This window comes from Hydrogenophaga pseudoflava NBRC 102511 (assembly GCF_001592285.1).
GTDB lineage: Bacteria > Pseudomonadota > Gammaproteobacteria > Burkholderiales > Burkholderiaceae_C > Hydrogenophaga > Hydrogenophaga pseudoflava.
In genome coordinates this window covers 1-56,403 of sequence record NZ_BCWQ01000016.1, presented here as the reverse complement: position 1 = coordinate 56,403, position 56,403 = coordinate 1, and the positions used below count along the sequence as shown (strand labels likewise).

The window sequence follows — 56,403 nt, the reverse complement described above, 5'->3', positions numbered from 1 at the left end:
TAGCGGCCGATGGTGAGCAGCAACTCGTTGAACGCCATGTTGCCGCCCGGGTCGATCACCGCTCCCTGGTCGCCATCGATTACCAGGAACTGGTTGGCCTGCACAGCTTCGCCGCCCTCGTCGCTGAGATGGGCGAACATCAGGCAGACGTGCCCGTTCTGGTTGAACAGTTCAATGGCCATGACGGGGGCTCCTGAGGCGCGCGCGCCCTGCGTCGGGCGGCGGCTGATAAAAAACAAGCGGTGGACTTTATGCAGCGGCACCGAGATGCTGGTTGCGATATGTCAAACGTGTCACGGACTGTGCATGAAAACCGCACAACTTCAGAGGGTTGTCCGCCCAAAATGCAAAAAGGCCGGACAACTGGTGCCCGGCCCCGGCCAGATTCATGCAAAAGAACTACGCGCGGCGGGCCAGTTCGGCGGCCTTGCCGACGTAGCTGGCCGGCGTCATGGCCAGCAGCCGGTCCTTCTCGGCCTGGGGGATCTCCAGGCTGCGGATCAGCGTGTGCAGCGCCTCGGCGGTCACGGTCTTGCCGCGCGTGACTTCCTTGAGCTTCTCGTAGGCGCCTTGCACGCCAAAACGGCGCATCACGGTCTGGATCGGTTCGGCCAGCACTTCCCAGGCGGCGTCCAGGTCGGCGGCCAGGGCTTCTTCATTCAGTTCCAGCTTGTTCAGGCCGGTCATCAGCGAGCTGTAGGCCAGCACCGCGTAGCCCAGGCCCACGCCCATGTTGCGCAGCACGGTGGAATCGGTCAGGTCGCGCTGCCAGCGGCTGATGGGCAGCTTCTCCGACAGGTGCTTGAGCACGGCATTGGCCAGGCCCAGGTTGCCTTCGGCGTTCTCGAAGTCGATCGGGTTGACCTTGTGCGGCATGGTCGAGGAGCCGATCTCGCCGGCCTTCAGGCGCTGCTTGAAGTAGCCCAGGCTGACGTAGCCCCAGATGTCGCGCGAGAGGTCGATCAGGATGGTGTTGGTGCGGGCGATCGCGTCGAACAGCTCGGCCATGTAGTCGTGCGGCTCGATCTGGATCGAATAGGGCTGAAAGGTCAGGCCCAGGCCCAGCGGTTCGGGCGTCTCGATGACCTTCCTGCTGAAGGCTTCCCAGTCGAAGTCGGGCCAGGCGCTCAGGTGGGCGTTGTAGTTGCCGACGGCGCCGTTCATCTTGCCCATGAGCTTGACGGCCGCAATGCGCTCGCGCGCGCCGGCCAGGCGCACGACCACGTTGCCCAGTTCCTTGCCGACGGTGGTCGGGCTCGCGGTCTGGCCGTGGGTGCGGCTGAGCATGGGCACGTCGGCGAACTGGTGCGCCATCTCGCGCAGGCGGGCGATCACCTGGTCCAGCGCGGGCAGCAGCACGGCGTCGCGCCCGCCCTTGAGCTGCAGGGCGTGGCTGGTGTTGTTGATGTCCTCGCTGGTGCAGGCGAAGTGCACGAACTCCGCGGCCTTTTCCAGTTCGGGGCGTGCGTCGAACTTGGACTTGATCCAGTACTCGACGGCCTTGACGTCGTGGTTGGTGGTCTTCTCGATCTCCTTGATGGCCACGGCATCGGCCTCGGAGAAGTTCTTGACCAGGCCCATCAGGTAGGTGCGGGCACCGGGCGAGAGCGGTGGGAACTCCTCGAAACCAGTGTCGGACAGGGCGATGAACCACGCGATCTCGACCTGCACGCGGCGGTGCATGTAGCCCTGTTCGCTCATGAACGGGCGCAGCGGCGCCAGCTTGCCGGCGTAGCGGCCGTCCAGCGGCGAGAGGGCGGAGACGGGGGTGAGGCTGCCGGAGGCAGCGGCGGTGGGGGCAGAGGTCGGTCGCATTCCCGGATTGTAGAAGGCGGGTCCGGCGCCCGGCCGATCCCCCCAGGCTGGCGCAGACGGCGGTGGCGCTCGCTAAAATGGCTCGCCCAGGGACCCCCACAACTCCATTCCTCATGAAACTCATCGGCGCCGTCACCAGCCCGTACGTCCGCAAAGTGCGCGTCGTCATGGCCGAGAAAAAGCTCGACTACCAGTTCATCCAGGAAGACGTGTGGTCGGCCGACACCTCGATCGCCGCCTCCAACCCGCTGGGCAAGGTGCCCTGCCTGGTCATGGAAGGCGGCGAGGCCGTGTTCGATTCGCGCGTGATCGTCGAGTACCTGGACACGCTCTCGCCCGTGGGCAAGCTGATCCCCCCCTCGGGCCGCGAGCGCGCCGAGGTCAGGACCTGGGAGGCGCTGGCCGACGGGGTGATGGACGCCGCCATCCTGGCGCGGCTGGAGGCCACCTGGCCCGGCCGCAGCGAGGAGCAGCGTTGCCAGGCCTGGATCGACCGCCAGATGGCCAAGGTCGACGCCTCGCTGGTCGCCATGGCGCGCGGCCTGGGCGACAAGCCCTTCTGCTCGGGCATCCACCTCAGCCTCTCCGATCTGGCCGTGGGATGCGCGCTGGGTTACCTCAGCTTCCGCTTCCCGCAGCTGGAGTGGCGCACCACGCACCCCAACCTGGCGCGTCTGGCCGACAAGCTGGCGCTGCGCCAGAGCTTTGCCGACACCCGCCCCAGCTGAAATCCCCCACCCCCGCGCCGCGCCTGCGGCGCGTCACCCCCTCAAGGGGGCGATGCCTGCGGCCTGGCGGAGCCAGTTCCGCGGCATCCTCGACAGCTTCCCTGCAGGCGTTTCGGGTCAGCTGTTCGCTTTGCGTTTGAGCCAGCGCATCAGCGCGCCCAGCACGGGCAGTTTTTCGTACAGCTCTTCCGCCGCGTCCCAGTAGTCGCGGTGGTCGAGCACGCGGCCGTCCGCCGCCAGCCGCAGGTGCGAGCCGCCGCGCACCACCTGTTCGGTGGAGGTGTCGAAGCGGCGCATCCGGAAGCGGAACTCCCAGACCAGGAAGGCCTGCTCACCATCCACCAGCTGGCCGGTGACGACGAAATGCGGCTGGTGCAGCGACGCGAACATGTGCTCGAAGATGCGGCGGATGGCCGGCAGCCCGCGCACCTCGTTGAACGGGTCCTTGAAGCGCGCGTCGGGCGTGTAGTACCGGTCCAGCCGGTCCAAGTCCTGCGGCTGCAGCCGCGCATAGAAGTCGGCCAGCCGCTGGACGGCCTCGCGCAGGTCGGTCGTTGGGGTCATGCCGCTTTATAGACCGGTGGCGCGGTGCACGATCGGGAAGTAGGCGCGGTAAGGCAGCAGGCGCAGCAGCTTCATCCAGACCGTGAAGCGGCGCGGGAAGTGCACCTCGAACCGGCCGGCCGAGATGCCGTCGAGCATGGCGCGGGCCGCCTCGTCCGGCGAGATCAGGGCGGGCATCGAGAAGTCGTTTTGCGCCGTCAGTGGCGTTTTCACGAAGCCGGGGTGCACCACGCTCACGCCGATGCCGCGCGGCGCCAGGTCCAGGTGCAGCGTCTCGGCCAGGTGGGTCAGTGCGGCCTTGGTCGGGCCATAGGCCAGGCCCTTGGGCAGGCCGCGGAACCCGGCCACGCTGCTGACCAGGCTGATGTGGCCCTGGCCACGGCCGAGCATGGCCGGCAGCAGGGCGTCCAGCAGGTTCAGCGCGCCGCCGTAGTTGATCGCCATGTGGCGCTGCATCTCGGCCAGGTCGAAGGCCTCGGCCCGCAGGGCGCGGTAGTGGCCGGCGCAGAACAGCACCAGGTCGACCGGTCCTTCGGCCAGCACGGCGCGGGCGGTGAGCGCCACGGCCCGCGCATCGGTCACGTCCATCGGCCAGGCTTGGACCGGCGCGGGCTGGCCGGGCCGGGTGTGGCGGTCCACCAGCGCCTGCAGGCCGGCCTCGCTGCGTGCGGACACCAGCACGGTGGCGCCCAGGCCGATCAGTTGCTCGGCCGCGGCCAGGCCGATGCCGCTGGAGGCGCCCACCACCCAGACCCGCAGGCCTCGCCAGGAGGCGATGCGCGGGTTGAACGGCCGCCACAGGCCTGGGCCGCGGCGCGGCCGGGCCGCACCATCGGCGGTGGTGGGGTCGACGAAGCTGCGGTGGAGGCTCATGAGGATCGCCGTACAAAACTGAGCGTGACCTCGCCCAGGCGGATGCCGAACTTGCTCATCACGGCCTTGTTGAGCATCACGCGCTCGTCCAGCAGATACATCCAGTCGTCGAACTGCACGTTCCAGACCCGGCCGTCCACCGGCAGCGCCAGCGTGTAGCCCCAGCGGAAGGCGTTGCCCGCGGTCTGGCCCTCGGCCACGCCGACCACGTCGTCGGCCCGGCCGGTGTAGCGGCCGTTGCCCTCGTGCTTGAGGCGCCAGATGCGCTTCTGGGTCGTGCCGTCCGAGTAAGTGAAGTCCTCGTCGAGCACGCCTTCGTCGCCGTTCCAGGTGCAGCGCATGACCACGGTGAAGCGCCGCACCACCTGGCCGCTGCGGTCGGTGAACACACCGTAGGCGTCCAGCGTGCCGTTGAAGTACTGGCGCAGGTCCAGCACGGGTTTTTCGGTGGCGTAGTCGCCAACCTGCGGGCCGGCGCAGCCGGTCAGGGCCAGGGTGGCGGCGGCGCCGGCGGTGAGCAGCAGTCGTCGTTTCATGGGTGGGCTTTCAGGGTGTCGGGCAGCGGCGCTCTCGGCGCGGCGGGGCGGATGACCAGCGCCTGCAGCAGGCCGGCGGCCAGCAGCTTCAGGCCGCAGGGCAGCAGGCAATAGGCCACGGTGAGGGTCCACAGGGCCTGCGGATCGCGTGCGCCGGGCTGGTAGCCGAAGGCGCCCAGCAGCGGCAGGGCCAGGCCGGCGGCCAGGGCCAGGTTGAGCTTGGCGGCGAAGTTCCACCAGCCGAGGTAGGCGCCCTCGCGCTGGCCGCGTTCGCCCAGTTCGTCCATCAGGCCTGTCAGCAGCGCCGAGGGCAGGGCCAGGTCGGTGCCCAGGGCCACGCCGGAGAGCGCGCAGACGACCAGGAAGGCGGTCACATCGCCCGCGCCCAGCGTGGCGGCCCAGATGAAGACCGCCACCGAGAGCGCCATGCCCGCCAGCCAGCAACGCGCCAGGCCCAGGCGCGGCACCAGCCGCACCCACAGCGGCAACGAGAGCGCGGCGCACAGGAAGTAGGTGGCCAGGAAGGCCGGCTCCACGCTAGCCGGCGCCTGCAGCCGGTCCTGCACAAAAAACAGGACGAGCGTGGCGGGAACCGCGCTGGCCGTGCCGTTGACCACGAACACCGCCAGCAGGCGCACGAAGCGGGGTTGGCGCAGCGGATGGGCCAGCGTGTTCTGGTGCGCCAGCGCGCCCAGCGTCAGGCCGCGCGCCGTGGGCACCACGGCGGCGCTCCAGGCCCACCAGCCCAGCGCCAGCAGCACCGCAAAGGCGGCCACGGTGGCGCCCAGGCCCAGGGTGCCCGGCAGCACCGCGGCGGTCAGCACGCCCACCAGGGCCAGGCCTTCGCGCCAGGCGCTGATGCGGCTGCGCTGTGCCTCGTTGCCGCCCAGGCGCGTGCCCCAGGTCTGGTGCGCCACGCTGGCCACGCTGTAGGCGGTGTAGGTGACGGCCATCAGCACACCGGCCCAGGCCAGCAGCGGCACCACCTCGCCGCGCAGGGCCGGCGGCGGGAACAGCAGGCCCCACAGGCCGAATGCCAGCACCAGCGCAGCCACCGCACCCGCGCCCAGCACGCGGCGGTGGCTGCGGGCGAACAGCCGGTCGATCCACCGCCCGATCCACGGGTCGAGCACCGCGTCGAACAGGCGCGCCGCCAGCAGCACCGCGCCCAGCGCCGCCAGCGGCACCGCGAACGAGCGCGCGTAGTGGTTGGGCAGCACCACGTAGAGCGGCAGCGCCACGAAGGCCAGCGGCAGGCCGAGCAGGCCGTAGCGCAGGCCCTCGCGCCAGGCCCCGGGCGCGGTGAAGCGCGCGGCGTCGGCGGAGGCGGTGGTGGTGACCATGGGCGGCTCAGCGTGCGGCGCCGGCGATCAGGGCCTCGCGCAGCCGGGGCTGCGAGGTGCGGGGCGAGAGCCAGATGCCGAAGAAACGCTCGGCGAACACCGGGTCGTCGACCACGCCGCGCAGGCGGCCGTTGTAGTAGAAGTGCGCGCCCCGGCCGGGCAGGTGCACACCCATCAGCCGGTCGCCGGGCGCGACGTCGGGAAACACACGCTCCATGGCGGCCTTCCACTCGGCGGCCTGGGCGGGTGCCAGCGGGGCGATGTCCTGCATCTCGTCGATCGAACGCTGGGCGATGTCGGCGCCCTTGAAGGCGCGCCGGTACTGCAGCTCCAGCGCCAGGCGCTGCTGCTCGAAGCCCTCGGGCCGGAACGCTGGCGTTGTGTAGAGCGTGGCGACATAGACCTCGAAGCCCCAGTAGCGGAACAGCGACTGCCCGCGCGGCGCCTTGCCGGCAAGCGCGGCCTCGGCCGCCTCGGCCGGCGTGTTGGCGTGCACCGGGGCGGCCAGGGGCAGCCACAGTGCCGCGGTGATGGCCACCACGGTGAAGGCGCGCTGGGGCAGTTGGTGTCGCACGGCCGGTCCTCCCGGATCAGTCGGGTTGGCGCAGGGTGAACTGCACGACGTCGGTGTTGCCTTCGTCGAAGGCGGCCTCGCAGTAGGCGAGGTAGAACTCCCAGGTGCGCAGGAAGCGCTGATCGAAGCCTTGCTGCAGCACGCGCTCCTGGTTCAGCAGGAACTGCTGGCGCCAGACCAGCAGCGTCTGCGCGTAGTCGGGGCCGAAGTGGAACTGGTCCACCACCTGCAGGCCGGCGCGTTCGGCCGCGGCGCGGAACTGCGAGGGGCTGGGCAGGCAGCCACCCGGGAAGATGTACTGCTGGATGAAGTCGGTGCCGGCGACGTAGCGGTCGAACAGGTCGTCGCGGATGGTGATGCTCTGGATGCAGGCCCGGCCACCCGGCTTGAGCAGGCGCGCGACGGTATTGAAATAGGTGTCCCAGTACTCGCGGCCCACGGCCTCGACCATCTCGATGGAGCAGATGGCATCGAAAGGGGCGTCGCCGATGTCGCGGTAGTCCTGCAGCCGCAGGTCGGCGCCCGGGTTGCGCCGCTGCGCGAAGGCCAGCTGTTCGGTCGAGAGCGTCACGCCGGTCACCGAGGCGCCGAACTCGGTGATGGCCTTTTCGGCCAGCGCACCCCAGCCGCAGCCGATCTCCAGCACGCGGTGGCCCGGCTGTACGCCGGCCATGCGCAGGGCGCGCCGCACCTTGGCGTGTTGTGCGTCCACCATGTCCTGGCCCGGCTGCTCGTACAGCGCCGACGAGTAGTTCATGGTCTCGTCCAGCCAGAGCCCGTAGAAGGCGTTGCCCAGGTCGTAATGGGCGTGGATGTTCTTGCGGCTGTTGGCCTTGCTGTTGCGGTTGAGCAGGTGGCGCAGGCGGTAGGCCAGGCGGCCGATCCACGAGCCGTAGACCACGTCTTCCAGCGCCTCGCGGTTGGCGATCAGCAGGCGCAGCAGGTCGGCCAGCTGCGGCGTGCTCCAGTCGCCGGCGATGTAGCTCTCGGCGAAGCCGATGTCGCCCGATTTCAAAGCCGCTCCGAACACGTTCCAGTTGGTCAGCCGCATCGAGGCCAGTGGTCCCGCGCCACCACCGAAGCGCTGCAGCGTGCCGTCGGGCAGCTGCAGCGTGAGCGAGCCGTGGCGCAGGCGCTGCAGCAGCTGCAGCGTGGTGCGGGCGGCGGCCGGGGCGTGGCGGGGCAGGGAAAGGCCGGCGCTCTGCGGGGCGGTGGTGCTGTTCATGTCGTGTCGGAAGGCAAGGGTCAGCGGGAGGCCGGGTGGCCCGGGGTCACGAAGTCCGCCGGTGCGGCGGGCTGGCGGAAGAAGGGCGCCTGCTTGAGCCACAGGCGCAGGGCCTGCCAGTGGATGCGGGCGATCACGCCCAGCGTCATCAGCGGGTGGCCCCAGAGTGCGCGCCGTGCGCTCGCGGCGTCCAGCGGCTGCAGCGTGCCGCTGACGCTGGTGCGGATCAGGGCCTCCGCGCCGGGCTCGTCGTGGAAGTCGATGCGCACCACGGTGCGGTCTTCGCCGCCGTGCTGCGTGCGCATGAAGACGAAGCGGTATTCGCCGCGCACCGGGGCGAAGGGCGAGACGTGGAAGACCTTGTCGGCCGTGGCCGGCACGCCGTGGCGCGGCGCGTCCAGCAGGTAGCAGTGGCGCTCGCCGAAGGTGTTGTTGACCTCGGCGACCACCGCGCGCAGCGTGCCGTCGGCGCGGTGGCAGTACCAGAAGCTCACCGGCTTGAACACGTAGCCCAGCACGCGCGGGTAGGTGTGCAGCCAGACCTCGCCATCCGCGTCGCCGATGCCGTGCTCGGCCAGCAGGCCGTCGAGCCAGGCCAGGCAGTCGTCGCGGCCGTCGCCGTGGTCGCGGTCGTGGAAGGCCAGTGCTGCCCAGCGGTTGCGTGCGAGCGCGCCGGGGCCGTTTTTCCGAAGGCTGCGCAGCGGCAGCATCAGGAAGAAGGTCGGGTAGGCGAAGGCGTGCGCCTTCGGGCGCGAGCGGGCGTGGCGCACCTGGCCGAAGCCGACCAGGGTTTGCGCAGCGCTCACGGCGCTCCCGACGACTGTGTTCATGCAAACACTCCCGGCAGCGCGGCGTCGCGGGTCTCGGTGGCGCTGCGCTGCGGCAGCAGGTCGTGGGCCATGATGAGTTCGCGCGCGGCGCGCAGGCCGGCCTTGAGGCCGTCTTCGTGGAAGCCGTAGCCCATCCAGGCGCCGGCGTAGAAGGTGTCGTGCCGGCCCTGCAGGTCGACCATGGCCTTCTGGGCGCGGATGGCGGCAAGGTCGAACACCGGGTGGGCGTACTCGTATTCGCCGATCACGGTGGCCGGGTCGATGGCGCGCTGCGGGTTGAGCGAGACGATCACCGGGGTCTTCAGCGGCAGCGGCTGCAGCCGGTTGATCAGGTAGTGCAGGCAGACCCGCGGCTCGTCACCGGCGCCGCCGGCCTCGTAGTTCCAGGCCGCCCAGGCCTTCTCGCGCTGCGGCAGCACCGAGGCGTCGGTGTGCAGCACCGCGCGGTTGGGCTGGTAGCGCACCGCGCCCAGGGCCGCACGCTCTTCGGGCGTGGCGGCCTCGCCCAGGATGGCCAGCGCCTGGTCGCTGTGGCAGGCCATGACGATGGCGTCGAAGCGCTCGACCCGGCCTTCGCTCACCACGCGCACGCCCTGGGCGTCGCGCAGCACCTGCTGCACGGGGGTGTTCAGGCGCCGGTCGGGAATACGAGCGACGATTTTTTCCACGTACTGCCGCGCACCGCCGGCCACCGTGTACCACTGCGGCCGGTTGGTCACCTGGATCAGGCCGTGGTTGTGGCAGAAGCGCACCATGGTCGCGACCGGGAAGCGCAGCATCTGGTCGGTCGGGCAGCTCCAGATGCAGCCCATCATGGGCAGGAAGTACCAGTCGCGGAAGGCGGCCGAGAAGCGGTGGCGCTCCAGAAAATCGCCCAGCGGTTCCAGCAGCGGGCTGTCGGCGCCGAGGTCGTCGCCGCGCTTGGCCAGTCGGGTGGTCAGGCGGTTGAAACGGACGATGTCCGCCAGCATGCGCCAGAAGCGGGCGTTGCCCAGGTTTTCGCGCTGGGCGAACACGGTGGAGAGGTCGCTGCCGCTCCATTCCAGCGCCGAGCCGCGTGGCCCGGCGCCCGGTGCCTGGACCGAGAACGACATGTCGGACGGTGCCACCGGCACCTGCAGCTGGTCGAACAGCGCCAGCAGGTTGGGGTAGGTGCGCTCGTTCAGGACGAGAAAACCGGTGTCGACGCCGAAGGTGGTCGGGCGGCCCAGGGGGTCGGGCAGGGTCACGTCCACCGTGTGGGTGTGGCCGCCGAAGTAGTCGCCGGCCTCGAACAGGGTCAGATCGGCCAGGCCGCTGAGGGTGTGGGCGGCGGCCAGGCCGGAGATGCCAGAGCCGACGATGGCCACGCGCGGGCGCTGCGGAGGATTCACGGGCGCACCGCCGATCGGGGAGGGGGTGGGGACCGAGTACATGGCTCAGCCCAGACAAGCCACTGCCCCGTGGGGGCGGTGGAGGGGGGAAGAAGAAAAGCCTGCGAAGCGCCCCGACGCGAAGGAGGGAGGGAGGGAGGAGGAGGAGAAGCGCCTCGGGATTTCATCCGCCGCGATCGGCGGAAGGCTTCGCAGTGCAAAAACCTGAACATCCGACAGCACCAACTTTGGCGCCATCGTGAAAGCATTGAGAGGATTCGTGGCGGAAAAGTTCCGCGGGTGGATGACCATGTGCCCTCCGGTGGCTGGTGTACCAAAATGAACTGCTTGGTTTTATTGTGACTGATCAGTCACAAAACAGCCGAAACATTCTTTTCAACACCCATGAAGGGAGCATGGTTATCGGTCGGAATGGCCCGCGCAGCGGCGGAGCGTGGGGCCAGGGAACTCAGCGCCGGGCCGCCCCAGGCTGAGTTTGCGCCCCCTCGTGGGGCAGCGACCCGCGCAGCGGCGGAGCGCTGGGGCTATGCCGTCTTGCCCAGCGCGTGGCGCCAGAGTGCCTGCACCGCGGCCGCCATGCCGGCGGCCGCGTCGGCGCCGATCTGCGGGGGCGCCTCGTCCAGCCGCGCGCGGTGCTGGATGGCACGCAGCTCGCGGTAGGCGTCGGCGGCTTCCTGGCCCACGCCCTTGGGCAGCAGGCCCACGGCCTCGGCGCGCTGCAGCAGCGCGATGTTGCCCAGGTTGCCGCGCAGTTCCGGGTGTTCGCCCGAGTGCGCCAGCACCAGGTACTGCACCACGAACTCCACGTCGACCATGCCGCCCGGGCTGTGCTTGACGTCGAACTGTTCGCCGCGCACCGGGTGGGCGCTGCGCACCTTCTCGCGCATGGCGGTGATTTCCTGCGCCAGCGCCGCGCGGTCGCGTTCGGCGGTGATGACCGCCTCGCGCACGTCGTCGAAGCGCGGCTGCAGACCGGCCATGCCCATCACGAAGCGCGCGCGGGTCATGGCCTGGTGTTCCCAGGTCCAGGCGGTGTTGCTGCCGCGGCCGCGCTGGTAGTTCTCGTACGCCGTGAAGCTGGTCACCAGCAGGCCGGAATTGCCGTTGGGCCGCAGCGCGGTGTCGATCTCGAACAGGTCGCCCTCGCCGGTCTTGACCTGCAGCCAGTTGATCAGCTTGCGCACGAAGGCGGCGTAGATCTCGCTGGCGTTCTCGTCCTCGTCCTCGTAGACGAACACGATGTCCAGGTCGCTGCCATAGCCCAGCTCCTTGCCGCCGAGCTTGCCGTAACCAATGATGGCGAAAGCCGGCTCCTCGCGGTGGCGGTTTTTCAGCCGCGCCCAGCACCAGCGCGCGGTCACGCGCAGCACCGCGTCGGCCAGGGCCGAGAGGTCGTCGGCCACCTGCTCCACCGTCAGCACGCCCTCGATGTCGCGCGCCAGGGTGCGGAACACCTCGGCGTGGTGGGCGCGGCGCAGCAGGTTCAGCAGCTCTTCCTCGTCGTCCTCGCCGGTGCGGCGCAGCGCGGTGCGGCGGTCTTCGAGGTCGGCCTCGAATTGGGCGGCGTCAAAGCGTTCTTCCATCAGCTGGCGCCCGGCCAGCTCGTCGATCACGCCCGGGTGCTTGAGCAGGTAGCGCGCCGGCCATTTGGCCGCACCAAGGATGCGCAGCAGCCGCTCGTGCACCGAGGGCCGCTCCTGCAGCAGGGCCAGGTAACTCTCGCGGCGCAGCAGCGGCTCGATCCAGTCGGCCAGGCGCAGCGCGGCCTGTTCGTTGACGCGGCCTTCGTCGAGCCAGGCGCCGGTGCGCTGGACCAGGCGCACCAGGCGCAGGCGGGCGTCCTCGCGCAGCGCCAGCACCCGCGGGTGCTCGCACCACTGCGCGACCTTGGCGGCGAAGGCCTCGGGCAGCCCGGCCATCACGCCCTGCAGGTCTTCCACGGCGCCGCGCGAGCCGTTCTTGTTGCAGCCCTTGCCGTTGCAGCCGCCGCCGGGCGCGCCGCCCAGCAGGATGTCGAACTCGTGGGCCACGGTCTCGCGGTGGGCGTCCAGCGCGCACAGGAAGGCGCACATGTCGGGGAAGCCCAGGGTGGCGGCGATCCAGGCCAGGTCGTCGTCGCGCGTGGGGATCAGGTGGGTCTGCTGGTCGTCCAGGTACTGGATGCGGTGTTCGACCTTGCGCAGGAAGTCGTAGGCCGCGGCCAGCGCGTCGGCGGTGGCGCGCGGCATCAGGCCGGCCTTGGCCACGCGCTGCAGCGCGTCCAGCGTGGGGCGGGTGCGCAGTTCGGGGAACTGGCCCCCGCGCACCACCTGCAGCAACTGTACGGTGAACTCGATCTCGCGGATGCCGCCGCGCGAGAGCTTGACGTCGTTGGCCCGACCCGGGTTGCCCGCGGCGCGCTTGGACGCGTGATCGCGGATCTGGCGGTGCAGGGTGCGCAGCGAATCGAAGACGTTGTAGTCCAGGTACTTGCGGAACACGAATGGCAGCACGGCCCCGCGCAGTGCGCTGGCGCTCTTGTCGGCGATGCAGGCGGCCGGCGCGACGACGCGGCTCTTGAGCCAGGCGAAACGCTCCCACTCGCGGCCCTGCACCAGGAAGTACTCCTCCAGCGCGCCCAGCGACACTGCGGCCGGCCCCGAGTTGCCGTTGGGCCGCAGCGCCAGGTCGACCCGGAACACCTGGCCGTGTTCGGTGGTCTCGCCCACCGTGTTGTAGATGTGCTTGACCGCCTTGCCGAAGTACTCGTGGTTGCTGATGCGGTTGCGGCCCGCCGCGTTGCCGGCGGTTTCGCCGTCGGCGTCGTACACATAGATGAGGTCGATGTCGCTGGAAACGTTCAGCTCGCGCGCGCCGAGCTTGCCCATGCCGATCACCCAGAGCTGGGCGCGCTGGCCGTTCTCGTCCAGCGGCGCACCGTGCAGATCGTCCAGGTCGGCAAACGCCAGCCGGCAGGCCTGGTCCAGCGCCAGCTCGGCCAGCTCGGTCACTGCGCGGGTGATGTCCTGCAGGGACGCACCCTCTTCGCAGTCCAGCACCACCAGCCGCTCCATCACCAGCTGGCGCAGCACGCGCAGGGCGGCGGGCATGGGCAGGCCGCGGCCGGTGAGGGTGGCCAGGCAGGTGTTCATGGCCGCCTTGACCGGCGGGCCCGGCGGCAGGCAGGCCAGCTCGTTCTCGTAGCGGCGGCGCACCCGTTGCACAAAGCGAGAGTGCTCGGCCAGCCGGGGCGGCAGCGGGGTGTCGGCGGGGTTCACATTTGGCGACAAAGGAGAAACCGACGCTGCGGAACCGTCGAGAGGGCTGACCGTCATAATTTGCGTTGGATATGAATCAAAGCCCGGCCCCAGCCGCCCCTGCCTCAAGAACCCAGAAGACCTGGTCGGCGATCACTCGGCTGTTGCTGTGGATGGTGCTGACGGTCTGGCTCCTGTTCGCACTCACCTGGGGCACCTTGCATTTTTGGATTGTGCCGCGAATCGGCGAATGGCGCCCCGACCTGGAGCGCTGGGCCAGTGCGGCGGTGGGGGTACCTGTCCAGGTGGGTGCGATCCGCGCCGAATCGCAGGGCGACGCCAGTGCCCGCGCCGGCTTCCTGCTGCGCCTGGTGCCGACGCTCGAACTCAGCGACGTGCGTCTGCTCGACCCCCAGGGCCGTGAGGCCCTCCGGCTGCCCAAGGTGCGGGCGGCGGTGTCGGTCACGTCGCTCTGGCGCCTGGGCTTCGAGCAGCTGCTGATCGAGGCGCCGGTGCTCGACATCCGCCGCACGCCGCAGGGGCGCATCGAAATCGCCGGCCTGGATTTTTCGGGGCCGCAGACCGGCGACCACCGCGCCGCGGACTGGTTCTTCTCGCAGTCCGAGTTCGTGATCCGGGGCGGCACCGTGCGCTGGACCGACGAACTCAAGGGCCAGCCCCCGCTGGCCCTGAACCAGCTGAGCTTCGTGGCCCGCAACCGAGTGCGCAGCCACCTGCTGCGGCTGGATGCGACACCGCCGCCCGAGTGGGGACAGACCTTCAGCCTGATGGCGCAGATGCGCGAACCCCTGCTGGACCTGGGGCCGCAGCCGCCGAACCAGGCGCCCTGGCACAACTGGAGCGGTGAGGTCTACGGCGATTTCCCGGCGGTCGATGTCTCGCGCCTGAGGGCCTATGTCGACCTGTCCGAATGGGGCGTCGAGGTGCGCGCCGGCCAGGGCCGCCTGCGCGCCTGGGCCGATGTCGAGCGCGGCCAGGTGGCCGGCGCCACCGTCGACATGGGTCTGCGCGAGGTCGCCACGCGGCTGGGCGAACAGCTGCCGGAGCTGGCGCTGGAGCGGGTCGATGGCCGGGTGGTGGCCAGCTGGGGCGCCCAGGGCTTTCAGGTGGCCAGCGACGACCTGAGCTTCCGCACCCAGGACGGCCTGGACTGGCCCGCCAGCAAGCTGCGGCTGGCGCACGACAACGGCCTGTCCCGCGGCGCGAATGCCAGCGCGACGACCACCGTCGAGGCCGACCGCCTGGACCTGGCGGCGCTGGCCGCGCTGGCCACGCGCGTGCCCCTGCCCCAGGCCAGCCGCGACCTGCTCACCAGCCTGCGCCCGGCCGGTCAGGTCCAGGGCCTGTCGGCGCGCTGGCAGCAGCCGGTGGTGCCGGCGGCGGTGGCGGGCCAGCCCCCGCCGCCGGCACCACCCGTCACCGCCTACCAGGCCAGGGGGCGGGTCAGCGGCCTGGCGCTGGCCGGCCAGCCCAGTGGCCGCATGTCGGCCTACGGGCCCTACCCTGAACTGGGCCGGCCTGGCGTGGCGGGCGCCAGCGCCGACTTCGACTTCCACCAGGGCGGTGGCACCGCGCGCGTCTCGATCACCGATGGCGCGCTGGAGCTGCCGGGCATGTTCGAGCAACCGCAGATCCCCCTGAGCAGCCTCCAGGCCGACGCCCGCTGGAGCGTCTCGGGTGAGCGCATCGAGGTCTGGCTGGACAACATGCGCCTGGCCAACGCCGACGCCGCCGGCACCGGCCGCCTGCACTGGACCACGGCCGATCCGGCGCGCAGCAACGCCAAGTCCCGCTTCCCCGGCGTGCTCGACCTCAGCACCACCCTCACCCGCGCCGACGCCGCCCAGGTGCACCGCTACATGCCGCTGTCGGTGGGCACCGACGCGCGCCGCTACGTGCGCGAGGCGATCCGCGGGGGGGCGTCCGACCGCGTCGAGTTCCGCGTGCGCGGCGACCTCTGGGACCTGCCCTTCCACCAGGCCGGCGCCGACGGCGAGTTCCGCATCACCGCGGCGCTCAAGGGCGTCGACTTTGCCTACCTGCCGCCCTACCTGCAGGACGAGGGCGCACCGGCCTGGCCGGCGCTCAAGGCGGTCAATGGCCAGCTGGTGCTCGAAAAGGCCTCGCTGAAACTCAGCGGGCTCAGCGCCGGGGTCGAGGGCCTGCCGCAGGTGCGGCTGGGCGAGGGTGAGGTGCTGATCCCCGACCTCATGGGCTCGCCGCGGGTCGAGGTCGGCGCGCGCACCCAGGGGCCGGCCGCCGAGGTGCTGCGCTTCGTGCAGACCTCGCCGCTCGACGGCTTGCTCTCCGGCGCCCTGTCCAGGGCCACGGGCACCGGCAATGCCGGGGTGTCGTTCAAGCTGCAGCTGCCCCTTGAGAAGATCGAGGACTTCGCGCTGCAGGGCAGCGTGCAGCTGGGTGGCAACGACCTGCGCATCACGCCCGATGCGCCCTTGCTGGAGCGCAGCAGCGGCAGCATCTCCTTCACCGAGCGCGGCTTCCGGCTGGCCGACGCCCGCGCCCGCCTGTATGGCGGCGACGTGGTGCTCGAAGGCGGCCTGCAGCCCGACCCGCGCGGCGTGGCCAAGGTGGAATTCCGCGGCCAGGGCAGCGCCACCGCCGAAGGGCTGCGCGATGGCGGGCTGGGTTTTGTCTCGCGCCTGTTCGCCAGCGCCAGCGGCAGCGCGGCCTACACCGCGCGGCTGGGCTTCCGGGGCGGTGCGCCGGAGATCAGCGTGACCAGCTCGCTGCAGGGCCTGGCGGTGGACCTGCCGGCACCGCTTTCCAAGAAGGCCGAGGACAGCCTGCCGCTGCGCTACGACAACGCTGTGGTGGGGGTGGCGCCCGAGGGTGCTGGCGAGGTGGCCCGCACCGACCGGCTGGCGGTCGAGATCGGCCCCGCGGCGCAGCCCCTGCTGTCGCTGCAGTACGAGCGCGACGTCACCGGGACCGAGGCACGGGTGCTGCGCGGCAGCCTGGGCGTGGGTCTGCAGGCGGGTGAGGCCGCGCCGCTGCCGCTGCAGGGCGTGGCGGCCAACCTGCGCTTTGCCCGCATCGACGTGGACGCCTGGGAGCGCGTGTTCAGCGAGGCCAGCGGCGTCGACGTGCGCAGCACCAGCGCGGGCACGACCGCGCCGACGGCCCAGGCGGCCAGCCTGAACTACCTGCCCACCGTGCTGGCGGTGCGCGCCGGCCAGGTGGATGTCGACGGCCGCAGCTTCAACAACGTGGTGCTGGGCGGCTCGCGCGAGGGCACGCAGTGGCGCGCCAACGTCGACGCCGACGAGCTCAACGGCTATGTCGAATACCGCCAGGCGGCGGGCGGCAGCGCCGGCAGCGTCTACGCGCGGCTGGCGCGGCTGGACCTGGCGCCCAGCGCCGCGGCCGATGTCGAGCAGCTGCTGCAGCAGCCCAGCAGCGTGCCGGCGCTGGACATCACGGTAGAGAACCTGGTGCTCTCGGGCCGCCAGCTCGGGCTGGTGGACATCCAGGCCGTCAACCGCGGCGTGGGGCGCAACCGGGAGTGGCGCCTGAACAAGCTCAACGTGCGCGTGCCCGAGGCGCGCCTGATCGCCAGCGGCAACTGGGCGGCCACCGGGGACGAGGGCGCCGCGCGCCGCACCCGGCTGGACTTCCGGCTGGACGTGGACGACGCGGGCCAGCTGCTGACGCGCTTCGGCCGTGCGGGCGTGGTGCGCGGTGGCAGCGGCCACATCGAGGGCGAGATCGGCTGGCTCGGTTCGCCCTTCACGCTGGACTACCCCAGCCTCTCGGGCGAGATGGCGGCCAACTTCGAGACCGGCCAGTTCCTCAAGGTCGAGCCGGGCGCGGCCAAGCTGCTGGGCGTGCTGAGCCTGCAGGCCCTGCCGCGGCGGCTGACGCTGGACTTCCGCGACGTGTTCTCCGAGGGCTTCGCCTTCGACTTCGTGCGCGGCGACGCCAAGATCGCGCAGGGCGTGGCGACCACCAACAACCTGCAGATGAAGGGGGTGAACGCCGCCGTGCTGATGGAAGGCAGCGCCGACATCGTGCGCGAGCAGCAGGACCTCAAGGTGGTGGTGGTGCCCGAACTCAACGCCGGCACCGCCTCGCTGATCGCCACCGCCATCAACCCCGCCATCGGCCTGGGCACCTTCCTGGCCCAGTTCCTGCTGCGCGAACCGCTGCAGTCGGCCACCACCCAGCAGTTCCACATCAGCGGCGGCTGGGCCGACCCCAAGGTCGAGAAGATCGAAAAGAAGTAAAAACGCACACCGATACCAAGGAGCACCCATGAAAGTCGCCGCCATCCAGATGGTCTCGGGCATCAGCCTGGACGCCAACCTCAGCGCCGCGCGCGCGCTGCTCGACCAGGCCGCCCGCGCCGGCGCCGAACTCGCGGTGCTGCCCGAGTACTTCTGCTTCATGGGCCAGCACGACGCCGACAAGCTGCTGCTGGCCGAACAGACCGGCCTGGGCACGGTGCAGGACTTCCTCTCCGACGCGGCGCGCGAGCTCAAGCTGTGGATCGTCGGCGGCACGCTGCCCATGGCCACCGACGACCCCGCGCACGCGGCCAACGCCTCGCTGGTCTACGACCACAAGGGCCACTGCGTCACCCGCTACGACAAGATCCACCTGTTCCGCTACGACAACGGCCGCGAGGCCTACGACGAGGCCGCGGTGCTGCGGGCCGGCGACACGCCGGTCTCCTTCGAGATGCCCACGCGCCACGGCGAACACTGGCGGATCGGCATGAGCGTCTGCTACGACCTGCGCTTCGGCGAGCTCTACCGCATGCTCGCCGCCGACCTGCTGCTGGTGCCCGCCGCCTTCACCCACACCACCGGCCAGGCGCACTGGGAGGTGCTGCTGCGCGCCCGCGCGATCGAGAACCAGGCCTATGTGATCGCCAGCGCCCAGGGTGGCGTGCACGAGAACGGCCGCCGCACCTGGGGCCACAGCATGGTGATCGACCCCTGGGGCCAGGTGATGGCGATGCAGGCCGAAGGCCCGGGCGTGGTGCTGGCCGACATCGACCTTGAACGCCTGCGCAGCGTGCGCGAACAGCTGCCGTCCCTCCAGCACCGCAGGCTGTGAGCCTATGAAACGACCGCCGCGGCGATGGCTGCTGTGGGGCGCGCTGCTGCTGCTGGTGGTGCTGCTGCTGGGCGTGCTGGTGTTCCTGGCCGCCGAGTACGAGGAATCGCGCGACCAGGAGGCGCTGGAGCGCGACGCCGCGGCGCTGGCCGGCGACATTCGCAGCGGACTGGTGCGCAACGTGCAGACCCTGCAGGCGCTGCACAGCGTGGCCCCCACAGCCGCCTCGTGGCAGGACCCGGCCGCCGAGCTGCTGGAGCAGCACCGCGAACTGGTGCGGCTGGAGTGGCGCGACGCCGGTCTGCGGCTGCTGGCCGAGCGCGACTCGTCCTATGTGTCCGACCTGTACGGGCAGATGGCGCGCACCCAGGCCCTGCCCGACGTGCGCCAGGCCTGCGAGAGCGCCCAGCGGGTGTCCGGCCCCTCCTTCTCGCCCAGCTACTTCTGGCCCATGAGCAGCGGCCTGGGCATGGAGCTGATGGAGATGTGCCTGCCGGTCGTGCGCGCCGGCGCAGCCGAAGGCTACCTGGTGGCGACCTACGCCCTGCCCGGCCTGTTGTCGGAGCTGACCAACAAGGCGCTGCTGCGCAACCGCGGCCTGGCCTTCACCGAGGTCGATGGCACCCGGCTGGCGCTGCACAGCACCGTCTCGGGCAGCCGCAGCCTGCAGGTGGCCAGCGCCCTGCTGGACCTGCCGGGCCACACGCTGATGCTGCGGCTGGAGAGCCCGCGCCGGGTCGTCGGCCTGTTCCCCAACGTGCTGACGGCGGTGGTGGGTGCGCTCTCGCTGGCCCTGCTGGCGGTGCTGGTGCTGCTGGGGCGCGACATGCGGCGGCGCCAGCGCGCCGAGACCGAGGTGGCCGAGGCACTGGCCTTCCGCAAGGCGATGGAGAACTCGCTGGTGACCGGGTTGCGCGCGCGCGACATGAACGGCCGCGTGACCTATGTGAACCCCGCGTTCTGCCAGATGGTGGGCTTCTCCGCCAGCGAGCTGATCGGCTCGGGCCTGCCCGCGCCCTGGTGGCCACCCGAGCTGGTGAACGAGTACCAGCAGCGCCAGGCGGTGCGACTGGCCGGCCAGGTGCTCCCGCGCGAGGGCTATGAATCGGTGTTCCAGCGCAAGGACGGCACGCGCTTTCCGGTGCTGATCATCGAGGCGCCGCTGATCGATGCCCAGGGTACGCAGACCGGCTTCATGAGCGCCATCCTCGACCTGAGCGAGCAGCGCCGCGTCGAGGAGCTCAACCGCGCCTCGCAGGAGCGGCTGCAGGCCACCGCGCGCCTGGCCACCGTCGGCGAGATGGCCTCGCTGCTGAGCCACGAACTGAACCAGCCGCTGGCCGCCATCGCCAGCTACGCCAGCGGCTCGCTCAATCTGCTGGACGACGCCGATGCACCGCCCGATCTGCTGCGCCAGGCCATGCAGCGCGTGAGCGAACAGGCCGAACGCGCCGGCCGCGTCATCAAGAGCGTGGCCGACTTCGTGCGGCGGCGCGAACAGGTGCGCGAGGCGGTGGCGCCGGCCGACCTGCTGGAGGCCATCCTGCCGCTGCTGGGCCTGCAGGCCAAGAAACTGGGCATCCGGGTGGAGACCCGCATCGCGCCCGGTTGTCCGGCGGTGCTGTGCGACCGCACCATGGTCGAGCAGGTGCTGCTGAACCTGGCGCGCAACGGCATGCAGGCGATGCCGGAGGGCGATCCGCCGCTGGCCTCGGGCCTGCGCAGCATCCAGATCCACATCGCGCCGCGCGCAGTCCGCCGATGGCGAACCGCTGCGCAAGACCTGGGTCGAGTTCGCGGTCACCGACCACGGGAAGGGGCTGAGCGAGGAGGTGCGCGAGAAGCTGTTCACGCCCTTCTTCACCACCAAGGCCGAGGGCATGGGCCTGGGCCTGTCGCTGTGCCGCACCGTGATCGAGCAGCACGGCGGCGCCCTGACCTTCGAGCCGGCCCAGCCGCGCGGCACGGTCTTCCGCTTCACGCTGCCGGGGGTGTAACCCCCACCCTCCGCCGCTGCGCGGGTCGCTATCATCCCGCCCATGACCCAGCATCCCGACGCCAAGGTGTTCATCGTCGACGACGATGCGGGCGTGCGCGATGCGCTGGCCTGGCTGCTGCGCACGCGGCGCCTGCTCAGCGAGCGCTACGACAGCGCCGACGCCTTCCTGGCCGAGATCACCCGCTGGTCGTCCGAACCCTCCGTGCCCTGCTGCCTGCTGCTGGACGTGCGCATGCCCGGCACCAGCGGCCTGGCGCTGTTCGAGCAGCTGCTGGCGCTGCCCTGGCAGGCGGCCATGCCGGTGATCTTCCTCTCCGGCCATGCCGACGTGCCGACCGCCGTCGACGCCGTCAAGCGCGGCGCCTTCGACTTCTGCGAGAAACCGTTTTCCGACAACGCCCTGGTCGACCGCGTCGAGCAGGCGCTGGCGCTGTCGGCCCAGGTGCAGGAGGGGCGGCGCGCACAGCGCAGCGTGCAGCAGCGCCTGGACAGCCTGACCGAGCGCGAACGCGACGTGATGGACCTGGTGATCGAAGGCCTGCCCAACAAGCTGGTGGCCGACCGGCTGAACATCAGCGTGCGCACGGTGGAGGTCCACCGCTCGCGCGTGTTCGACAAGATGGGCGTGAAGTCGGCCGTCGAACTGGCCAACGCGCTGCGCCAGCTGGGGGCGCGCTGAGGCTCAGTCGTCCCGCGGATCGGGCCTCTCGGCCTTGCGCTCCTCGGGCAGTTCCCCGTTTTTCCGACCCGAGAACATGGTCCACCACACGATGAAGATCAGCAGTACCAGCGCAGCGAGCGCTTCGAGCAGCAACAGGGTCATGGACAGGGGCCGGAGCGCACTGGTTCGGTGGACGACGGCGCTGATTGTAGGCAGCCTGGCCGCCTGCACCACCGTCGAGGTGCCGCCCTCGGCGCCCGCGCCGGGCGCCCGCCCGGCCGACGGCAGCCTGCCGCCGGCCATCCAGCAGCCGGCCAGCCGCTGGGTGCCGGTGCGCTGGAGCGACCTGCCCGGCTGGGGCCTGGACAGCCTGCACGAGGTCTGGGGCGCCTGGGTGCGCGGCTGCGAGAAGCCCTCGCCGGTGCAGGCGCCGCTGTGCGCCGAGCTGCGGCCGCTGATCATGGCCGGCACCGCTGAGCAGCAGGCCTGGATCGAAAGCCGCTTCCAGCCCTACCGCGTGGTCGAGCCCGACGGCAGCGCGCCGCAGGGGCTGCTCACTGGTTATTACGAACCGGTGCTGGAAGCCTCGCGCACCACCACCTTCAGCCACCGCGTGCCGGTGTACGCGCCGCCGGCCGGCGTGCGCCTGGGCGGCAACGAGCCGCCCTGGTACACCCGGCAGGAGATCGACACCCTGCCCGCGGCGCAGGCCGCGCTCCGGGGGCGCGTCATCGCCTGGCTGTCCGACCCGATCGACGCCCTGGTGCTGCAGATCCAGGGCTCGGGCCGGCTGAACATCAAGGAGCCCGACGGGACGGTCAAGCAGGTCCGCGTGGCTTTCGCGGCGCACAACGGCCACCCCTACCAGAGCGTGGGCAAGTGGCTGCTGGACCGGCGCGAGATCCGCGAAGGCAACTGGGAGGGCATCCGCGCCTGGGCCGCGCAGAACCCCGGCCGGCTCAACGAGATGCTCTGGAGCAACCCGCGCACCGTGTTCTTCCGCGAGGTGCGCCTGACCGAGCTCAACGCCCGCTTCGGCCCCGCCGGGGCGCAGGGCGTGCCGCTGACACCGGGCCGTTCGATCGCCGTCGATCCGCAGAGCATCCCCTACGGCACGCCGGTCTGGCTGGCGTCCAAAGGGGTGGTCTTCAACCAGCAGCGCCTGGTGATGGCGCAGGACACCGGCGGCGCCATCACCGGCGCGGTGCGCGCCGACCTGTTCACCGGTTGGGGCAACTGGGGCGACGCGCCCTACCAGCTGGCCTCGCGGCTCAAGCAGCCGCTGCAGATGTGGGTGCTCTGGCCGCGCTGACAGCGGGTTTCAGAGGGTGGTGATGTCGGTCTGCACCGGCCAGTCCTGACCGGCACCGGGGACGTTGGCCGACGGGCCGAACTGGTGTTGCAACACCATGGTGTAGCGCCCCGGGCGGTCGCTGCACAGGCGGTAGGCCTGGCCCGCCGCCTGCAGCGTGACACCGGATTCGGGGGCGGCGCGCACCTGCCACTGGTCGACATCCGGTGAGCGCAGCCGCAAGGTGACGCAGAAGCCCCGCTTCATGTTCGAGAGCACCACCAGGCGCTGCTGGCCGCCGAGCAAGCCGTCGGCGCCGCTGGTGAGTTGCGACGGGTGGCTGTTTTCGAGCACACGCATGACGGGCGGCACGACGATGCGGAAATCCAGTGCCCCGCTGGTGGCGGGTGCCAGGGTCGTGAGCTGCGCTTCCCCCTGGCTGGCCGCGGGGGCCAGCACCAGGCCCAGGCCGACGGCCAGGGCAGACAGGAGGCGGTGTGCGGGCTTCATGCCCGCTTTATCGGTCCTCCGGGCGCGGACTTGACCCCTTTTCCGACGTGCGGTGTCAGCGGGGCCGCTGCACCGGCAGGCTCAGGCGGGTGGTCTCGCGCAGGCGCAGGTCGATCGTGACCTGCCCGTCGTCGACCACGCTCCACGGCAGGGGCAGGGTGTCGTTGCGCACGCTCACCGTGCGCGGGCCGGAGGCCACGAAGGGGAAGCTGAAGCGGCCCTGGGCGTCGGTGCGCACTGCATACCGGTTGTCCAGCGCGATCGTGACGCCGGGCACCCCGGTCTCGTTGGCGTCCTGCGTGCCGCTGGCGTTGTCGTCGAAATACACGATGCCTTCGATGCGGCCACCGCCCTCCTGGGGCCGGCCGCCCAGCGGAACATTGCGGCTGCCCGCTTCGTCCTCGTACCGCAGCAGCACCAGGAAGCTGCGGTCGCTGTTGCCGGTGGTGGTCGTGGGCAGCGGCGCCAGCGGGTCCAGCGGCCGGCGCTCCGGTGTCTGACCGATGGCGCGGGTGTACTGGCCGCTGATGCTCCAGTGGCGGTTCAGGCGCCACTGGGCGCCCAGGTTCAGGTTGTGGCGCTGCTGCCCGTTGTCGCGCCGCTCGGTGCCGAGCTGGCCGCGCAGGTCGGCACCGTTGCTCAGCGGAGCCTGCAGCGCGAGCGCACCGGACCAGAAGTTGTCGCTGTCCTGGTTGGCGGCGTAGCGGCCCATGCCCAGGGTGGACGACAGGGTCCAGCCCAGTGGCACGGCCCATTCCTGGTCGTAGCTCAGCACCCGCGCGGGGCCCTGGAGGTCGGCGCCGCCGGCCAGTTCGAGTCGCCATCCGCTCTGGCCCCAGTCGTTGGTGCGGCGCCAGTCGGCGAAGCTGTTCCAGGCCTGGCCGTCGAAACGGCGCAATGCGGCACCGGCGCTGAACTGGTTGTCCCGGTCGATGCGCCAGCGCGCGCTGGCCGAGGCGTAGCTGCCGTTGCCCACCCGCCCGCTGACCGAGCGCAGCCAGTCGTAGGAGGCTTCTGCCGACCACTGGCGGGTGCGCCACTGGCTGCGCAGGGTGGCGCCCTGCACGTCTGAGGGCATGGCCTGCGCGGCCCAGCTCAGACCGGGGTCGAGCCGGTACAGGCTCAGGCCGTGCTGGCGCGGGCCCTCGTCCCATTCGCTGTCCACCCAGACGCCCTGGGCGCTCACGCCGCCCGCGCCGGTGCGGCTGCTCACCAGCTGGGCCTGGCTGCGGTGGCTGGCGCTGTCCCGCCGCAGGGCGAGGTGGCTGGCGTCGGCGTCGGTGCGTCCCGAGGGGTTGTCCAGCGTGGCGCTGGTGAGCACATCGGTGGCGCGTTCGTGCTGCAGGGCGAGCGTCCAGCCGTCCGGCTCGGTGGCGCGCGCGCCGGGGCTGCGCCACTGCGCGCCAGCCAGGTGGCGCCGTCCGCCCAGGCCCTGGAATCCGGTCACCGGCTGGCTGGTGAGCTGGCCGGGCTCACCGCCCGCGGCCAGCAGCTGCAGCCCCTGTCCCGTGTGTTCCCACTGGCCGCTGAGCCCGCGCAGCTGGGTGCTCGGGAGCAGCACGCGCGAGGGCAGGCGCGACAGGTCGGTGCCGGGGGCGGTGATCACGCCCAGATCGTGGTCGCCGGTCCAGCCGCCGGGCAGCGGCAGTGCGCGCTGGCGCAGCGTCAGGGTGTATTCGCGCGGGCTGGGCGAGACGCTGCCGTCCATCGACAGCATGCCGTGGTTGGGGGTTTCGATCAGGCCTTCCAGGGCGTAGGCCAGGCGGGTGCGGCGCGAGGCGTCAAAGGACTGGTTGCCAAGCCGGGTCTCCAGGCGCAGGTAGCGCGGCCAGCCGCCGCGGTCGTAGTCGTTCTGGCCGTCGTTCTCGTCGGCCAGTGGCGCCAGGCCCTCAATGATCCGGTCCTCGTAGGGCGCGGGAGCGGGGGCGTTGGCCGCGTTCTGCGCCTGCGCCTGCGCCGCGCCCAGTGCCAGGGCGCCGGCCAGCAGCCAACCTCCCCGGATCATGGGGCGAAGCTCGCGTCCAGCGGCAGCTTGTTCTTGCCGGATTCCAGCTGGCCCCGGACCTTGATCGGAAAACGCAGCGTGGGTGCGTTCTTGCCGTCGACCGCCACCGGCGCGAGGGCGATGCGGCGGGTCTCGCCGGGCAGGATGGGCAGGTCGGCGGGCGACATCTCGGCGCTCTGGCCGGCAGCGTCGGTGGCGTCCAGGAAACCCTCGACCCGGCCGGTGGCGGTGCCGGTGTTGCGCACCCGGACGACCGCGGTCGGCTGGCCGTTGGCCTGGATGGTTTCTGTCCCGGTGATCGCCAGGGCCGGCGCCACATCACCGATGGCGGCGTAGACGATCACGCCGATGCGCCCGCCCACGGGGAAGCTCACCGCGCCCTCGACCTTGGCGGCCTCCAGGCCCTCGACCATGATGGCGAAGCGGCACTCGCGCGGCGGGGTGCCGGCCGGCGGGGCGATCTCGAATCGGTAGCGGTAGCGGGCCCCGGGCTGCAGGGTCAGCTCGCGCCGTTCGATCGCCACCCAGGGGCGGCAGCTGTCCGGGGCCAGCTCGTTCGTGAACGCGACCTGGTGGTCGGCATCGAGCGTCCAGTCGTTGGTGTAGATGCGGTAGTTGCCGGCGGCGCGGCCGACGTGCTGGATTTCGAGCACCTGGCGCAGCGGCTGGCCGGCCGCGGTCCGGACCTCGAAGCGCGGCGGCGAGATGAAGGCGGCAAAGCCCTGGGCCCAGGCCATCGCGGGCAACAGGACGAGCAGGCAGAGGGAAACGAGGCGGCGCATGTCGGCGGGTCAGTCGGTGTCGAACTCGAAGTGGAAGTTCAGCCGGCGGCTGGCGCTCTGCCAGTCGGGGCCGGAGCGCAGGCGCACGTGCATCTGGTCGCGCAGGCTGTCGGCGCCGATGGTGCCGGCCCAGACCAGCGCGCGCTCGCCCGAGACCAGGCGGCCCGAGCGCAGAGGGCCGTTGGTGGTCCAGACGGCTTCGATGGACGAGGCCTGGTCGAGCGGCAGCACCATGTAGATGCGCCCGCTGCGTCCCACCCAGTCGCGGGTGTCGATGTGCAGGTGCACGCGGACCCAGGTTTCCATGCCGCCGTCGCGGTCGCCCGGGGTCTGGGGCAGCCACTCCATCTGCGCGGTGGGCGGCGTGGTGTGGCTCAGCGAGTCGTCCAGGCGGTGGGTGCCCGCGCTGGCGGAAGCGCAGGCCAGGGCCAGCACCAGGCCGGTCAGGAGACTTGTGTTCACGGGCTGCTCAGGGTGTAGGTCACCCGGCCGTTGTAGGTGCCGGCGGCGCGGATGGCGCTGTTGGCGTAGCGGAACGTGTGACAGTTCTCTATATAGGTATTGGCCGGGATCGTGGTCAGGGTCTGGGTGCCACCGTTGAAGGTCCCGGCCGGGATCACGTTGGGCACGCCGCTGCCCGCCGCCGAGACGGTCCAGCTGATCTCGCTGAACGGGATGGTGTCGCCTGCAGTGGTGGTCAGGCTGGCGGGCGAGGTGACGCGCAGCGTGGCGCTGGCGGGCCCATTGTTGTTGTTGCTGCGCCGGTAGGAGGCGCCGATCATTACCTGCGCGGACGGTGTTGGGCAGGTGTTGTAGTTGTCACCGTAGAGGCTGGCGGACTGCGTGCTGTTGCTGGTCATGGCCTGCGGAGCGCCCGACAGCAGCTGGGCGGCGGTGAGGTTGGCCGAGACGAGATTGACCGTGCCATTGTTGCCGTCGGCGGTGCCGTTGCCGACGTGCAGGAAGACCCGGCGCGTGGCCGCGGCGATGGTCAGCGACCAGGCCTGCGCGGGCAGCGCCTGCAGCCCCGCGCTCACCACCAGGCCGGCGCCGATCAGGCGCAGCAGGGAGGGAGTCGGGGCGGTCTTCATGGCTTTGTCGTGTCCCGTCACCGGTGGTGCGGACACCAGGGCGCGGGCGACCGCCGGCGCAGGCCGGCCAGCGGTCGGGCGGCGCAAGGTCAGGGCATGGCCGCGGTGTAGGTCACGCGGCCGTTGGTGGTGCCGTAGGTGCCCGGAGCGACCACGGCCGAGTTGGCGTAGCTGAAGGTCCAGTTGGCCGAGCGGTCGGTGATCTTGGTGCCCGACGACAGGGTGACGTTGCTGGCCACGCCGGCGCCGGTCAGGGGGATGGCCGGGCTGGGCAGTGCCGCCAGGCTGGAGGTGGCCGTGATCTCGGACCAGGCAATGGTGTCGGCGGTGCCGTTGGTCAGGGCGCCCGTGGTGTTGGCGGTCAGGGTGATCTGGCCGTTGTTGCCCACCACGCGCACCGGCACCACGTTGCCGGTGATGGCGCCTGCCGCCGCACCCGTGCCGATGGCCGAGGGGTTGCTGCTGTAGTCGAAGGTCACCGTGTCGATGGTGGAGTTGGCGGCCAGGCCGGCGGCGCCGGTGCCCACACCGAGGAACAGCACGCGCGGGACCACGATGCGGAAATCCAGACGGGCGTTGGCATCGCCGGTGCCGATGGTCAACTGCGACTCGGCCGATGCGAGCAGGGGGGTGGCCAGGGCCAGGGCCAGGGCGGACTTGAGGATCAGGGAGGACTTGTTCACGACGTTTCCTTCTTCAGGGTTGCGCAGCGCCGATGAACACTTTCTGATGCCATCGTCCCGCTGCTGAGCAGGCCGCACTGTACGCAGCCAGTCCCCTGGGGCCAAGAGATAACGCGGAAAAAAGTCACACTTTTCAAAGACTTGGCCGCCATTTCCGACCCAGCGGTCGAACCAAGGGGATAAGCGGTAACAAAAAGTGCTCAAGTTTTGACGTGGTTCGCCGAGCCGACACTTTGGTTCACAAGATGTCCCAGCGGCAGCGCGCTGCTGGCCTTGACCTCCCCGAGCGAAAAGCTGGTGTGCAGGTCCTTGACGTTGGGCAGGTGGATCAGTACCTCGCGCGCAAAACGGCTGAACTCGGCCAGGTCGGGGCACACCACCTGCAGCTCGAAGGTGCCCGAGCCACTGATGTAGTGGCAGCTGACGATCTCCGGGATCTGCCGGATGGCCTTCTCCATCTGGCCCAGCGCGTCGCCGCTGTTGCGTTCGGCGTCCAGCCGCACGAAGGCCAGCACGCCCAGGCCGATCTTGTTGCGGTTGAGCTCGGCCCGGTAGCCGGTGATGAAGCCCGCCTCTTCCAGCGCCCGCACCCGGCGCCAGCAGGGCGCGGCCGACAGGCCCACGCGGTTGGCCAGTTCGGCGTTGGTCAGACGGCCATCGGCCTGCAGTTCGTTCAGGATGGCCAGGTCGAACTTGTCCAGTGTTTCCATGAATCCGTATTTTGAGAAAGACTCTTTCTTAAATATCGCAAAACTGGGCACGAAAAGCAAACACCTGTCGGCGACCGGGCCATACACTGAGCGGCACACTGGCACCAGCCTACCCGGCTGTCTGTTGGTCACCGATCCGCCCACAAGGCGGGCACTTCCACCCCCGCAGGAGACAACAAGATGAACGCCCCACTGCCCGAGCACATCCGTCGCGCGCTCGAAACCGTCACGCTGGACGACAAGTACGCCCTCGACCACGGGCCCGCTTTCATGAGCGGGGTCCAGGCCCTGGTGAAGCTGCCGATGCTGCAGCGCCAGCGCGACGCCATGGTCGGCAAGAACACCGCGGGCTTCGTCAGCGGCTACCGGGGCTCGCCGCTGGGCGGCTACGACCAGGCGCTGCAGAAGGCCGCGCCCTACCTGAAACAGCAAAACGTGGTGTTCCAGCCCGGGGTCAACGAAGAGCTGGCGGCCACGGCCGTGTGGGGCACGCAGCAGCTGGGCTTCGCGCCCAAGGGCAGCAACAAGTTCGACGGCGTGTTCGGCATCTGGTACGGCAAAGGCCCGGGCGTGGACCGCTGCTCCGACGTGTTCAAGCACGCCAACATGGCCGGCACCACGCCCTGGGGCGGCGTGATCGCGGTGGCCGGTGACGACCACGTGGCCAAGAGCTCCACCGCCGCGCACCAGAGCGACCACATCTTCAAGGCCTGCGGCCTGCCGGTGTTCTTCCCGTCCACGGTGCAGGAGATCCTGGACCTCGGCCTGCACGCGTTTGCCATGAGCCGCTTCAGCGGCGTGTGGACCGGCATGAAGACGATCCAGGAGATCGTCGAGTCCAGCGCCACCGCCATGATCGATCCCGAGCGGGTGCAGATCGTGATTCCCGAGTTCGACATGCCGCCGGGCGGCCTGCACATCCGCTGGCCCGACGCGGCGCTGGACCAGGAGGCCCGGCTGTTCGACTACAAGTGGTACGCGGCGCTGGCCTACGTGCGCGCCAACAAGCTCAACCACAACGTGATCGACGGCCCGCACGACCGCTTCGGCATCATCGCCAGCGGCAAGGCCTTCAACGACACGCGCCAGGCCCTGCTCGACCTGGGCCTGGACGACGCCACCTGCCGCCAGCTGGGCATCCGCCTGCACAAGGTGGCCGTGGTGTGGCCGCTGGAGGCGGGCATCACGCGCGAGTTCGCCACCGGGCTGCGCGAGATCCTGGTGGTGGAAGAGAAGCGCCAGGTCATCGAATACCAGCTCAAGGAAGAGCTCTACAACTGGCGCCCGGACGTGCGCCCCAACGTGCTGGGCAAGTTCGACGAGGTCGAGGGCGACTACTCGGGCGGCGAGTGGAGCCGGCCCAACCCCAGCGGCAACCAGCTGCTGCGCGCCAACGCCGACCTGAACCCGGCCCTGATCGCGCGCGCCATTGCGCGGCGCCTGAAGAAGCTGGGCATTCCCTCGGACATCGAGGCCCGCATCGATGCGCAACTGGCCATCCTGGACGCACAGGAGCGCTCGACCCAGACCCTGCTGGCCGGGGCCTCGGCCGACGCCAACCGCCAGCCCTGGTTCTGCTCGGGCTGCCCGCACAACACCTCGACCCGCGTGCCCGAAGGCTCGCGCGCCATGGCCGGCATCGGCTGCCACTTCATGACCATCTGGATGGACCGCGCCACCGTGGGCTTCACCCAGATGGGCGGCGAGGGCGTGCCCTGGGTCGGTCAGCAGCCCTTCAGCAACGACCAGCACATGTTCGCCAATCTGGGCGACGGCACCTACTTCCACAGCGGCCTGCTGGCGGTGCGCCAGAGCATCGCCGCGGGCGTGAATATCACCTACAAGATCCTCTACAACGACGCGGTCGCGATGACCGGCGGCCAGCAGGTCGGCGAGCGGCCCGAGGGCCACAGCGTGGTGCAGATCGCGCAGAGCATGCGCGCCGAGGGCGCAGTGAAGATCACCATCGTCACCGACGAGCCGGAGAAGTACGCGTCCGTGCAGGGCCTGCCCAGCGGCATCGCGATCCAGCACCGCGACACGCTGGACGCGGTGCAGCGCGAGTTCCGCGAGATCAAGGGCACCACGGTCATCATCTACGACCAGACCTGCGCGACCGAAAAGCGCCGCCGCCGCAAGCGCGGCACCATGGCCGAGCCGGATCAGCGCGTGGTCATCAACGAGCTGGTCTGCGAGGGCTGCGGCGACTGCGGCGAGCAGAGCAACTGCCTCTCGGTGGAGCCGCTGGAGACCGAATTCGGCCGCAAGCGCCGCATCAACCAGAGCAGCTGCAACAAGGACTTCTCCTGCGTCAAGGGCTTCTGCCCCAGCTTCGTCACCGTGAAGGGCGGCCAGCTGCGCAAGAAGGACAAGAAGGGTGCGGCCCTGGCCTGGTCCGGCGCCGAGCCGCCGCTGCCGCGCCTGCCCCAGCTGACCGACGAGGCCTGGGGCATCGTGGTGGCCGGCGTGGGCGGCACGGGCGTCATCACCATCGGCCAGCTGCTGGGCATGGCCGCCCACATCGAGGGCCGGGGCATCGTCACGCAGGACGCGGCGGGCCTGGCGCAGAAGGGCGGCGCGACCTGGAGCCATGTGCTCATCGGTGCCAGCCAGGACCACATCCGGACCACGCGCGTGGGCACGGCCTCGGCCGACCTGGTGATCGGCTGCGACCCCCTCGTGGCCGCCGGCAAGGAGACGCTGCAGCGCCTGCGCGCGGGCCGCAGCCATGTGGCCCTGAACACCAGCGCCACCCCCACGGCTGCGTTTGTGAAGAACCCGCAGTGGCAGAACCCGGCGCAGGCCTGCGTGGACTCGCTGGTCGCTGCCTTGGGCGAGGCCGCGGTCGGCCGCTTCGACGCCGAAGCCGCTGCCACACGCCTGATGGGCGACTCGATCTACACCAACCCCATGATGCTGGGCTACGCGTGGCAGAAGGGCTGGGTGCCGCTGGGGCTGGAGTCGCTGATGCGCGCCATCGAGCTCAACGCGGTGCAGGTGGAGAAGAACAAGCAGGCCTTCGACTGGGGCCGCCGCGCGGCCCACGACCCGCAGGCCATGGCCGCGCTGCTGGCGCCGGCCACCCCGGCGCAGGTGATCCAGTTCAAAAAGCGCGACACCGTCGAGGAGCTGGTGGCCCGCCGCGTGGACTTCCTGACCGCGTACCAGAACGCCGCCTACGCCCAGACCTACCAGGACTTCGTGGAGAAGGTGCGTCAGGCCGAGAGCCGCCTGGGCAAGACCTCGCTGACCGAGGCGGTGGCGCGCTACCTGTTCAAGCTGATGGCCTACAAGGACGAGTACGAGGTGGCGCGCCTGCACACCGACCCGGCCTTCCGGGCGCAGATCGCCGAGCAGTTCGAGGGCGACTATCGCTTGCAGCTGCACCTGGCGCCGCCGCTGTTCGCGAAGACGAACGACAAGGGCGAGCTGATCAAGCAGACCTATGGACCCTGGATGCTCAAGGCCATGTCGGTGCTGGCCCGCTTCAAGGGCCTGCGTGGCACCGCGCTGGATGTGTTCGGCCGCACCGAGGAGCGCCGCACCGAGCGCGAGCTGATCGTGCAGTACCGCGCCGACATCGAGGGCCTGCTGGCCGGTCTCAACGCCGACTCGCATGCCCTGGTGCTGGAGGTCGCGCGCCTGCCCGAGCAGATCCGCGGCTTCGGCCACGTCAAGGCCCGGCACCTGGCGGCCGTGCAGACCCGGCGCGAGCAGCTGCTGGCCCAGTGGCGCGACAGTGCCGCTGGTGCGCTGCGCAGCCAAGCCGCCTGAGGCGGCCCTTTCCGGCCAATCCCCCGGTCGCCGGCCGGGGGAGACCGCGACTTACAATGACCGGTTCCGCCGCAAGGCCCGGCTGGGTGCGCCCGCCGGGCCTTCGGTTTGTCCCCTGACCTTTTCGTTGGAGACCGTCCCGTGTTCATTTCTTCTGCTTATGCCCAGGCCGCCGCTGGCGCCGGTGACACCCAGAGCACCCTGATCAGCATGCTGCCCCTGGTGCTGATGTTCGTGGTGCTGTATTTCGTGATGATCCGGCCCCAGATGAAGCGCCAGAAAGAGCACAAGGCCATGATCGAAGCGCTGGCCAAGGGCGACGAGATCGTGACCGCCGGTGGCTTCCTGGGCAAGGTGTCCAAGATCGGTGAAACCTACATCGGCGTGGAACTCGCCGACGGCATGGAAGTCCAGATGCAGCGCACGGCGGTTGTCCAGGTGCTGCCCAAGGGAACCATCAAGTAACCAGCCGGCGCCGAAGGCCCTGACATGAACCGTTATCCGCTCTGGAAGTACCTGATCATCGCGGTCACGCTGGTGGTCGGGGTGCTGTATTCGCTGCCCAACCTGTTCGGCGAATCGCCGGCGGTGCAGGTCTCGGCCGCCCGCTCCTCCGTCAAGGTCGACGAGACCACGCTGACGCGTGTGGAGCAGGCCCTCGGGCGCGAGAGCCTGGCGCCCACGCTGATCCAGCTGGAGGGCGGCTCGGTCAGGGCCCGTTTCGATTCCACCGACAACCAGCTCAAGGCCCGCGACGCCATCGAGCGCACGCTCAACCCCGATCCGGCCAACCCGGGTTTCGTGGTGGCACTGAACTTGGTGCCGCGCACACCGGCCTGGCTGGCGAGCATCGGCGCGTCGCCGATGTACTTGGGCCTGGACCTGCGCGGTGGGGTGCACTTCATGCTGCAGGTCGACATGCCGGCGGCGCTGCAGCGCAAGGCCGATGTGCTGGCCACCGACCTGCGCACCGCGCTGCGCGAGAAGAACGTGCGCCACGGTGGCATTCAGCGCAACGCGACGACCATCGAGTTGCGCGCCCGCGACGAGGCGACCGCCACGGCCATCGAAAACCTGATCGCCGACCAGTTCGCCGATCTGCAGGTGGTGCGCACACCCGACGGCGCCGAATTCCGCCTCACCGCCACGCTCAAGCCGCAGGCCGCGCTGGCGGTGCAGTCCCAGGCGGTCAAGCAGAACATCACCACACTGCACAACCGGATCAACGAACTTGGCGTGGCCGAGCCGGTGATCCAGCAGCAGGGCGCCGACCGCATCGTGGTGCAGCTGCCCGGCGTGCAGGACACGGCCAAGGCCAAGGACATCCTGGGCCGCACGGCCACCCTGGAGCTGCGCCTGGTGGACGAAAGCACGGAAGGTCTGGCGGCCGAGAGCGGTTCCGGCATGGTGCCCTTCGGTTCCGAGAAGTACCTGGAGCGCAATGGCCGCCCGGTGATCGTCAAGCGCGAGGTGCTGCTCACGGGCGAGAACCTCACCGACGCGCAGGCCGGCTTCGACGACCAGCAGCAGCCGGCGGTTCACCTGACGCTCGACGGCAAGGGCGCGCGCATCTTCCGCGACGTGACGCGCGAGAACATCAACAAGCGCATGGCCATCATCCTGTTCGAGAAGGGCAAGGGCGAGGTCGTGACGGCCCCGGTGATCCGCTCCGAGATCGGCGGCGGGCGCGTGCAGATTTCCGGCAGCATGACGACGGTCGAAGCCAACGACACCGCGCTGCTGCTGCGCGCCGGTTCGCTGGCCGCGCCGATGGAAATCATCGAGGAGCGCACCATCGGCCCGAGCCTGGGCAAAGAGAACATCGAGCGAGGCTTCAACAGCGTGATCTGGGGCTTCGTCGTGATCGTCGTCTTCATGTGCATCTATTACATGCTGTTCGGCGTGTTCTCCAGCCTGGCACTGGGCTTCAACCTCGTGCTGCTGGTGGCGGTGCTGTCGATGCTGCAGGCCACGCTGACGCTGCCGGGCATTGCGGCCATGGCGCTGGCGCTGGGCATGGCCATCGACGCCAACGTGCTGATCAACGAGCGGGTGCGCGAGGAGCTGCGCAACGGATCTTCGCCCCAGACAGCGATCAACATCGGCTACGACCACGCCTGGGGCACCATCCTGGACTCCAACGTCACTTCGCTGATCGCCGGCATCGCACTGCTGATCTTCGGTTCCGGCCCGGTGCGCGGCTTCGCCGTGGTGCACTGCATCGGCATCCTGACCAGCATGTTCTCGGCCGTGGTGTTCTCGCGCGGCCTGGTCAACCTCTGGTACGGCCGGCAGAAGAAACTCAAGAGCGTGTCCATCGGCACGGTGTGGCGCCCCGAGGGCGGTAGTGCGGTGGCCAAGGCCGACTGACCGGGAATACGAAGATGGAACTGTTCCGTATCCGCAAGGACATCCCGTTCATGCGCCACGCGCTGGTGCTCAACGCGATCTCGGCCATCACCTTCGTGCTGGCAGTGTTCTTCCTCGTCTCGCGCGGCCTGAACCTGTCGGTGGAGTTCACCGGTGGCACCGTGATGGAGGTCGCCTATCAGCAACCTGCCGATCTGGAGTCCGTGCGTTCGGTGATCGAGGGGCTGGGCTACGCCGATGTGCCGGTGCAGAACTTCGGCACCTCGCAGGACGTGCTGCTGCGCCTGCCTGCCCGGGAGGGGCTGAGCTCCGGCCAGCAGAGCGAGGCGGTCATGGCCGCGCTGAAGGCGCAGGACCCTGCCGTCCAGCTGCGCCGCACCGAGTTTGTCGGCCCGCAGGTCGGGCAGGAACTGGTGCAGCACGGCCTCATGGCGCTGGGTCTGGTGATCGTGGGCATCATGATCTATCTGGCGGTGCGCTTCGAGTGGAAGTACGCGGTGTCGGCCATCATCGCCAACCTGCACGACGTGATCATCATCCTGGGCTTCTTCGCCTTCTTCCAGTGGGAGTTCTCGCTGGCGGTGCTGGCGGCCGTGCTGGCCGTGCTGGGCTATTCGGTCAACGAATCTGTGGTGATCTTTGACCGCATCCGTGAAACATTCCGCCGCCAGCGAAAGATGTCCACGGTCCAGATCATCGACCGCGCCATCACCTCGACCATCAGCCGGACCATCATCACTCACGGTTCGACCCAGATCATGGTGATGTCCATGCTGCTGTTCGGTGGCCCGACGCTGCACTACTTCGCCATGGCGCTGACCATCGGCATCCTGTTCGGCATCTATTCCTCCGTATTCGTGGCGGCGGCCATCGCGATGTGGCTGGGCATCAAGCGCGAAGACCTGATCAAGACGTCCGCCAAGTCTGCATCGGGCGATCCGGACGATCCGAACAGCGGGGCGGTGGTCTGAGCTTCCGGGGTTTGTCTGCGCTCTTGAGCCGAGGGAAAAGCCCGGGTTGAAGAGGAATGTGAGCGTTGTCTTTCGTGTCATACTGACTTCCTGTGGCAACCCCCGATCAGCATGTTTCGTCTCTGGCCAAGCAGGCGCGTGAACTCTTCGTGGTTCATGTGGGACGGGTCTTGCCCGAACTGGTCAAGGCGGCTGAAAACCGGTTGACAGCCATCCTGGACCAGGCTGGCCCGGCGCGTGAAATGCAGGAGCGCCGCGACGCGTGGACCGCGTTCCAGAAGTCCCAGGGCATGTGGCTGAACCAGAGTCGCAAGGCCCTGCAGCGCACCCTGTTGCCCCGCACCACTTCGCAACACTCCGGGCAGTTGCCTCTGACGGGCCGTCTGGAGCTGCTGGCCGAAGGCGCGATCGACGATCAGATTCTGGCCTCCCGCTTGGCCATGCGTGTGCTGGAGCAGGTGGCCAGCGAACTCAACGAGTTGCGGCTGCGCATTCAACACCTGGAGAAGCGGCAGGAGCTGCCGCGAGGCGACGTGCTGCTGCCGGATGTGGTGTGCCGCATTCTGGTGGACCAGTGGCTGGATGTGCAGATGACCCGTGAGGCCTGGTCACTGGTGCAGGACGCCATTTCACCGGTGTTGGCGAAGTCGATGCTGGAAGCCTACAAGGCTGCCAACGAGTTTCTTGTGTCCAGCGGTGTGATGAAGGAGATTGATCTGCAGGCGCTGGTCAGGCGCGCGCCCGGCAGCCGGTCACCAGCGCCCTCCTCTGCCCGGGACGCCACACCGGAAGCGCCGGCTGCAGGATCGGGCTGGGGGCGGGCGTCGGGTCATACCCCAGCGGGCGCTGCAGCGTTTTCCCATGGCGAGTCCGGCGGCGGGCTTGGCACCGGAGGTTCCGGGGGCAGCGCCTTTGCAGGCGCCCCTCCAACGGGGCGTGCGCCCTCGGGCATGGGGGTTCATGACGAAACCCGCATGATGACCCATTCGTCGCCGCTGGCGAGAGCCCGGATGAGGGCGCAAGGTGTTGTGGGGCGCCTGCGGCGTCTGCTGGCTGACAAGATCGGCGGCGACTTCGAAGCCACACAGCTGCTGCCCTCGTCCCCGCGGCTGCAGCAGGCCATGATGGACGTGGCCCCGATTCCGATGCCGGATGTGGTCACCACCGGCTCAGGTGGCGTTCGGTCGGTCGCTCCTCCCATGGACCACTCGCATGTGGCCCAAGCGGCAACCGCCCTGCGCCAGCGCACGGTCGAGCTCAAGCAGGCGGCTTCGACGCCCTCCGAAAAGGCCACTATCGAGGTGGTGGCCCTGATGTTCCAGAGCATCCTGGCAGAGGAGCGGATTCCGCCCAGTGTGCGGGTCTGGTTCGCGCGTTTGCAGATACCCGTGTTGCGCGTGGCCCTGGCCGAACCCGAGTTCTTCAGTGCACTCCAGCATCCGGCGCGCCAGCTCATCGATCGGATGGGATCCTGTGTGCTGGGCTTTGAATCCAATGTCAGCTCTGTGGCGCTGGAGGCGGAGATCAAGCGGGTGGTGCAGGTCATCGAGCAGTACCCCGAAACCGGCCGCCGAGTGTTCCAGCTTGTGCTGGACGAGTTCCAGAAGTTCTTGTCCACGTACCTCACCGAGCAGGGCGGCGCCAGCCGCTTTGTCAGCGTCGCACAGCAGGTGGAGCAGAAGGAAACACTGTCGGTGCAGTACACCATCGAGTTGCGCAAGCTGCTGGACGACATCACCGTGCGCGAAGAGGTGCGCGAGTTTCTGTTCAAGGTCTGGGTCGAGGTTCTGGCAGTCGCCAGCGTCAAGTACGGCGTCAAGCACGAAGAAACCGCCTCGCTCAAGCGGGTGGCATCCGACCTGCTCTGGGCGGCCAGTGCCAAACCCAATCGCAACGATCGGGCGCGCGTGATCCAGCAGTTGCCGGGTTTGCTGCAGCGGCTGCGACAGGGCATGAGCCTGCTGGGGTACTCGCCCAGCATGCAGGATGGACACATCAAGTCCGTGAGCGACACGCTGGCCGATGCCTTCATGTCGCGCACCGAGGCGATCTCGCAGGAAAGCCTGGACAAGTTGTCCGATCGTCTGACGAATCTGGAGGACTACCTTCCCGACAGCGGCGTCGGCGACCTCGACCTGGACAACGAAAGCATCGAGATGATCACTGGGGTGGACGCCACCAACATCGAGGTGATTCGCCAGGGCGGCAGTCAGCCCACCGAAGCCATGAGGGCCTGGGCCCAGGAGTTGCAGATCGGGTCCTGGTTTGGCCTTGATCACAACGGCAAGCTCAACAGCGTGCAGTTTGCCTGGCGCAGCGAGCGGGGACAGCTGTACCTGTTCGTGACGAGCGTTGGTCGCTGCTTCCTGATCCAGGCCACGCGCGTGGCCGCCTACCTCCAGGCAGGTCTGCTGGTGCCCAGCGAGGACGAGGCGCTGACCGTGCGCGCAACCCGCGACGCGCTGGCCAAACTCGACGCCAACCCCGAGCGACTGCTCGGCTGAGTCACACCTGGCCGGTGCGCTGGAACAGGCCGCCCTGCAGCCGCCCGACCTGCCCGTCCAGCTCCAGCTCCAGCAGACGGGCCTGCAGCGCTGCGGTGTCCAGTCCGGTTCGAGCCTGAAGGGCATCCAGTCCGATGGGGTCAAAGCCCATCGCGCGCAACAGCCCGTCTTCGTCCGTGGGCAATGCCGGCTCGTGCTTTGGCTGCGATGGCTCTGACAGGTGCAGATCCTCCAGAATGTCCTGTGCCGACTCGACCAGTTTGGCGCCTTGCCGGATCAGTGCATGGCAGCCCCGCGACTGCGGGGCATGGATCGACCCGGGAATGGCAAACACCTCCCGGCCCTGTTCTGCGGCCAGTCTGGCGGTGATCAGGGATCCGGACCGCACCGCGGCTTCGACCACCAGGGTGCCCTGGCTCAGGCCGGCGATGATCCGGTTGCGCTGCGGGAAATTGGCTCCCAGCGGCGGCGTGCCGAGCAGGTATTCGCTGATGAGCGCGCCGGATGCCGCGATGCGACAGGCCAGCGCCGCGTGCCGCTGGGGGTAGACCGTGTCCAGTCCGGTGCCGACCACGGCGAGCGTCAGGCCGCCGCCTTCCAGCGCGCCGGTGTGGGCGGCACCGTCGACGCCCAGGGCCAGGCCCGACACGACACACAGCCCCGATTCCGCCAGGCTCCGTGCGAACTCGCGCGCGTTGGCTTCCCCCTGAGGGGTGGGGTTGCGGCTGCCCACGACCGCCAGCTTCTGGGGATGGCTCAAGGCATCGAGCCGACCTTGCACATGCAGCAGCAGTGGGGGATCGGCCGTCTGCAGCAGGCTGGTGGGATAGCGCGGATCGGCCAGTGTGATGACATGCCGGTCGCTGCCTTCCGTCAGCCAGGCCTGCAACCGGTCAAGGGCATCGACGAGTGTTGCGGGCTCTGACTGCAGCGCACGCGCAATGCGGGTGCTGGTGACCGTCTCCCAGGCGCTGGGACTGTGCTTCCAGATGTCGGCTGGCAGACCGAATGCCGCCAGCAGCCGCCGCGCCGTGTCGCGGCCGACGCCCGGGGTGAGCAGCAACCTGAGCCAGGCGGCCCATTCGTCCCGCTCCATGGGCTGCCGTCAGGGGTTGGAGAAGTGGTCGCCGACCTTGACCCCGTCGACGATGTCCAGTACCAGAGCGTAGGACACCTTGTCGAAGGTCTTGAAGACCAGCATGAGCCCATTGGGCTCGCCGGGCAGACGGATCTGGGGGCGGCTTTCGTCGGTCTTGTCGATGCGGGTGCTGGAGTCGCGGATCAGGGCCAGTACGTGGCCTTCTTCAACGCCATGCGCGCGACCGCGGTTGATGGAGACCACCTGGTTCTGGGCGGCGTAGCGCACCGCATTGCCGTACACCGACACGATCTGGCCCGATGTGGGCTTGCCTGGGGCACGCGGCACGTAGTTGGGGAACTCGCGCGGCGGCTCTGGAAGCAGCCGGTCACCCACGCGGATCTCTTCCTTGGCCTTGACGATGTCGATCGTGGCGGGGACGATCTCGCCGGTTGCCACTGGCTTGAGCGGGGCTTTTTCTTCAACCGGAACGCGTGCGAAGTTGTGCGTCGTGTTCTCGTACTGGGGCTTGAACGTGTCCTTGCCTTCGGGCTTCTTGGCCGACGCCGGCTCCTCGATCTCGCGGCGTGTTTCCGGACGCACGATTTCGGCCTTCCCGACGTACTGCGCCTCATAGGCCAGCACCTCGCCAGTGCCCGGGTCTTTCAGGGGCACGGCGTTGCGGAAGACGCGGTAGGTGATGGACTTGCCGGCACCCAGGGTCAGGGCCTCTTCGGTGAGGTTGCCGGCGTCGCCGTACTGTCCCCGGGCGTAGGCGCGGTCGCCCAGGCTCAGCAGCACGCGGTTTTCGGGCGTTGCCACGATGCGCGCCGCGCGCGCATAGGTGGCCTCATCGACGATCAGGGGTTCGGTCAGGAAGGCCTCGATGGCCTGCATGTTCACCGGCGGGATGGCCGATTCGGACAGGCTCTCGCTGCGCACGCGCGGTGACACCCGCACGGTGGGCATGTCGCTGCCATCGCCGGGTTTGCGGGTGCTCAGCCGGGCGCGGCCGCCGCTCCTGTCCAGGTACAGGACCTGGCCGGGATAGATGCGGTGGGGGTTCTTGATCTCCTCCAGGTTCATGCCCCAGAGCTCCGGCCAGCGCCAGGGGCTCTTGAGGAAGATCTTGGAGATGGCCCAGAGGGTGTCGCCACGATTGACCGTGTGGCTGTCTGGCGCATTGGGGGCCAGTTCCGACAGGGGCACGCCGGCTTGCGCCACCTGGTTGGCAGTGGCGCGCTGGCTGGCGGTGACCGGAAGATTTTGTGCCGAGGCGGCGCCGGCGAGGGTGGCCATGGCCACCAGGCAGGCGGATGCGGGGCCTGTCAGGCGCAGGGCAGTCGGAAGGTATTTCAATCGCATGTGTGGGCCCCTGGGGCTGGCGAAAATTGGCGCGTCGGACTTGACAATTCGCATTTGATTTTGCGCCCAAGCCCTTGATTAGGCAATATTAATAGGTCCTGGCATCCACCCGGGAATGCAAAAGTGGCGAAAATAGCGACAAACGTCCCGACCCAACGGTGGCCCGGCGCAAATCGCCGCACGGCTGCTTTTCCGGCGAAATGGCCCGCCGGCCCATGGCATTGAAATGAACGCACCCGAACTGCTCCCCATCCTGCGGTACCCTGATCCGCGCCTGAACACCGTGGCAAAACCGGTGGGGGATGTGGACGACCGGGTGCGCGCACTCGCCGACCGCATGCTGGCCACCATGTACGACGCCCATGGCATCGGGCTGGCGGCCACGCAGGTGGACGTGCACGAGCGCCTGATCGTGATCGACGTCAGCGAATCGCGCGACCAGCCGATGGTGCTGATCAACCCGGTGATCGACTGGGCCAGCCCGGAAACCCGCAAGGGCGAAGAAGGCTGTCTTTCCGTGCCCGGCATCTACGACGGTGTGGAGCGTTCCCTGGCCATCCGCGTCAGCGCGCTGGATGAACAAGGAAAAAGCCGGGTCATTGAGGCCGAAGGCATGCTGGCGGTCTGCATCCAGCACGAGATGGACCACCTCATGGGCAAGGTGTTTGTGGAATACCTCTCGCCGCTCAAGCGCAACCGGATCAAGAGCAAGCTGCTGAAATCCCAGCGCGAAGCGCAGCGCGGATGACACCCATGCGCGTGGTGTTTGCCGGCACGCCGGAATTTGCGCGTGTGGCCCTGGAGCGGCTGCATGCGGCCGGTTTCGCGGTGCCGCTGGTATTGACGCAACCCGACCGGCCGGCCGGTCGCGGCATGAAGCTGCAGGCCTCGCCAGTCAAGCAGTTCGCCCTGGCGCAGAGCATCGAGGTGGCGCAGCCCCGCAGCCTGCGGCTGGACGGCAAGTTTCCGGACGACGCCGCCACGGCGCGCCAGGCCCTGCTGGCCGCGCGGCCCGATGTGATGGTGGTGGCCGCCTATGGTCTGATCCTGCCGCAGTGGGTGCTGGACCTGCCACGCCTGGGCTGCCTGAACATCCACGCCTCGCTGCTGCCGCGCTGGCGCGGTGCGGCACCCATCCACCGGGCCATCGAGGCCGGCGATGCCGAGACCGGCGTGACCATCATGCAGATGGACGCGGGGCTGGACACGGGCGACATGCTGCTGGCCGAGTCCCTGCCCATCGCCGCCACCGACACCACCGGCGGCCTGCACGACCGTCTGGCCGACCTGGGGGGGCGGATGATCGTCGAGGCGCTGGAACTGGCCTCCTGCGGTGGCCTGCGGCCGGTGCCTCAGCCGGCCGAGGGCGTGACCTACGCGGCCAAGATCGAGAAGGCGGAGTCGCTGATCGACTGGCGCCGACCGGCGGCAGAGATCGAGCGCCGGGCACGGGCCTTCTCGCCCGCTCCCGGGCTGGTCACCGAGCTGGCCGGCGAGGCGGTCAAGGTGTGGCGGGTGGCGGTTGACAGCGCCGATGGCGGCATTGCCGCGCCCGGCCAGATCCTGTCCGCCGGGGCGCAGGGCATCCGCGTGGCGACCGGCGACGGCGTGCTCACCCTGCTGGAACTGCAGCGTGCTGGTGGCAAGCGTTTGCCGGCCCGGGAGTTCCTGCAGGGCTTCGCGCTGACCCCGGGACAGGTCTTCGGCGCGCAGACTGCTTGATGTTTTTCCTGGCCGAGCACCGCCGCCGACCGGAATTCCGCGAAGGCATCACCGACCAGGGCTCGGTGGCCATGGGCATTGCGGCCTGGGGCCTGATGACCGGCGTGGCCATGGTGCAGTCGGGCATGTCGCCGCTGGAGGCGCTGCTGATGACACTGATCGTCTACGCTGGCAGCGCCCAGCTGGCTGCGGTGCCGATGATCGGTGCGGGCGCGCCGATGTGGGTGATCCTGGCGGCGGCGTTCTGCGTGAACCTGCGCTTTGTGGTGTTTTCCGCGCACCTGCGGCCCTATCTGATGCACCTGCCGCGCTGGCAGCGCCTGATCAGCGGCTACGTGACCGGGGACCTGAGCTACGTGTTTTTCGCCAAACGCTACCCGCACCCTGGCCGCAATGCCGAGGAGCTGGCGCAGCAGCAGGCCTACCTGATGGGCAACTGCGCGGTCAATTACGTGGCCTGGATGGTGGCGAGCGTGGCCGGCGTCCTGCTGGCCAACATGGTGCCGCTGTCCTGGGGGCTGGGCTTCGCCGGCATCCTGGCGCTGCTGGGGGTGCTGTGTTCGCTGGCCACGTCCCGGCTGCGCGTGGTCTCGGCCGGCGTGGCGGCCACGGCGGCGGTGGCCGCCTGGGCGCTGCCGCTGCGGCTGAACATCCTGGTGGCGATCGCGAGTGCGGTGGCCATCTGCCTGGTGATCGAACACACGAGGACATCGGAGCCTGGACATGCCGGACATTGATCTGTACACCCTGCTGACCATCGTCGCGCTCGGCGTGGTCACGGTGATCACGCGCGGCTTCTTTCTCATCTCCGATCGGCCCTGGACGCTGCCCCACTGGGCCCAGCGTGGCCTGCAGTACGCGCCGATTGCCGCGCTGTCGGCCGTGGTGCTGCCCGAGATCGTGATGAGCCAGGGGCAGCTGGTGCAGACCTGGATGGATGCGCGGCTGTTTGCCGCCGTGGTGGGCGCGGCCTATTTCTTCTGGCGCAAGGGTGTGCTGGGCACCATCGTCTCCGGCATGGCGGTCTACCTGCCGCTGCACGTCGGTCTGGGCTGGTGAGGCGCTGAGTGGGACAATCGGCAGCGCCGGTTGAAACCAACCTTAAGGCGTGCTTAAGGCGCTTCCGCGACCATCCGTCGTTTGGCCGCTGCGCCCCACGGATTTCCAGACATGACTGAACTTGCTGCGGCTGCTGCCGCTGGCGCCGAGCCGCTGGTGTCGGTGCTGATTCCTGCGAAGAACGAGACCGGCAACATCGGCTCGCTGGTGGCCGAGGTGGTGGCGGCGCTGCGGCCTGAGTGCCGCTTCGAGATCGTCCTGGTCGACGACGGCAGCGACGACGGCACGGGCGATGAGTTCCTGCAGCGCTGCTCCGAGCTGGGTTCGGCCGCCCGGCTGATCCGCCATGAAAAGAGCGTGGGCCAGAGCACGGCGCTCATGAGCGCGGCCCGCCAGGCGCGGGGCCGCTACCTGATCACCATCGACGGCGACGGCCAGAACGACCCGGCCGACATGCCGGCCCTGCTGCGCAGCGCGCGCGAGACCGAGGCGCAGGGCGAACACTTCTGCATCGCCGGCTACCGCAAGAACCGGCAGGACACCGAGTGGAAGAAGTTCCAGTCGCGCATCGCCAATGCGGTGCGGCAGAAGATCCTCAACGACCAGGTGCCCGACACCGGCTGCGGCCTCAAGCTGATCCCGCGCGCCACCTGGCTGCAGCTGCCCTACTTCGACCACATGCACCGCTACCTGCCGGCGCTGGTGCTGCGCCTGGGCGGCGCCATCCGCGTGGTGCCGGTGAACCACCGCGCCCGCCAGGCCGGCGTCTCCAAGTACAACGCCTGGAACCGCCTCTGGGTCGGCCTGGTCGACATGGCCGGTGTGGTGTGGCTGACCCGGCGCGGCAAACGCCCGGTGATCGCGCAGGTCCGCACGCTCGCTGCGCATGAAAAGCCTCACTAAGCCCCTGCTGCTGACCGCGGTCCTGACGCTGGCCTTCCTGTCCCTGCACCTGGGCTGGTGGGGGCCGGTGACCGAGGAGGTGCTGCTGCAGCAGCTGTTCCAGCAGCACTGGACCGTCGCCTGGCCGGTCTTCGTGCTGGGGTCGGTGATCTACACCGCGCTGGGCGGCCCGCGCCAGGTGCTGGCGTTTTCCTGCGGCTTCCTGTTCGGTGGCTGGCAGGGCGGACTGATCGGCACCCTGCTGACGGGCGTGGGGGCCATGCTGACCATGCTGGCGGTACACCAGCTGGGTTTTGACTGGGTGCGGCAAAAGCACGCCCAGAAGATCGAACTGATCAAGGCCGTGCTGGCCGAGGACACCTGGATCTGGATCTGCGTGATCCGGCTGATCCCGGTGGGCAGCAACCTGGTGACCAACATCGCCGCCGCGCTGTCGGACCTGCGCCCGGTGGCCGTGTTCTTCGGCAGCCTGCTGGGCTACCTGCCGCAGATGCTGCTGTTCGCCTACGCCGGTTCGGGCATCGCGCTGCACGACAGCTCGCAGCTGTGGATGAGCCTGGTGATGCTGGTGATCTCCACCGGCCTGGGGCTGTACCTCTACCACCACGGTTTCAAGCAGCGGCTCCAACGGTTCCGCAAAGAACACGCCCATGCACCTGCCCACTGACGAAACGATCCGCCGCCAGACCCTGTTCTGGCTGGTCGCCACCGCCATCGTGCTGCTGCTGGGCATTGGCCTGCGCTACCCCTGGCCGGCCGACGAGCCGCGCTTTGCCCAGGTGGCGCGCGAGATGGTCGAGAGCGGCCAGTGGCTGTTTCCCACGCGCGGTGGCGAGCCCTACCCGGACAAGCCGCCGGTGTTCATGTGGCTCAGCGCCGCCGCGTTCGCGCTGATTGGCAACCTCAAGCTCTCGTTCCTGCTGCCCAGCGCGCTGGCCTCGGTCGGCACGCTGCTGCTGGTGCTCGACATCGGCCGCCGGCTGTGGGGCCGCGAGGTGGCGCTGGCCGCGCTGCTGGTGCTGGTGTTCACGCCGCAGTTCCTGCTGCAGGGCAAGGCGGCGCAGATCGACGCGGTGGTCACCTTCTGGATCACGCTGGGCTGCTACGGCCTGCTGCGGCACTTCTTCACCGGCCCGCACTGGGGCTGGTACTTCACCGCCTGGGCCGCGATGGCGCTGGGCATCATGACCAAGGGCGTGGGCTTCCTGCCCCTGCTCATGCTCATTCCGCTGGCGCTGTGGGTGAAGAACCCCGCAGGGGCCGACGCGAAGGTCTGGCGCTGGCGTCTGGCCGCCGGTCTGGTGGTGATGCTGGCGGTGATCGCGCTGTGGCTGGGGCCCATGCTCTGGCAGGTGCACAGCATCGGCACCGACACCATGGTGGCCTACCGCAACGACCTGCTGTTCCGCCAGACCGGCGAGCGCTTCGTCAACGCCTGGCACCACGTCAAACCCTGGCACTACTTCTTCACCCAGGCGATTCCCACGGTCTGGTTCCCGCTGCCGGTGCTGCTGCTGGTGTTCTTCAAGCCCCTGCTGGCGCTGCTGCGCGAGGACCGGCGCGCGCGCGTGCTGCTGGCCTGGGTGGGGCTGGTGCTGCTGTTCTTCTCCATCAGCTCGGGCAAGCGCGAGGTCTACATGTTCCCGGCGCTGCCCATGCTGGCGCTGGTGGTGGGCGCGCTCTGGGTGCGGGTGCAGGCTGGCGTGGCCGCTGCGCGCACCGGCGTGTTCTTCCAGGGCCTGCTGCTGCTGATCGCCGCGGCGCTGGCCGGGCTGGGTGTGGCGCTGAAGGTCTCGCCCGACAAGCTGCTGCGCAAGGTGCCCGACTACGCGGACGCGGTGACCACGCTCTCGCTGCCGCTGGTCGCGATGGGCGGTGCGCTGCTGGTGCTGCTGGTGCTGATCCGCCGCCGCGACCTGCTGCAGCGGCTGGCCGCGACCAGCCTGGTGATCTGGGTGTTCGTCTCGCTGCTGGTCTGGCCCAAGGTCGACCCGCACCGCACGCCGCAGGCCATGATGGAGCAGATCGAGCAGCGCCTGCCCCCGGCGTCGGAACTGGGCCTGCTCTATTTCAAGGAACAGTTCCTGCTGTTCAGCCACCGGCCGCTGACCCACTTCAGCTACCTTGCGCCGATCGAGGAGCAGGAGCGCAACGCCTGGCTGTGGATGAAGGAGCAGCCCGGCCGCCACCTGCTGGCGCCGACCGACGCCCAGCTCAGCTGCTTCGACGTGACCAAGACCGAGTCGCTGGGCGAGGCCCACCGGCGCGAGTGGGTGGTTTACGGCCCGGCCTCGATGCGCGCCACCTGCGAACCGCCCCAGCGCCTGCGCCGCTTTGTCTACCGCCCCGTGACCGAGGGCGTGCTGCCATGAACCTGCTGGACTCTTCCCCCGCCCCGCGCGTGCTGGTCACTGGCGCCGCGGGCTTCATCGGCTACCACCTGAGCCAGCGCCTGCTGGCCCGGGGGCTGCAGGTCGATGGGGTCGACAACATGAGCGCCTACTACGAGCCGGCCCTGAAGCAGGCGCGGCTCGACCGCCTGCTGGCGCGGCCGGGCTTCACCTTCCACCGCCTGGACCTGGCCGACCGCGACGGCGTGGCGCGCCTGTTCGCCGACGGCCGCTACGACCTCGTGCTGCACCTGGCGGCGCAGGCGGGCGTGCGCTACTCGGTCGAGCAGCCCATGGCCTACCTGGACAGCAACCTGGCCGGCATGCTCACCGTGCTCGAAGGCTGCCGCCACAGCGGCGTGAAGCACCTGGTCTATGCCTCGTCCAGCTCCATCTACGGCGCCGCGCGCGAGATGCCGCTGCGCGAGGACATGGTCACGGACTCGCCGATCTCGCTCTACGCCGCCAGCAAGAAGGCCAACGAGCTGATGGCGCACAGCTACAGCCACCTCTACCACATCCCCGCCTCGGCGCTGCGCTTCTTCACCGTCTACGGACCCTGGGGGCGGCCCGACATGGCGATCTTCAAGTTCGTGCGCGCGATCTTCGAAGGCCGGCCCATCGACGTCTACAACCACGGGAACCTGCGGCGCGACTTCACCTACGTCGCCGACGTGGTGGACGCGGTGCTGGCGGTGGCCGCGCAGCCGCCGCAGGCCGGCGAGGGCCAGGTGCCGCACCGCGTGCTGAACGTGGGCCACAACGGCCCGGTGCCGCTGATGGAGTTCATCGCCTGCCTGGAGCGCGCCTGCGGCCGCGAGGCGGTCAAGAACTTCCTGCCGATGCAGGCCGGTGACGTGCCCGACACCTGGGCCGACACCTCGCGGCTGGAGAGCCAGTTCGGCGTCCGCGCCGGCACCGACCTGCGGCTCGGTGCGCAGCGGTTCGTGGATTGGTACGTCGACTACTACGGCGTGACCGGGCGCTGAATGGAGTCTGCGCGCAGCCAGGGCCGCGCCATCCGCCAGCCGGCCAGCGCGATCGCGCTGCAGATGACCAGGGTCCAGAGGGTGTGGCTGGGCGGGTGGGCGCCGCGCAGGGTCTGCGTCACCCCCGCCAGGCCGCCCGCCAGCAGCACGGCCGCCAGCCAGCGCCAGCCCGGGGCGCGCCGCCGCCCGGCCACGGGCGACCACAGCCAGGGCAGGCACAGCGCCAGAAACGACAGTGCGGACGAGGCGTGCCCGCCCGGGAAACAGCCGCCGGTGCCGCCGTCGCCGGTCAGCAGGTTCCAGTGCGAGGTGTAGACGGCGGTGCCGCCGAAGGCGCTCCACTCCCAGGGGCAGCTGGCCCGGCTGGCCTGCTTGAGCAGGCTCACCGTCACCATCGACAGGGTGACCAGCGCAAGCACGGTCCCGCGCTCGCGGCGCGAGGGGCCGCTGGCCGCGGGCCACAGCACCCAGCCCCACAGCAGCAGATAGGCCAGCGTGGCCAGCTGGCGCCCGCCGTTGTGCAGCACCGTCTCCAGCAGCGGGTGGTGGCGCCACGGAAAGCCGGTGGGGGTCCCGATCTGGCTCATCACCGGCAGGTCCATGCCCGCGGCATCCCAGCCCAGGGTCAGCAGCAGCAGCACCAGCCAGGCGCGGGCGATGGCGTTTGCGGTGGAAACAACAGGGGGACGGAGAGGGGACATGGCGCCGCATGCTCGGCGTCGGACTTTAAGAGGGCCTTAAGGGGTGCCGGGATAATTCGGATTCTTTGACCGATGGGCCCTGCGCCGTCCTGAAGAACATGCGAGCACTCGTGGTGGAAGACGATCCCGGCATTGCCAGCGGCCTGAGCCTGTCGCTGCGGCAGGCCGGCTATGCGGTGGACGTGTGCGGCACGCTGGAGTCGGCGTGGACGGCCCTGTGCGTCGAGCCTTTCGACGCGGTGCTGCTGGACCTGGGTCTGCCCGACGGCGACGGCCTGGACCTGCTGACCCGCCTGCGGCGCCAGAGCGAGCGCCGGCCGGGCCAGTCCTCCCTGCCGCAGCGGGACCTGCCGGTGCTGATCATGACCGCGCGCGACGGCGTGAGCGACCGCATCTTCGGCCTGGACGAGGGCGCCGACGACTACATCGTCAAGCCGTTCGACCCCAACGAGCTGCTGGCCCGGCTGCGCGCCATGCTGCGGCGCGCCAGCGGCCGCAGCAAGCCGGTGATCGAGTACGGTGACATCGTGGTCGACCCGGCCACGCGCTCGGTCGAACGCGCCGGCCTGCCGGTGGCGCTGGGCGGCAAGGAGTTCGCGCTGCTGCTGACCCTGCTGCAGGCCAAGCCGCAGGTGCTGTCCAAGGCGCGGCTGGAGTCGGCGATGTACGGCTTTGGCGAGGGGCTGGAGAGCAATGCGATCGAGGTCCACGTGCACCACCTGCGTCGCAAGCTGGGCGAATCGCTGATCAAGACCGTGCGCGGCGTGGGCTACTTCGTGCCCCAGGAGCCGCCCGCGGCGAAACCGGCCGATACCACCGGAGGCCTGTGAAACTGCCGCTGCCCGCCACACGCCGCACACTGTCGCGCCACCTGCTGATCTGGACCCTCGGGGCCCAGTTGGCGGTCTGGGTGGTGATGGTGGCGGTGGGCTGGAGCACCAGCCTGCGCGAGACGCGCAAGTTCACCGACGGCCACCTGGTCGCGGTGGCGCAGCTCTGGCTGGGCACCGCGTCCTGGAATCAAGGGCCGGTCTCGGCCCCCCTGCCCGTGCCGCGCGAGGACGTGCACGAGTACGCGCAGGACGTGGCCCTCCTGGTCTGGGACAACGGCCGCCTGGTGACCGACAGCGACCAGCTCGTCGCCGGCCTGGACCTGGCGACGCTGCCCGAGAAGGGGTTGGTGACGGTGGTGGTCCGCGATGCCCATGGCGAGCCGCACAACTGGCGGGCCTACGTGGAGACCTACCGGGCCGATGGACACGAGCGCCGCGTGGCGGCCCTGCTGGACCTGAAGAAGCGCTATGTGCTGGCCAGCGACATCGCCGAGCACCTGGCCTCGCCGTCCCTGATCCTGCTGCCGCTGGTGGCGCTGGTGATGTGGTGGACCATCCGCCGCGGCCTGCGCCCGCTGGATCAGCTCTCGGACGAGGTGGCCGCGCTCGACGGCTTTGCCGGGCAGCGCCTGGACACGCAGCACCGTTTCCACGAGTTCTCCAGCACGGTGACGGCGATCAACACCATGGTCGACGGCCTGCAGGCGCAGGCCCAGCGCGAGCGCCAGTTCGCCTCGGACGTGGCGCACGAGCTGCGCACACCGCTGACCGCGATCACGCTGCAGGCCCGCGCCGCGCAGGCCGACCCCTCGCCGCAGCGGCTGGCGCGGCTGGAGCAGGAGGCCCTGCGCGCTGGCCGCATCCTGACCCAGCTGCTGGACCTGGCGCGCGCCCAGCGCGCCGGGCAGCAGGCGCAGGCCGGCGATGCGGTGCAGGACACCGCGCTGGGCGAGATGGCCGCCCACCTGATCTCGGCCCACGCCCAGCTGGCCTACGAAAGCGACCACGAGATGTCGCTGGTGCAGGAGCAGGGCGAGGTCAGTGTCCAGGTCCAGCCCATGCTGCTGGAGCTGGCGCTGCGCAACCTGATCGAGAACGCATTGCGCCACACGCCACCGGGAACGCAGGTGGAGGTGTCGGTGTGGCGGGATGCCCGGGGCCAGGGCGTGTCGGTGAGCGACGACGGCCAGCGCGCCGGCGTGACCGCGCCTGCGGCGCAGGCCTCGTCCGGCCTGGGTCTGGGCCTGCGCCTGGTCGAGCGCATCGCCGAAGAGCTGGGCGCGCGGCTGGAGCGCGACAACGGGGTGGCGCCGATGACCACGCGCTTTTCGCTGCGGTGGCCCGCCTGAGGGGACGGGGCGATGCCGCGCGATAAGGTTCGTTTAACGTCGTCGAAAGACACTGCCGGCAGTGCCACATTCGGGGCGATGTCCCCGCTGTTTCCCATGCAGCTGTCTTCTTCTGTTCCCGGCCGGGGAGTGACCGGCCTGTCGCTGGTCCGCGGCGACGCCCGCGGGCCGCTGACCCTTCTGGTGGTGCTGTCGCTGTGGCTGGCCGTGCCCGGCAACCTGCCCCTGTGGCAGCGCGTGGCCGCCCTGACCGCCACCGTCGACCACCGCCTAGGACTGATGCTCACCCTGGGGCTGGTGCTGGTCGCCGGCACCTTGGCCCTGCTGGCGCTGTGTCACTGGCCGCGCGTGTTCCGTCCGCTGGCCACGGTGCTGGTGCTGGCCACCGCGTTCAACAGCCACTTCATGTGGCAGTACGGCGTGGTGATCGACAGCACCATGATGGCCAATGTGGCGCAGACCAATGCCAACGAGGTGCGGGACCTGCTGTCCTGGCCGCTGCTGATGGCCCTGCTGGCCATCGCCGGCCCGGCGCTGTGGTGGATCTGGCGGGCGCCGCCCGCACCGCAGGCGGCGCTGCTGCGCCTGCGGCACAACCTCGGTCTGCTGGCGCTCTCGCTGGCGGTGGCCGCCGTCGCCCTGCTGGCCGGCTACCAGGGCCTGGCCTCCCTCATGCGCGGCCACAAGGATCTGCGCTACATGATCAACCCCATGAACACCCTGGCGGCTTCGGGCACGCTGCTGGCCGAGCGTGGCCAGCACGCGGCGCAGCCCCTGCTGCCGGTGGGCGAGGATGCGCGGCTGGGGGCGAGCTATGCGGCGCAGAGCCGGCCGCCGCTGCTGCTGGTGGTGGTGGGCGAGACCGCGCGGGCGCAGAACTGGAGCCTCAACGGCTACGGCCGCCCGACCACCCCGTCATTGACCGGCTGGCGCGCGCGCGGTGGTCTGGTGAACTTCCCCCGCGCCAGTTCCTGCGGCACCAGCACCCAGGTGTCCGTGCCCTGCATGTTCTCGCCCCTCACACGCAAGGAAGGTGGCGACGAGACCGCGCGCAGCGAGAACCTGCTGGATGTGCTGCAGCGCGCCGGTCTGGCGGTGCTGTGGATCGACAACCAGGCCGGCTGCAAGGGCGTGTGCGACCGCGTGCCCACGGTGCGCATCGCGGACGCTCCCATCCCCGGCCTGTGCGAAGGCGGCGAGTGCCTGGACGAGGCCATGATGCACGGGCTGGACGCCCGCATCGCCGCGCTCGATCCGCAGCGCCGCGCGCGTGGCGTGGTGCTGGTCATGCACCAGATGGGCAGCCACGGGCCGGCGTACCACAAGCGCTCGCCGGCCAACCGCAAACCCTTCCAGCCCGAGTGCCGCAGCGTCACGCTGGCGGACTGCTCGCAGGAGGAGCTGGTCAACGCCTACGACAACTCCATCGCCTACACCGACCGCTTCCTCAACCACGCGCTGTCGTGGCTGCGCGCCCAGTCGACCAAGGGCAGCTTCGATACCGGGCTGTTCTACGTCTCGGACCACGGCGAATCGCTGGGCGAGAACGGCCTCTACCTGCACGGCGTGCCCTACGCGCTGGCGCCCCAGCAGCAGACGCATGTGCCCATGGTGGCCTGGCTGTCCGAGGGGATGCAGCAGCGCAGCGGCGTGCGCACCGACTGCCTGCGCGAGCGCGCCGAGCAGTCGGTTTCGCACGACCACCTGTTCCATTCGGTGCTGGGGCTGATGGACGTCTCGACCGCGGTGCGCCGGCCGGGCCTGAACCTGTTCGAACCCTGCCTGCTGCCGGCCGCCGCCGCACCCGTCAGCGGACCGCGGGCAGGCTGATCCGCGCCAGCAACCCGCCGGCGCTGCCGGCCTCCAGCGCCAGCGCGCCGCCGTAGAGCGCCACCAGGTCGGCCACGATGGCCAGACCCAGGCCGCTGCCGGGCGTGGCCTCGTCCAGCCGCACACCGCGCGCCAGCACCGCCTGGCGCTGCTCCGGCGCGATGCCGGGGCCGTCGTCTTCCACAACCACCTGCAGCTGCCCGCCGTCCAGCCGGGCCTCGACCCGCACCCGCGTGCGGGCCCAGAGGCAGGCGTTGTCCAGCAGGTTGCCCAGCATCTCCTGCAGGTCCTGCTCTTCACCGGCAAAGGTCCAGTCGGCGGGGATGTCGGCGCAGTCCAGCCGCAGCGCCCGCTCGGCGTGCACCTTGGCCATCACGCGCAGCAGGCCGGCCAGCACCGGCGCCAGCGGCGTGCGCTGGCCGGGCAGGCGCTGCGAGGCCGCCACGCGCGCGCGCGCCAGGTGCCAGTCGATGTGGCGCCGGGCCAGGCCCACCTGGTCGCGCACCAGGGCCGCCAGCGGCGCCGGGTCCGGGCCGTCGGCGCTGCTGGCGGCCTGGTCCAGCACCGCCAGCGGGGTCTTGAGCGCATGGGCCAGGTTGCCAGCCTGCGTGCGCGCGCGCTCGACCACCTCGGCGTTGCGGTCCAGCACGCGGTTGAAGTCGTCGATCAGCGGCTGCACCTCGGCCGGAAACTGCCCCTGCAGCCGCGCCGTGCGCCCCTCGCGCAGGGCGGTGAGTGCGCGCTGCAGCGCGCGCAGCGGCGCCAGGCCCACGGCCACCTGGGCCAGCGCCGCCAGCACCAGCAGCAGACCCAGGCCCAGCAGCGAGAGCGCCAGCACGCGCGCGAAACGGTCCGAGGCGGCGGTGACCTCCTGCAGGTCGCCCGCCACCACCAGCCGCCAGCGCCGCTGCGGCGCGTCGGCCGGGTACACCGTGCGCTCCACCAGCAGCAGCGGCGCGTCGCGCGGGCCGGTGCCCTGGTGCACGTGCAGCTGGCCGTCGACCGGCGTGTCGGGCTCGGGGTGCAGCCGGTCGTCCCAGAGCGAGCGCGAGCGCAGGGCGCCCTGCGCGTCGGCGGGCGCACCGACCTCGTCGAGCTGCCAGTACAGGCCCGAGTAGGGGCGGTGCCAGCGCGGGTCGGACAGCTGCGCCGGGTCGATGCTGGCCTGGCCGGCGGCGTCGAACTCCAGCCGCGCGGTGAGCTGGTCCAGCTGCTGTGTGAGCGTGGTCTGGAACTGGCGCAGCACATGGTCCTGGAACAGGCTGTGCAGGAACACGCCGGCCAGCACCAGCGCCACGGCCAGCGCGGCCAGCGTGGCCGCCAGCCAGCGCACCCGCAGCGACAGGGCCCGGCGCCAGGGCATCAGCACCTCATGAGTGGGCCGCCATGCGGTAGCCCAGGCCCCGCACGGTCTCGATCAGGTCGGGCGGCAGCTTTTTGCGCAGGCGGCCGACGAAGACCTCGATGGTGTTGGAGTCGCGGTCGAAGTCCTGGGCGTAGATGTGCTCGGTCAGCTCGCTGCGCGAGACCACCGCGCCCAGCCGGTGCATCAGGTAGTCCAGCACCTTGTACTCGTGGCTGGTGAGCGTGACCGGCTGGCCGTCGCAGGTGACGCGGCCGCTGCGCGTGTCCAGCGCCAGCGGGCCGCAGCGCAGCACCGGCGAGGCCTGGCCGCTGGCGCGGCGGATCAGGGCGCGCACGCGGGCCAGCAGCTCTTCCATGTGGAAGGGTTTGGTCAGGTAGTCGTCGGCGCCGGCGTCGATGCCGGCCACCTTCTCGTTCCACTGGTCGCGCGCGGTCAGGATCAGCACCGGCATGGCCCGGCCCGCGTCGCGCCAGCGCTTGAGCACGGTCAGGCCGTCGAGCACCGGCAGGCCCAGGTCGAGGACCACGGCGTCGAAGGTTTCGGTGTCGCCCAGGAAGTGCGCGTCGCGCCCGTTGTCGGCCTCGTCCACCACATAGCCGGCGGCCATGAGCCCCTCGCGCAGCTGGGCGCGCAGCGTCGGCTCGTCTTCGACCAGCAGCAGCCTCACCGCGCGTCTCCGCGGGACGGGTGTGGCGGGCGCTCGCGGCGCCCGATCACCTCGCCGGTGCTGGCGTCGACCTCCAGCTTCAGCAGCTGGCCGCCCGGCTGCAGCAGCTTGACCTCGTAGATCCAGCGCCGGCCTTCGGACTCCAGTTCGATCTCCAGCACCTGGCCGGCCTGTTCGCGCTCCAGGCGCTCCAGCACCGTGCGCAGCGGCAGGATCTGGCCCGCCACCAAGGCCTCGCGGGCCCGTTCGTGGTCGCCGCGGTCGCGCGCCACGGCGCCCGCCGACAACGCGGCGGCCAGCACCAGTGTCGAAGCGCGGAGCAGGAAAAGGTGGCGGGTCGAAGAAGCCATGGGCCGATTGTGCGCCGCCGAACTGAACGCGCGATGAACACCGGGTTCAGGGTTGGTTCAAGCGGCGGGTCGCAGCATCACCCACACCACACCCACCGAGGACCCCATGAACTTCCGCCCGCTGTCCATCCTCCCCGCCGCCCTGCTGTCGCTGCTGTGCGCCGGTACCGCCCTGGCCGCCGAGACCACGGCCGCCGCCCAGCTGCAGCACTGGAGCGCCCAGGCCGGCGCGCCGGGCAATGCAAGCAAGGGCCAGGCCTTCTTCAACGCCAGGCACGGCGGCGAATGGTCGTGCGCGTCCTGCCACGGCATGCCGCCCACGGCGCAGGGCAAACACGCCAACACCGGCAAGGTGATCGCACCGCTGGCGCCGGCCTTCAACGCCAAGGCCTTCACCGACAGCGCCAAGGTCGACAAGTGGTTCAAGCGCAACTGCAACGACGTGCTCTCGCGCGAATGCAGCGCCGCCGAAAAGGCCGACGTGCTGGCCTACCTGAACGGCCTGAAGTGACACCCCATCGCCAAGGACACGCCATGAACACCCGCTCCAAACGACTGATCCGCCCCGGTCTGGCCGTCCTGCTGGGCCTGGCCGCGCTCGGCGCCGCGCATGCCGATGGCGGCCGCAGGATGCCGCGCGACATGCCCCAGGCCTACACCGCCGAGTGCGCGGCCTGCCACACCGCCTATTCGCCCGGCCTGCTGCCGGCGCGCTCGTGGCAGCGCATCATGACCGGCCTGGACAAACACTACGGCACCGACGCCTCGCTGGACGAGGCCACGGTCCGGCAGCTCTCCACCTGGCTGCAGGCCAACGCCGGCACCTACAAGCGGGTCAACGAAGAGCCGCCGCAGGACCGGCTCACCCGCTCGGTCTGGTTCGCGCGCAAGCACGACGATATTCCGCCCTCGGTGTGGAAGCACGCGGCCATCAAAAGCCCCGCCAACTGCGGCGCCTGCCACACCGGCGCCGACCGGGGCGACTTCGACGACGACAACATCCGGCTGCCAGCCGGCGTGAGCCTGGGCCTGCGCCGCTTCTGGCACGACTGAACACAGGGAGCACACCATGAACGTCTCCACCTCACTGAACCCCGGTGCCCGCGCGGCGCAGACCAGCGCGGCCCCCGTGCGGCGCATCACCGACGCGCCCACGCGCATGTTCCACTGGCTGTTCGCGCTGAGCTTTCTCGGCGCCTACCTCACGGCCGACGGCGAACGCTGGCGCATGCTGCACGTCACCCTGGGCTACACCCTGGCCGGCCTGCTGGTCTTCCGGGTGCTCTACGGCCTCTTCGGTCCGCGCCAGGCGGGCATGGGCCTGCTCTGGCGCAAGCTGAGCGCCGCGCCCGCCTGGCTGCGCTCGCTGCGCGCGGCGGCGTCGCTGTCGGCGATCAACTGGCGCCAGGGGCAGAACCTGCTGATGGCGCTGGCCGTGGTGGCCCTGATGGTGCTGGTGCTGCCACTGACGCTGACCGGTTACGCCACCTTCAACGAATGGGGCGTGTTCCCCGGTGAAGAGGGGCTGGGCGAGCTGCACGAGTTCTTCGGCGAGGCCATGCTGATGGTGGTGCTGGCGCACCTGGCGCTGATCGGGGCCTTGAGTCTGCTGCGGCGCAAGAACATGGCCTCGCCGATGCTCACCGGCCGCCTCGAAGGGCACGGGCCGAACCCGGTGCCGCACAACCGGGTCTGGCTGGCGGTCCTGATGCTGGTGGCCGTGCTGGCTTACGGTGCCTGGGAATGGCAGCAGTCGCCCCGGGGGCTGATCCCGGCGAATGCGTGGGGACAGATGGCACACGGAGACCACGACGACGACTGAGCCCTGCGGCGCATTCCCTACAATTTGTCCCGGTCCTTTTCCCGCGGCTCCGCCGCGACTTCCTGCACCCGGCAGCACGGCTGTCCGACCGAGGCTTCATCATGCAATTCATCCGCTTCTCCGATCTCTGCGCCCAGGGCAAGGCCAAGGGCCAGCGTGTCTTCATCCGCGCCGACCTGAACGTGCCGCAGGACGACGCCGGCAACATCACCGAAGACACGCGCATCCGCGCATCGATTCCTGCGATCCAGATGGCGCTGGACGCCGGTGCCGCCGTGATGGTCACGTCTCACCTGGGCCGCCCCACCGAGGGTGAGTTCAAGCCCGAAGACTCGCTGACCCCGGTGGCCGCGCGCATGGGCCAGCTGATGAACCGCAGCATCCGCGTCGTCGCCAACTGGGTCGACGGCGACTTCTCGGTCGCCCCCGGT

The 56,403-nt window shown here is 69.9% G+C and carries 49 protein-coding genes and 1 pseudogene (1 of these 50 only partly in view); 26 read left to right on the top strand and 24 right to left on the bottom strand.

Features of this window, described 5'->3' with window-relative positions:
- Positions 1-182: the 5' portion of an oxygen-binding di-iron domain-containing protein gene (locus tag HPS01S_RS18230; protein ID WP_066159346.1), read on the bottom strand. 586 nt of this gene lie to the left of the window's left edge; 182 of the gene's 768 nt are visible here — the first part of the coding sequence; the start codon lies at positions 180-182; its stop codon lies off the left edge, out of view.
- Positions 183-399: 217 nt separating this feature from the next.
- Complete coding sequence (gene purB / locus HPS01S_RS18225) at positions 400-1,815, bottom strand: adenylosuccinate lyase (RefSeq protein WP_066159341.1); 1,416 nt, start codon at positions 1,813-1,815, stop codon at positions 400-402.
- A 113-nt stretch (positions 1,816-1,928) separates the two neighbouring features.
- Here purB and HPS01S_RS18220 point away from each other — a divergent pair, with 113 nt between their 5' ends.
- On the top strand, positions 1,929-2,543 hold the full coding sequence (locus HPS01S_RS18220) for a glutathione S-transferase N-terminal domain-containing protein (RefSeq protein ID WP_066159338.1): 615 nt from the start codon (positions 1,929-1,931) through the stop codon (positions 2,541-2,543).
- A 117-nt stretch (positions 2,544-2,660) separates the two neighbouring features.
- On the opposite strand, the gene HPS01S_RS18215 is transcribed toward HPS01S_RS18220, so the two are convergent.
- The 9 genes from HPS01S_RS18215 to glnE all read right to left on the bottom strand — a co-directional run bounded on the left by HPS01S_RS18215 (position 2,661) and on the right by glnE (position 13,175).
- On the bottom strand, positions 2,661-3,107 hold the full coding sequence (locus tag HPS01S_RS18215; protein ID WP_066159335.1) for a nuclear transport factor 2 family protein: 447 nt from the start codon (positions 3,105-3,107) through the stop codon (positions 2,661-2,663).
- A 6-nt stretch (positions 3,108-3,113) separates the two neighbouring features.
- Positions 3,114-3,980: an SDR family NAD(P)-dependent oxidoreductase gene (locus HPS01S_RS18210; protein WP_084397508.1), complete on the bottom strand. Its 867-nt coding sequence runs from the start codon at positions 3,978-3,980 to the stop codon at positions 3,114-3,116.
- On the bottom strand, positions 3,977-4,516 hold the full coding sequence (locus tag HPS01S_RS18205) for a DUF3833 domain-containing protein (RefSeq protein WP_066159332.1): 540 nt from the start codon (positions 4,514-4,516) through the stop codon (positions 3,977-3,979). Before HPS01S_RS18205 ends, HPS01S_RS18210 begins: the two co-directional genes overlap by 4 nt.
- A complete protein-coding gene (locus HPS01S_RS18200; RefSeq protein ID WP_066159329.1) occupies positions 4,513-5,859 on the bottom strand; it encodes an MFS transporter in 1,347 nt (448 codons plus the stop codon). Before HPS01S_RS18200 ends, HPS01S_RS18205 begins: the two co-directional genes overlap by 4 nt.
- Positions 5,860-5,866: 7 nt before the next feature.
- Entirely contained in the window at positions 5,867-6,433 is a 567-nt protein-coding gene (locus tag HPS01S_RS18195; RefSeq protein WP_255284247.1) for a chalcone isomerase family protein, read from the bottom strand.
- A 16-nt stretch (positions 6,434-6,449) separates the two neighbouring features.
- Complete coding sequence (locus HPS01S_RS18190; RefSeq protein ID WP_066159327.1) at positions 6,450-7,658, bottom strand: SAM-dependent methyltransferase; 1,209 nt, start codon at positions 7,656-7,658, stop codon at positions 6,450-6,452.
- A 20-nt stretch (positions 7,659-7,678) separates the two neighbouring features.
- Entirely contained in the window at positions 7,679-8,488 is an 810-nt protein-coding gene (locus tag HPS01S_RS18185; RefSeq protein WP_066159324.1) for a DUF1365 domain-containing protein, read from the bottom strand.
- Positions 8,485-9,861, bottom strand: coding sequence for an NAD(P)/FAD-dependent oxidoreductase (locus HPS01S_RS18180; protein ID WP_066159541.1), 1,377 nt, complete (start codon positions 9,859-9,861; stop codon positions 8,485-8,487). Before HPS01S_RS18180 ends, HPS01S_RS18185 begins: the two co-directional genes overlap by 4 nt.
- Before the next feature lie 524 nt (positions 9,862-10,385).
- Complete coding sequence (gene glnE / locus HPS01S_RS18175; protein WP_066159321.1) at positions 10,386-13,175, bottom strand: bifunctional [glutamate--ammonia ligase]-adenylyl-L-tyrosine phosphorylase/[glutamate--ammonia-ligase] adenylyltransferase; 2,790 nt, start codon at positions 13,173-13,175, stop codon at positions 10,386-10,388.
- Positions 13,176-13,189: 14 nt separating this feature from the next.
- On the opposite strand from glnE, the gene HPS01S_RS18170 reads away from it, so the two are divergent.
- The 5 genes and pseudogenes from HPS01S_RS18170 to mltA all read left to right on the top strand — a co-directional run bounded on the left by HPS01S_RS18170 (position 13,190) and on the right by mltA (position 22,169).
- Positions 13,190-17,362, top strand: coding sequence for a YhdP family protein (locus tag HPS01S_RS18170; RefSeq protein ID WP_066159318.1), 4,173 nt, complete (start codon positions 13,190-13,192; stop codon positions 17,360-17,362).
- A gap of 28 nt (positions 17,363-17,390) precedes the next feature.
- On the top strand, positions 17,391-18,197 hold the full coding sequence (locus tag HPS01S_RS18165; RefSeq protein ID WP_066159315.1) for a carbon-nitrogen hydrolase family protein: 807 nt from the start codon (positions 17,391-17,393) through the stop codon (positions 18,195-18,197).
- Between the two features lie 4 nt (positions 18,198-18,201).
- Positions 18,202-19,635: pseudogene (locus HPS01S_RS22430) on the top strand (PAS domain S-box protein); the annotation flags it as partial.
- 601 nt (positions 19,636-20,236) lie between these two features.
- On the top strand, positions 20,237-20,875 hold the full coding sequence (locus HPS01S_RS18155; RefSeq protein WP_066159312.1) for a response regulator transcription factor: 639 nt from the start codon (positions 20,237-20,239) through the stop codon (positions 20,873-20,875).
- 76 nt (positions 20,876-20,951) lie between these two features.
- Complete coding sequence (mltA, locus tag HPS01S_RS18150) at positions 20,952-22,169, top strand: murein transglycosylase A (RefSeq protein ID WP_084397504.1); 1,218 nt, start codon at positions 20,952-20,954, stop codon at positions 22,167-22,169.
- Between the two features lie 9 nt (positions 22,170-22,178).
- On the opposite strand, the gene HPS01S_RS18145 is transcribed toward mltA, so the two are convergent.
- The 7 genes from HPS01S_RS18145 to HPS01S_RS18115 form a co-directional block, all read right to left on the bottom strand.
- Complete coding sequence (locus HPS01S_RS18145) at positions 22,179-22,658, bottom strand: hypothetical protein (RefSeq protein WP_066159305.1); 480 nt, start codon at positions 22,656-22,658, stop codon at positions 22,179-22,181.
- A gap of 55 nt (positions 22,659-22,713) precedes the next feature.
- Positions 22,714-24,663: an SdrD B-like domain-containing protein gene (locus HPS01S_RS18140; protein WP_066159302.1), complete on the bottom strand. Its 1,950-nt coding sequence runs from the start codon at positions 24,661-24,663 to the stop codon at positions 22,714-22,716.
- Positions 24,660-25,445, bottom strand: coding sequence for a COG1470 family protein (locus tag HPS01S_RS18135; RefSeq protein WP_066159299.1), 786 nt, complete (start codon positions 25,443-25,445; stop codon positions 24,660-24,662). The genes HPS01S_RS18140 and HPS01S_RS18135 overlap by 4 nt, the downstream gene beginning before the upstream one ends.
- Positions 25,446-25,454: 9 nt before the next feature.
- Entirely contained in the window at positions 25,455-25,907 is a 453-nt protein-coding gene (locus HPS01S_RS18130) for a hypothetical protein (RefSeq protein WP_066159297.1), read from the bottom strand.
- A complete protein-coding gene (locus HPS01S_RS18125; protein ID WP_066159295.1) occupies positions 25,904-26,536 on the bottom strand; it encodes a hypothetical protein in 633 nt (210 codons plus the stop codon). The genes HPS01S_RS18130 and HPS01S_RS18125 overlap by 4 nt, the downstream gene beginning before the upstream one ends.
- Before the next feature lie 89 nt (positions 26,537-26,625).
- Entirely contained in the window at positions 26,626-27,219 is a 594-nt protein-coding gene (locus tag HPS01S_RS18120) for a hypothetical protein (protein ID WP_066159291.1), read from the bottom strand.
- Between the two features lie 200 nt (positions 27,220-27,419).
- Positions 27,420-27,929: an Lrp/AsnC family transcriptional regulator gene (locus tag HPS01S_RS18115; protein WP_066159288.1), complete on the bottom strand. Its 510-nt coding sequence runs from the start codon at positions 27,927-27,929 to the stop codon at positions 27,420-27,422.
- Between the two features lie 180 nt (positions 27,930-28,109).
- On the opposite strand from HPS01S_RS18115, the gene HPS01S_RS18110 reads away from it, so the two are divergent.
- From HPS01S_RS18110 to HPS01S_RS18090, 5 genes are all read left to right on the top strand, one after another.
- Entirely contained in the window at positions 28,110-31,703 is a 3,594-nt protein-coding gene (locus HPS01S_RS18110; protein WP_066159285.1) for an indolepyruvate ferredoxin oxidoreductase family protein, read from the top strand.
- 141 nt (positions 31,704-31,844) lie between these two features.
- Entirely contained in the window at positions 31,845-32,168 is a 324-nt protein-coding gene (gene yajC / locus HPS01S_RS18105) for a preprotein translocase subunit YajC (RefSeq protein WP_066159282.1), read from the top strand.
- Between the two features lie 24 nt (positions 32,169-32,192).
- Positions 32,193-34,073 (top strand): protein translocase subunit SecD, encoded by a 1,881-nt coding sequence (secD, locus tag HPS01S_RS18100; protein ID WP_066159280.1) that lies wholly within the window; start codon positions 32,193-32,195, stop codon positions 34,071-34,073.
- 14 nt (positions 34,074-34,087) lie between these two features.
- Positions 34,088-35,044, top strand: a complete 957-nt coding sequence (gene secF / locus HPS01S_RS18095) for a protein translocase subunit SecF (RefSeq protein WP_066159277.1) — start codon at positions 34,088-34,090, stop codon at positions 35,042-35,044.
- Positions 35,045-35,136: 92 nt separating this feature from the next.
- Positions 35,137-37,548: a DUF1631 family protein gene (locus HPS01S_RS18090; RefSeq protein ID WP_066159275.1), complete on the top strand. Its 2,412-nt coding sequence runs from the start codon at positions 35,137-35,139 to the stop codon at positions 37,546-37,548.
- A gap of 1 nt (position 37,549) precedes the next feature.
- On the opposite strand, the gene dprA is transcribed toward HPS01S_RS18090, so the two are convergent.
- On the bottom strand, positions 37,550-38,644 hold the full coding sequence (dprA, locus tag HPS01S_RS18085; protein ID WP_066159272.1) for a DNA-processing protein DprA: 1,095 nt from the start codon (positions 38,642-38,644) through the stop codon (positions 37,550-37,552).
- 9 nt (positions 38,645-38,653) lie between these two features.
- Positions 38,654-39,991 (bottom strand): LysM peptidoglycan-binding domain-containing protein, encoded by a 1,338-nt coding sequence (locus tag HPS01S_RS18080; RefSeq protein WP_066159269.1) that lies wholly within the window; start codon positions 39,989-39,991, stop codon positions 38,654-38,656.
- Positions 39,992-40,217: 226 nt separating this feature from the next.
- On the opposite strand from HPS01S_RS18080, the gene def reads away from it, so the two are divergent.
- The 8 genes from def (at position 40,218) to HPS01S_RS18040 (ending at position 47,054) form a co-directional block, all read left to right on the top strand.
- Positions 40,218-40,739 carry a peptide deformylase gene (gene def, locus HPS01S_RS18075; protein ID WP_066159267.1) on the top strand — a complete coding sequence of 174 codons (522 nt, stop codon included), beginning with the start codon at positions 40,218-40,220 and terminating at the stop codon, positions 40,737-40,739.
- 5 nt (positions 40,740-40,744) lie between these two features.
- A complete protein-coding gene (fmt, locus tag HPS01S_RS18070) occupies positions 40,745-41,713 on the top strand; it encodes a methionyl-tRNA formyltransferase (protein WP_066159264.1) in 969 nt (322 codons plus the stop codon).
- Positions 41,713-42,450, top strand: coding sequence for an AzlC family ABC transporter permease (locus HPS01S_RS18065; RefSeq protein WP_066159260.1), 738 nt, complete (start codon positions 41,713-41,715; stop codon positions 42,448-42,450). The genes fmt and HPS01S_RS18065 overlap by 1 nt, the downstream gene beginning before the upstream one ends.
- Complete coding sequence (locus HPS01S_RS18060) at positions 42,437-42,772, top strand: AzlD domain-containing protein (protein WP_066159257.1); 336 nt, start codon at positions 42,437-42,439, stop codon at positions 42,770-42,772. The genes HPS01S_RS18065 and HPS01S_RS18060 overlap by 14 nt, the downstream gene beginning before the upstream one ends.
- Before the next feature lie 111 nt (positions 42,773-42,883).
- On the top strand, positions 42,884-43,675 hold the full coding sequence (locus tag HPS01S_RS18055; protein WP_206610798.1) for a glycosyltransferase family 2 protein: 792 nt from the start codon (positions 42,884-42,886) through the stop codon (positions 43,673-43,675).
- The gene (locus HPS01S_RS18050; protein WP_066159255.1) at positions 43,659-44,342 is read left to right on the top strand and encodes a TVP38/TMEM64 family protein; all 684 of its coding nucleotides are present in this window, start codon (positions 43,659-43,661) and stop codon (positions 44,340-44,342) included. The genes HPS01S_RS18055 and HPS01S_RS18050 overlap by 17 nt, the downstream gene beginning before the upstream one ends.
- Positions 44,326-46,047 carry an ArnT family glycosyltransferase gene (locus tag HPS01S_RS18045; protein WP_066159252.1) on the top strand — a complete coding sequence of 574 codons (1,722 nt, stop codon included), beginning with the start codon at positions 44,326-44,328 and terminating at the stop codon, positions 46,045-46,047. The genes HPS01S_RS18050 and HPS01S_RS18045 overlap by 17 nt, the downstream gene beginning before the upstream one ends.
- Positions 46,044-47,054: an NAD-dependent epimerase/dehydratase family protein gene (locus tag HPS01S_RS18040; RefSeq protein ID WP_066159249.1), complete on the top strand. Its 1,011-nt coding sequence runs from the start codon at positions 46,044-46,046 to the stop codon at positions 47,052-47,054. The genes HPS01S_RS18045 and HPS01S_RS18040 overlap by 4 nt, the downstream gene beginning before the upstream one ends.
- On the opposite strand, the gene HPS01S_RS18035 is transcribed toward HPS01S_RS18040, so the two are convergent.
- Positions 47,033-47,755 carry a phosphatase PAP2 family protein gene (locus HPS01S_RS18035; protein WP_066159246.1) on the bottom strand — a complete coding sequence of 241 codons (723 nt, stop codon included), beginning with the start codon at positions 47,753-47,755 and terminating at the stop codon, positions 47,033-47,035. The two genes, HPS01S_RS18040 and HPS01S_RS18035, sit on opposite strands and share 22 nt — an antisense overlap.
- 98 nt (positions 47,756-47,853) lie before the next feature.
- Between HPS01S_RS18035 and HPS01S_RS18030 the strand changes: the two genes are divergently transcribed.
- From HPS01S_RS18030 to HPS01S_RS18020, 3 genes are all read left to right on the top strand, one after another.
- A complete protein-coding gene (locus tag HPS01S_RS18030; protein WP_066159243.1) occupies positions 47,854-48,585 on the top strand; it encodes a response regulator in 732 nt (243 codons plus the stop codon).
- Complete coding sequence (locus HPS01S_RS18025) at positions 48,582-49,937, top strand: sensor histidine kinase (RefSeq protein WP_084397502.1); 1,356 nt, start codon at positions 48,582-48,584, stop codon at positions 49,935-49,937. Before HPS01S_RS18030 ends, HPS01S_RS18025 begins: the two co-directional genes overlap by 4 nt.
- A 78-nt stretch (positions 49,938-50,015) precedes the next feature.
- Complete coding sequence (locus HPS01S_RS18020) at positions 50,016-51,767, top strand: phosphoethanolamine transferase (RefSeq protein WP_255284244.1); 1,752 nt, start codon at positions 50,016-50,018, stop codon at positions 51,765-51,767.
- Here HPS01S_RS18020 and HPS01S_RS18015 read toward each other — a convergent pair.
- The 3 genes from HPS01S_RS18015 to HPS01S_RS18005 are packed head-to-tail and all read right to left on the bottom strand — an operon-like array spanning position 51,745 to position 54,150.
- On the bottom strand, positions 51,745-53,130 hold the full coding sequence (locus tag HPS01S_RS18015; RefSeq protein ID WP_066159240.1) for a sensor histidine kinase: 1,386 nt from the start codon (positions 53,128-53,130) through the stop codon (positions 51,745-51,747). The genes HPS01S_RS18020 and HPS01S_RS18015 overlap by 23 nt on opposite strands.
- A gap of 7 nt (positions 53,131-53,137) precedes the next feature.
- Entirely contained in the window at positions 53,138-53,800 is a 663-nt protein-coding gene (locus HPS01S_RS18010; RefSeq protein WP_066159237.1) for a response regulator transcription factor, read from the bottom strand.
- On the bottom strand, positions 53,797-54,150 hold the full coding sequence (locus HPS01S_RS18005) for a PepSY domain-containing protein (RefSeq protein WP_066159234.1): 354 nt from the start codon (positions 54,148-54,150) through the stop codon (positions 53,797-53,799). Before HPS01S_RS18005 ends, HPS01S_RS18010 begins: the two co-directional genes overlap by 4 nt.
- A gap of 106 nt (positions 54,151-54,256) precedes the next feature.
- Between HPS01S_RS18005 and HPS01S_RS18000 the strand changes: the two genes are divergently transcribed.
- The 4 genes from HPS01S_RS18000 to pgk form a co-directional block, all read left to right on the top strand.
- On the top strand, positions 54,257-54,661 hold the full coding sequence (locus tag HPS01S_RS18000; RefSeq protein ID WP_066159533.1) for a DUF1924 domain-containing protein: 405 nt from the start codon (positions 54,257-54,259) through the stop codon (positions 54,659-54,661).
- Between the two features lie 23 nt (positions 54,662-54,684).
- Entirely contained in the window at positions 54,685-55,203 is a 519-nt protein-coding gene (locus HPS01S_RS17995; protein ID WP_066159231.1) for a diheme cytochrome c, read from the top strand.
- Between the two features lie 16 nt (positions 55,204-55,219).
- The gene (locus tag HPS01S_RS17990; protein WP_066159229.1) at positions 55,220-55,972 is read left to right on the top strand and encodes a cytochrome b/b6 domain-containing protein; all 753 of its coding nucleotides are present in this window, start codon (positions 55,220-55,222) and stop codon (positions 55,970-55,972) included.
- 98 nt (positions 55,973-56,070) lie between these two features.
- Positions 56,071-56,403 (top strand): phosphoglycerate kinase (pgk, locus tag HPS01S_RS17985; RefSeq protein WP_371836603.1); only part of this gene is annotated, 333 nt, incomplete at its 3' end.

What these genes read in the sequence shown, in the direction of transcription:
- purB (WP_066159341.1), bottom strand. Translation starts at nt 1,815, where the DNA reads ATGCGACCGACCTCTGCCCCCACCGCCGCTGCCTCCGGCAGCCTCACC.
- fmt (WP_066159264.1), top strand. Translation starts at nt 40,745, where the DNA reads ATGCGCGTGGTGTTTGCCGGCACGCCGGAATTTGCGCGTGTGGCCCTG.
- dprA (WP_066159272.1), bottom strand. Translation starts at nt 38,644, where the DNA reads ATGGAGCGGGACGAATGGGCCGCCTGGCTCAGGTTGCTGCTCACCCCG.
- mltA (WP_084397504.1), top strand. Translation starts at nt 20,952, where the DNA reads ATGGTCCACCACACGATGAAGATCAGCAGTACCAGCGCAGCGAGCGCT.
- HPS01S_RS18000 (WP_066159533.1), top strand. Translation starts at nt 54,257, where the DNA reads ATGAACTTCCGCCCGCTGTCCATCCTCCCCGCCGCCCTGCTGTCGCTG.
- HPS01S_RS18200 (WP_066159329.1), bottom strand. Translation starts at nt 5,859, where the DNA reads ATGGTCACCACCACCGCCTCCGCCGACGCCGCGCGCTTCACCGCGCCC.
- HPS01S_RS18030 (WP_066159243.1), top strand. Translation starts at nt 47,854, where the DNA reads ATGCGAGCACTCGTGGTGGAAGACGATCCCGGCATTGCCAGCGGCCTG.
- HPS01S_RS18135 (WP_066159299.1), bottom strand. Translation starts at nt 25,445, where the DNA reads ATGCGCCGCCTCGTTTCCCTCTGCCTGCTCGTCCTGTTGCCCGCGATG.
- HPS01S_RS18185 (WP_066159324.1), bottom strand. Translation starts at nt 8,488, where the DNA reads ATGAACACAGTCGTCGGGAGCGCCGTGAGCGCTGCGCAAACCCTGGTC.
- HPS01S_RS18155 (WP_066159312.1), top strand. Translation starts at nt 20,237, where the DNA reads ATGACCCAGCATCCCGACGCCAAGGTGTTCATCGTCGACGACGATGCG.
- HPS01S_RS18220 (WP_066159338.1), top strand. Translation starts at nt 1,929, where the DNA reads ATGAAACTCATCGGCGCCGTCACCAGCCCGTACGTCCGCAAAGTGCGC.
- HPS01S_RS18140 (WP_066159302.1), bottom strand. Translation starts at nt 24,663, where the DNA reads ATGATCCGGGGAGGTTGGCTGCTGGCCGGCGCCCTGGCACTGGGCGCG.
- HPS01S_RS18060 (WP_066159257.1), top strand. Translation starts at nt 42,437, where the DNA reads ATGCCGGACATTGATCTGTACACCCTGCTGACCATCGTCGCGCTCGGC.
- HPS01S_RS18005 (WP_066159234.1), bottom strand. Translation starts at nt 54,150, where the DNA reads ATGGCTTCTTCGACCCGCCACCTTTTCCTGCTCCGCGCTTCGACACTG.
- HPS01S_RS18190 (WP_066159327.1), bottom strand. Translation starts at nt 7,658, where the DNA reads ATGAACAGCACCACCGCCCCGCAGAGCGCCGGCCTTTCCCTGCCCCGC.
- HPS01S_RS18050 (WP_066159255.1), top strand. Translation starts at nt 43,659, where the DNA reads ATGAAAAGCCTCACTAAGCCCCTGCTGCTGACCGCGGTCCTGACGCTG.
- HPS01S_RS18045 (WP_066159252.1), top strand. Translation starts at nt 44,326, where the DNA reads ATGCACCTGCCCACTGACGAAACGATCCGCCGCCAGACCCTGTTCTGG.
- HPS01S_RS18170 (WP_066159318.1), top strand. Translation starts at nt 13,190, where the DNA reads ATGAATCAAAGCCCGGCCCCAGCCGCCCCTGCCTCAAGAACCCAGAAG.
- HPS01S_RS18040 (WP_066159249.1), top strand. Translation starts at nt 46,044, where the DNA reads ATGAACCTGCTGGACTCTTCCCCCGCCCCGCGCGTGCTGGTCACTGGC.
- HPS01S_RS18110 (WP_066159285.1), top strand. Translation starts at nt 28,110, where the DNA reads ATGAACGCCCCACTGCCCGAGCACATCCGTCGCGCGCTCGAAACCGTC.
- HPS01S_RS18210 (WP_084397508.1), bottom strand. Translation starts at nt 3,980, where the DNA reads ATGAGCCTCCACCGCAGCTTCGTCGACCCCACCACCGCCGATGGTGCG.
- HPS01S_RS18035 (WP_066159246.1), bottom strand. Translation starts at nt 47,755, where the DNA reads ATGTCCCCTCTCCGTCCCCCTGTTGTTTCCACCGCAAACGCCATCGCC.
- HPS01S_RS18065 (WP_066159260.1), top strand. Translation starts at nt 41,713, where the DNA reads ATGTTTTTCCTGGCCGAGCACCGCCGCCGACCGGAATTCCGCGAAGGC.
- secF (WP_066159277.1), top strand. Translation starts at nt 34,088, where the DNA reads ATGGAACTGTTCCGTATCCGCAAGGACATCCCGTTCATGCGCCACGCG.
- HPS01S_RS18115 (WP_066159288.1), bottom strand. Translation starts at nt 27,929, where the DNA reads ATGGAAACACTGGACAAGTTCGACCTGGCCATCCTGAACGAACTGCAG.
- HPS01S_RS18080 (WP_066159269.1), bottom strand. Translation starts at nt 39,991, where the DNA reads ATGCGATTGAAATACCTTCCGACTGCCCTGCGCCTGACAGGCCCCGCA.
- HPS01S_RS17995 (WP_066159231.1), top strand. Translation starts at nt 54,685, where the DNA reads ATGAACACCCGCTCCAAACGACTGATCCGCCCCGGTCTGGCCGTCCTG.
- HPS01S_RS18165 (WP_066159315.1), top strand. Translation starts at nt 17,391, where the DNA reads ATGAAAGTCGCCGCCATCCAGATGGTCTCGGGCATCAGCCTGGACGCC.
- secD (WP_066159280.1), top strand. Translation starts at nt 32,193, where the DNA reads ATGAACCGTTATCCGCTCTGGAAGTACCTGATCATCGCGGTCACGCTG.
- HPS01S_RS18015 (WP_066159240.1), bottom strand. Translation starts at nt 53,130, where the DNA reads ATGCCCTGGCGCCGGGCCCTGTCGCTGCGGGTGCGCTGGCTGGCGGCC.
- HPS01S_RS18055 (WP_206610798.1), top strand. Translation starts at nt 42,884, where the DNA reads ATGACTGAACTTGCTGCGGCTGCTGCCGCTGGCGCCGAGCCGCTGGTG.
- glnE (WP_066159321.1), bottom strand. Translation starts at nt 13,175, where the DNA reads ATGACGGTCAGCCCTCTCGACGGTTCCGCAGCGTCGGTTTCTCCTTTG.
- HPS01S_RS17990 (WP_066159229.1), top strand. Translation starts at nt 55,220, where the DNA reads ATGAACGTCTCCACCTCACTGAACCCCGGTGCCCGCGCGGCGCAGACC.
- HPS01S_RS18020 (WP_255284244.1), top strand. Translation starts at nt 50,016, where the DNA reads ATGTCCCCGCTGTTTCCCATGCAGCTGTCTTCTTCTGTTCCCGGCCGG.
- HPS01S_RS18205 (WP_066159332.1), bottom strand. Translation starts at nt 4,516, where the DNA reads ATGAAACGACGACTGCTGCTCACCGCCGGCGCCGCCGCCACCCTGGCC.
- HPS01S_RS18145 (WP_066159305.1), bottom strand. Translation starts at nt 22,658, where the DNA reads ATGAAGCCCGCACACCGCCTCCTGTCTGCCCTGGCCGTCGGCCTGGGC.
- HPS01S_RS18125 (WP_066159295.1), bottom strand. Translation starts at nt 26,536, where the DNA reads ATGAAGACCGCCCCGACTCCCTCCCTGCTGCGCCTGATCGGCGCCGGC.
- def (WP_066159267.1), top strand. Translation starts at nt 40,218, where the DNA reads ATGAACGCACCCGAACTGCTCCCCATCCTGCGGTACCCTGATCCGCGC.
- HPS01S_RS18215 (WP_066159335.1), bottom strand. Translation starts at nt 3,107, where the DNA reads ATGACCCCAACGACCGACCTGCGCGAGGCCGTCCAGCGGCTGGCCGAC.